This window comes from Cypionkella sp. TWP1-2-1b2 (assembly GCF_049896245.1).
Taxonomy (GTDB): Bacteria; Pseudomonadota; Alphaproteobacteria; order Rhodobacterales; family Rhodobacteraceae; genus Cypionkella.
The window spans coordinates 1-55796 of record NZ_JAFCTX010000011.1; the positions used below are offsets into that span (position 1 = coordinate 1).

Here is a 55796-nt window from a genome sequence, read left to right on the forward strand (position 1 = left end):
AAAGCCGCCACCCATAACTCAGCATAGCGATCAAAACTGATCCGGGTCGCCTCTAAAGCCGCAGACGCGAGGTTCTGCGCCGCGTCAACATGTAGGCCGACCGGACTAAAAGGGATAAGACTTTATACGCATAGTTAATACCGGGTGTAGTGCTTGATATTATGGTTACACCGTTAGCGGCTACCTTACTTGCGGGCACCCTATCGCTTAGACCTAATACCGAATGCCCGAGTTCATGCGCTAAAGGACGTCCGTTTCGATCCATTTTGAAATAGGAGTCATACACCGTTATCGTTGCGGTTCCTTTTTTGCCGAGCCGACTGTAGAAACGGCCAGCGTATTCTCCGATACTTTAGCGGCTGCATTTGGACCACCATCCACTATTCTAGCTCCTTTTCCTGGCACCCCAATCGCTTCCAATACCGCCTTATCTTGCTTTACTTGTTCTTTAATTGACTCGGGGTAAAATCCCCGTGGCGTATTGTTGTATTTTCTTTCCAACGCCTTGAGCGCCTCAAGTTGCCTTTCTCCCTTAGGTTTTCCGCCACTATGCAAGATTGCCTGTAGGTCTTCTATGTTGTTCTTCAGCACATTACGAGCGTCTTCCGCGTCTTTTGCGATAGCATCACGCTCCTCTTTTGAATGCGTATCACTCTGTATTTCATGCCCTGTCGCGTCACTCTTATTCACCGGATCGCCGAAGCTATAGCTATACCGATTGGTCCCGACGCCAGCCTTGGTGACCTCCCACCAATCCGGCTGGATGAACATGCCGAGCTTGGGATCATAGTACCTTGCGTTGAGGTATTGCAGGCCTGCGTCGCCGTCGTAGCGCTCGCCGATATAGCCTTTGGATTCGTTGGCGGCGGTAAGGTCGAAGTCGGTGGCGATCGCCTCGCCATAGGGGCGGAACACAGAGCGTTCGGCCATTTTGCCGTGTTTGGCGGCGTCGGTGCTGAACTGGGTGACGCCGTGCACGGTGCCAAGCGCGTCGCGGTGCAGGGCGGTGGCATAGGTGGCAGTGGCGTCATAGACGAGGCGGATGTTCGGCAGCGGATAGGCGTAGATCGCCTCGGTACTGGCGTTCTTCCAGTTGCGCACCTCGATCGCGCGGTGGGGTGGGGTTTCACCCCACCGTCCGAGCGGCGGCAAAAGATGAACAAACCCCTAAGGCGCCATCATTAACCCATTGATCTCTATAGATCAGCCCCACTGTCCACGCGTGGATACCCCCACAGGGCCGCGAAAGCGTTCGCGCCCGTCTCAAACCTCAAATCTCTCCACCGCAGCGATTTGTCCCCGGCAAGGGCAGGGGTCGGGCGTCACCCATTAAACAAGAAATGCAGCACGTCGCCGTCTTTGACCTCGTAGGTCTTGCCCTCAACCCGGAACTTGCCGGCTTCTTTCGCCCCGGACTCACCCTTGCCTGCGATATAATCGTCATAGGCGACGGTTTCGGCCCGGATAAACCCCTTCTCGAAATCACCGTGGATCACCCCAGCCGCCTGCGGCGCGAGCATGCCTTTATGGATCGTCCAGGCGCGGGCCTCTTTCGGGCCGACGGTGAAATAGGTCGACAGGCCGAGCAGCTGATAGCCCGCGCGGATCAAACGGTCCAAGCCTGCCTCATGAAGGCCCATTTCTTCGAGGAACATCGTGGCTTCGTCATCGGCCAACTGGCTGATTTCTTCCTCAATCTTCGCCGAGATCACCACAGACCCCGCACCCTGCTGCGCCGCCATTTCGGCCACGCGGGCGGACTGGCTGTTGCCATCGGCGGCGCAGGCTTCTTCGACATTGCAGACATACAAAACCGGCTTCGAGGTCAGCAGTTGCAGCAGCCGCCACTGCCGCTGATCTTCCTCGGCGATCTGCAGGTTGCGCGCCGGATGCCCCGCTTCCAGCAATTTCAACGCGGCGCGCAGCAGGCGATCCTGGTCAAGCGTGTCCTGATCACCGCCGCGCAGTTTCTTGGCAAGGCCGGTCAGGCGGCGCTCGATGCTTTCCATATCGGCGATCATCAGCTCGGTCTCGATGGTTTCCGCGTCCGCCACCGGGTCAATCTTGCCTTCGACATGGGTGATGTCGCCGTCTTCAAAGCAGCGCAAAACATGCGCCACGGCATCACATTCGCGGATATTGGCGAGGAACTGGTTGCCAAGGCCTTCGCCCTTCGAGGCCCCCCGCACCAGACCCGCGATATCGACAAAGGTCATCCGAGTCGGGATGATCTGCTTGGAACCTGCAATCGCCGCCAGCTTGTCCAGCCGCGCATCGGGCACAGCGACTTCGCCGACATTCGGCTCAATCGTGCAGAACGGGAAGTTTGCCGCCTGCGCTGCCGCCGTGCGGGTCAGCGCGTTGAACAGGGTGGATTTGCCGACATTCGGCAGACCAACGATACCCATCTTGAAACCCATAGCACACACCCCTTTTACCGGCCGATTGCCAACACCGCCTGATATCCAGACCGCCTGCGGCATAGGCAGGACAGGCGGTGCGGTCAAGGCTTTCGCGTGGGAAACCTGCGCGGGCTTGGGTATGGGAGCCTCCGGCGGGAGTATTTTCGCCAAGATGAAATTGCGAGACGGGCTTTGGCTGGGCTGAAGGGGCATTGATTTTCCGGGGCTTCCCGTGCAAACCGCTAGACAGATTTGCAGGGATGGGCCGGGATATGAGCAGAATCGATGACACGTTCGCGCGGCTGAAATCGCAGCAGAAAAAGGCCTTTGTCGCCTATATCATGGCGGGCGACCCGGATGTGGCGCGTTCGCTGGCGGTGATGCAGGGGCTGCCGGGGGCGGGGGTTGATATCATCGAGCTGGGCCTGCCGTTCACTGATCCGATGGCGGATGGCCCGACGATTCAGCTGGCGGGCCAGCGTGCGCTGGAAGCGGGGATGACGCTGGACAAGACCCTGCAGATGGTACGCGATTTCCGCAGCGGTGACAAAATCACCCCCATCGTGCTGATGGGCTATTACAACCCGATCTACGCGCGCGGCGTCGATCTGTTCCTGACCCAAGCCACCGAGGCGGGCATCGACGGGCTGATCATCGTCGATCTTCCGCCCGAGGAAGACGCCGAGTTGTGCCTGCCCGCGCAAGCTGCGGGTCTGAACTTCATCCGTCTCGCCACCCCCACCACCGACGCCAAACGCCTGCCGAAAGTGCTGCAAAACACGTCCGGTTTCGTCTATTACGTCTCGGTCACCGGCATCACCGGGGCGGCTGCGGCGCAGGCGGGCGATGTCGGGCCGGAAGTGACGCGGATCAAACGCTCGACCGATCTGCCAGTGATTGTCGGCTTTGGCATCAACACGCCCGAGGCCGCGAAAGCCATCGCATCGGTGGCTGACGGCTGCGTGGTCGGATCTGCCATCGTCAAGGAAATAAGCACCGGCAAATCCGTAGAGGACGTGCTGGCCTTCGTGGCAACTCTCGCAGCAGGCGCACATTCGGCCTGAACCGCTAAAACTTGTCTAAAATTGTCATCCTCTCTGCTCAAATATCCCACCGGGGTCCGGGGGTGTGAAACCCCCGGCGGCTGGCCCCAAAACACTCCGGCGTCCAGCGGCGAACCCCATTGCGTCAAACCGTTGAAATTGGTAATGATCCATGACCAATTTCAACGAAAAGGTCCAGACATGCCCCCGGTGATCACCTGCATCGACGATCTCAAGCAGCTTTACAAAAAGCGCACGCCGAAGATGTTTTATGATTACTGCGAAAGCGGGTCGTATACCGAGCAGACCTTCACCGAAAACACCACGGATTTTAGTAAAATCCGACTGCGGCAACGGGTTGCGCGCGATCTGACCGGGCGCAGCACCGAAGTTTCCATGCTGGGCGCGCCCGTCACTATGCCCGTGGCGCTGTCTCCAGTCGGCTCCACTGGCATGCAATGGCCGGATGGTGAGATCAAAGCCGCCCGTGCTGCCGCCGCGTTCGGGGTGCCGTTCACGCTGTCCACCATGTCGATCTGTTCCATCGAGGATGTGGCCGCGCACGCGCCGACGCCGTTCTGGTTCCAGCTTTATGTGATGAAAGACGAAGACTTCGTCGATGCCATCATTGAACGCGCCCGGGCGGCGAAATGCTCGGCTTTGGTGCTGACGCTGGATCTGCAAATTCTGGGCCAGCGCCATAAGGATTTGAAGAACGGGTTGACCAGCCCGCCGAAACTGACGCTTCCGAACATGATCAACATGGCGACCAAACCGGCGTGGTCGCTGGGGATGCTGCAAACCCCCCGCCGTACCTTCCGCAATATCGTCGGGCATGTGAAGGGCGTCACCGATCTGGCGGATCTGACAAAATGGGCGAATGAGCAGTTCGACCCGATGCTGGACTGGGGCAAGGTCAAGCGCATCCGCGACCAATGGGGCGGCAAGCTCATTCTGAAGGGCATCCTCGACGCCGACGACGCCCGCTTGGCCGCCGATGTCGGGGCCGACGCGATGATCGTCTCGAACCACGGCGGGCGGCAGTTGGATGGGGCGTTGTCTTCAATCCGCGTGCTGCCGTCGATTGTGAAGGCGGTCGGCGATCAGACGGAAATCTACATGGACAGCGGCATCCGCTCGGGTCAAGACGTGCTGAAAGCCCTCGCCTTGGGTGCCAAATCCACCTTTATTGGCCGCAGTTTCATCTACGGTCTGGGCGCGATGGGGCAGGCGGGTGTGACGAAAGCGCTGGAAGTGATCCAGAAGGAGTTTGATATCTCGATGGCTTTGTGTGGGGTGCAAAAAGCCCGCGACATCAGCCGCGAACACGTTCTGGTGCCGAAGGATTTTGAGGGCGATTGGGTGTGATGTGCGGTGGGGTGAAACTCTAGCCTACCCAAGTTTCAAGCGCAGCGTAGGGTGGGGTTTTACCCCACCGTGCCCTACCGCCGCAACAACACCCGTGCCAGCACCGGGATGCCTGCCAGCATCACCGCCGCGCAGACGAAGGCAAAGCGCAGACCAAAATGCCCGGCAATAAAGCCAATCGCGGGCGGGCCGAAGAAATAGCCGAAATAGCCGATCAGCGTCGCCCGCGCCACCGCCCGCGCCCGCGCGGCGGGGTCCGACAGTTGGCCCACCAGCGAGAACACCGTGGGTGCAATTACCGATGATCCGATCCCCATCACGATGAACCCGGCATAGGCCATCGCAGGCGTCACAGCCAAAGCCGCTGCCAAAGCGCCCACAGCCGCGATCACAGCACCCCCGGTCAGCAGCCAGACGGCAGGGATACGGCTGGCCAAACCTTGCCCGAACAACCGTGCCACCCCCATGGTGATCGCCATCACCGCAGGCCCCATTGCGCCATCAGACGGGCTGCCGCCAAGGTTCTTCTCGATATGCAACGCCGACCAGTTCTCTGCCGCATTCTCGGTCAGAAACGCGATCAGCACCATCGCGCCGCCGATCACCGGCACCAGGCCCAGATGCGCCGCCCCCTTGCCTTTGGGGCGGGCAAGTCCCTCAATCCGGCCATCTTTCTCATAGGCCGCAAGTGCGATCAGCCCGGCCATCGCCGCCATGCTGCACAACACCCATGCAGGCGACCACCCCGCACTGCGCAAAACTCCGGTGGCAATCGCCCCGCCCGCATAGCCAAAACTATAGGCGGCATGGCACAGGTTCATCAGCGGCCGCCCGCTTTGCGTCTCAAGCGTCGCCACCCGCGCGTTCATCAACACATCGGTCAGGCCGGTGCCCGCCCCGCAAGCCATCATCGCCAGCGGAAACAGCATCAGATGGCTGAACTGCCCCGGCAGGGTGAAGGCCACGCACATCAACAGGCACGAAATCAGCATCGCGCGGCGCCCAAACGCCACGCCCAGACGCGGGGCTACCAGCATGGCACAGACCGCGGCGATTGGCGTCATGAACATCAAAGCCCCCAAGTGGGACTCGTCAATATCCAGCATGGTCTTGATATCGGGCAGATCGGCGGCAAAAGAGCCCCACAGCACGCCCATCGCGGCAAAAGCCGCCACGGCGGGCCGGGCGATGCGAAGGGTGGCAAGCGCGGTCATGAAGGCAATCCTTTGCGCCTTGGCTAACTGCCTCGTGCCGTCTCGGCTTGCACAACAGCGACACGCACGCGGCAGGATTGACCGTTGTTTGATCAAATCGCGCCGCGCCAGCATCTGGCCTAAAGCGGCTGGATCAGCGATTGATGCACCGCCACCCCCGCCATCGCGCCATCACGGGCGGCGAACACCGCGCCGTAGACCGGGCGGGCCAGATCCCCCGCCGCATAGATGCCGGCAACTTTGGTTTGCTGCATCATATCCACCTCAAGATACGGGCCGGTCGGCCCCGCCAGCACCGCACAGCCCAACTGATCGGCCAGATCGCAAGCAGGACAAGATTGCGACACCAGATAGATCACTTGGCAAGCCACCGCCGCGCCGCTGTCCAATTCCACCGCTTGAAGCCCGGTTGCATCGGCTTGAAATCGGCGCACCGCACCATCCTCCACCGCAATACCTGCGCGGCTCAGACTGGCTCGCTCATCCAAGGTTAACGCATAACCATTAGAAAACACCGTCAGATCACCCGTCCATTCTCGCAGCAGACTGGCGTGATGCGGCAACCCGTCTGCGGTCATCAAAATGCCGGTCGGGCGGTCTGCGTTCTCAAAGCCATGGCAATAGGGGCATTGCAGCGCCCAATCGCTCCAGCCTTGCGACAGCCCCGGCAGATCGGGCAAAATATCCCGCATCCCATACGCCAGGATTACCCGCCGTGCCAAGATCACCCCTGCCGCCTCCACCCGGAACACATCACCCTCGCGGCTGATCCGGCCCACCTTCTGCTCCAGCATTTGCACCGTCGGATAGGCCAGCACATCGGCCCGGCCCGCCGCCTGCATCTGTGCCGGGCTGTGGCCATCCTGCCCGAGAAAGCCGTGCCCCGCCGCCGAGAACCGATTGCGGGGCTGACCCAGATCATAGACCACCACCCGCTTGCGCGCCCGCCCCAGATACAGCGCCGCCGTCAGCCCCGCAAAACTGCCGCCGATCACCGCCACATCAACTATTTCCGCCACATCCGTCGCAGCCATCTGGTTCTCCTTGCCAATTCCGAATCATGTAACTATAAAAGTTACATGAAACAGAATGGAAAACTAGCCCTCGCCTTGCACAGCCTTGGCCATCTGGCGTTACGCCAAACCCCGATGACCTCGGAAGCGATTGCAGCGCAGAACCAAACCCACCCGGTTGTGGTGCGCCGCGTGCTGGGGCGGTTGCGCGATGCGGGCCTTTTGCTGTCGGAAAAGGGCCATGCGGGCGGCTGGCGACTGGCAAAGCCCGCCGATCAAATCTCGGTCGCCGACGTCTATCGCGCGATTGACGAGCCGTTTCTGGCGATCCAACTGCCGCAAGCCCCACCCGAATGTAGCATTGTCGCGGCGATGCAAGGCATGGTCCGCGCCGCGATGGCCGAGGCCGAGGCGGTGCTGCACAGCCATTTCGCCCGCCAAAGCATCGCAGACCTTGCGCGTGCCATGCAGGGTCACACCCACGACCACCAGCGCGACCCGCACGGCCACCCGGAAAAACCAGCTTCCCTTCCAGGCGATTCCCCGCTATAGGCCCGCGATCGCGCCATGCACCCTTGAACGTTGGCGGATATATATATGGAGAAACAACATGGCACGCGAGATCCTTGATCTTCACGCCGAAGCACGCGCGGGGACAGGCAAGGGGGCCGCCCGTCAATCACGTCGTGATGGCTTCGTTCCCGGTATCGTCTACGGCGATAACGTTGCCCCCTTGGCAATCAAAATCAACTACAACGCCCTGCTGAAGCGCCTGAAAGCTGGCCGTTTCCTGTCGTCGCTGTTCAACCTGAAGGTTGAAGGCCACGCGGACGTGCATGTGATCTGCCGCGCGGTGCAGCGTGACGTTGTGAAAGACCTGCCGACGCATATCGACCTGATGCGCCTGCACGATGAGAACCGCATCAACCTGTTCATCCATGTGACCTTCATCAACCACGAAGCCTCGCCGGGTCTGAAAAAGGGCGGCACGCTGACCGTTGTGCGCAACGATGTCGAGTTGAACGTTCTGGCAGGCGATATCCCGGATCACATCACCGTCGATCTGACCGGCAAGAACATCGGCGATGTGATCCACATCAATGACGTGGTTCTGCCGGAAGGCACCAAAGCCAGCATCGACCGTAACTTCGTGATCGCCAACGTTTCGGCTCCGGCGGGTTATGTGGAAGTCAGCGAAGAAGTCACTGCGTAAGCATCCAAGCGTTTGACATCAGGGGCGCAGGGGGAAACCTCTGCGCCTTTTCTTTTGCGCGCGCTGTGACGCAGCCGATTTATGAAGTCATAAATCGTGACGATTTATTTCTGAATAAATCGGCTCCTAGGCCCGATCCGCCAGCGCCTCTGCCTGCGCCAGAAACGCCGCATATCTCGGATCATCCTCCACCCGCTTGCCTGCTTTTTCAGCAATCGCTTTCACGTGATCGGCGCAGCACAAAGCGTGCAACCGCGCCACATCGGGCAGCGCCATCACCTGTTCCTGCAAAGCGTCAAACCGGGCGGCATAGCGGAAGGCGGAAATGTCCACCGCGCGCCCCGCATCGGCGCTGCGGAAATACTGCGCGCGGTAGCGGTTGCTCAGCCCCACGGGGGACTTTGTGCCGCGTTTCAGCCGATAGGTTTCAACCGAGCGCAGCATGTAATGGTTGATCTGTGCCACCTCATGACTGACCAGTGCCTCGGGCATCAGCGTCAGATGGCTGTCCAGCGGCGCCCAATGCGGCAGTTTCTCACCCTTGGGATTAACCCAAATGCCACCGGGTTTTCCGCGCTTTTGCGCAGCACGCGCGTAGTCAAAGCCCCGCGGGCTGTGCTCACCCAGATGGCTGAAAAACTTCACCAACCGGAAGATCGACTTCACGAACCGGGATGAGCGATCGCTGACCTCATGCGCATAGGTGAACTGGCGATGCACCGGGCGGTCTTCAAAACTTTTCCGCCCCGAGGTGCCAAACACCCGCCAGTTGACCGACATGCCCAGATAGGCGGGCTCGTCTGTGCTCAGATCAATCAGATCGCCGATCAGCCCTTCACCGCGGTGGATCACCAGAAACTCATCAACATCGCAGATCATCAGCCAGTTGCAGCGCCGCACCGCCTTGTGGCTGGCCGCCGCGTTCAGCTTGGCGCGGGTGATGCGCTGGCCGGGTTGCAGATCATGCCGGATGTGATGCACCAGCCCCGCCGCTTGCAGCGCATCCAGCAGTTGCGGCGAATGATCGGTGCAGGTGTTGGTGACCACCACCGCATCGGTAAAGCCGAGCATCCTATACCAGCACAGCCATTCGACGATGAACGGCCCTTCGTTTCGCATTGAGGCTAAAACCGTGATCCGCACGCCTGCTGTGTCTTTCCTGCTTGGGCCATTTGGGCTGGCCTTGTTTTGCTAAGCTGAAGGCCGCGTCATGGCAAGTCAAGCGCGGGACGAGAGGGCCGATGCGGTGAAAGGTTAAGATATCCTTAAAACTCATAGGCTATGCCATTGATATATCACATCTAAAAAAGGTCCCGAGTTGGGACCACCCACCCCGGCTTGCATCCCAGCCCGCGCCGGGGCAATTATAGCCAGCAAGCGGCAGATCGGCGGGGCATGATGAAACTCTTTGTAGGCCTCGGCAATCCCGGCGCGAAATACGCAGGCAACCGCCACAATATCGGCTTCATGGCGGTGGACCGGATCGCGGCAGATCACGACTTTTCCTCATGGCGGCGCGGCTATCAGGGGCAGGTGGCCGAGGGGCGGCTGGGGTCGGAAAAGCTGGTGTTGCTGAAGCCCGAAACCTTCATGAACCTCTCGGGTCAATCGGTGCGGGCGACGGTGGATTTCTTCAAGATTGATCTGGCGGACATCACCGTGTTCCACGACGAGTTAGACCTCGCCCCCGGCAAGTGCCGCATCAAACAAGGCGGCGGTCACGCGGGCCATAACGGGTTGCGCTCGATCCACGCCCATCTCGGCGAAGCTTACGGCCGGGTTCGCCTCGGCATCGGCCATCCGGGGCACAAAGACGCAGTGGCGGCCTATGTGCTGCATGATTTCGCCAAGGCCGATCAGGACTGGCTCGACGACCTTCTGTGCGGCATCTCTGACGGAGCACAAGCCTTGGCCGAGGGCGACGGGCAGCGCTTCATGAACGCGGTGGCCCTGCGCGTGGCCCCGCCGAGATCGTCGGGGGGCGTTGAGAAGCCTGCGAAGCCTGTTCCGATTGCGTCTGTCAAAGCGCAAGCTCCGGTCGAGATAAGCCCGCTGGCAAAGTTGAAGGACTTCTTCCGCTAACGCCCGAGTTTGATCCGGTCGTCACCGATGATTGGGCGTCGGGCACCCGATCTTCCTGCCGTGCGCCTGGCTGGCTCTCCCGGCATCTTTCCGCCAAGCTGGGGATCGGCTATGCAGGGCCATGGCGATCACCCTGACCTCATTGTCCGACCTTGCAGCGCATGGCTTTGATGACATCATCGACGCCCGCGCCCCCGCTGAATATGCCGAGGATCATCTTCCCGGTGCGATTTCGCTGGCGGTGCTCGACGATGCGGAACGCGCGCAGGTCGGCACGATTTACAAGCAAGTCAGCCCGTTTACCGCGCGCAAGGTTGGTGCTGCACTGGTGGCGCAGAATGTGGCGCGGCATTTGCAAGGGCCATTGGCGGATAAGCCGGGGGGCTGGCGGCCGCTAGTGTATTGCTGGCGCGGCGGGCAACGCTCGGGATCTTTTGCGCTGATCCTGGGCCAGGTGGGTTGGCGGGTCGAGACGATTGCGGGCGGCTACAAGGCGTGGCGGGCGTTGGTGGTCAAGGCTTTGTATGACGCGCCATTCCCCTGCCCGGTGGTGGTGTTGGATGGCAATACCGGATCGGCCAAGACCGAAGTGCTGAACATGCTACCCGCGCGCGGCGTGCAGGTGTTGGACCTTGAGGGGCTGGCCAACCATCGCGGCTCTGTGTTCGGGCATCGGGGCGGGCAGCCGTCGCAGAAGGCGTTTGACTGCGCTTTGGCGATGGCGATCGCGCGGTTGGACCCAACACGGCCAGTGGTGATTGAGGCGGAAAGCGCCAAGGTCGGCGAGTGTCGCCTGCCGTCGGGGATCTGGAAGGCGATGACGGCGGCCCCAAGGGTGGCGATTGCGGCTGATGTTGCGGCGCGGGCGCAATATCTGGTGCAGGCATATGGCGACATGGTGGCGGACGGCGCGCGGCTGGCGCAAGTGATCGCCCGGTTGCGGCCCCTGCATGCGGCCGAACGGATTGAGGCCTGGCAGGCGATGGCCGGGGCGGGGGCGTTCGTCGATTTGGCGGCCGGGCTGATGCAGCATCACTATGACCCACGCTATGACAAGCACCGGGCGCGGATGCAGGCTGGGTTTGTCGAGGTGGAGGCGGCTGGGCTGGGTCCCGATGATCTGGCGCGGCTGGCGGATCAGGTGGCAGAGGTGGTGCGGGCGGTGATTTAGCGGAACTGGCGGAACGCTCCGTGGGGAGTATTTTTGCCAAGATGAAACCGCTGGGCGCAAGGTCAGTTTGAAAGGGTTATTCTGGGCGGGCCTGCGGTGATTTCGCCAATAATGGCGGCACCGGGGATAGATTTCAGCAGGGTGTCGGCGATATCGGCGGGTACGGCGGCAAGCAGACCTCCGGCGGTTTGCGGATCGTAGAGCAGGGTTTTTAGCGGGGTATCTGCGCCGGAGATGCGGCCTATCGTGGCGGCGCGGTTGGCGGGGGCGAGGCTAGAGACTTGACCTGCTGCTGCAAGGTCTAAGGCTCCGGGCAGGGTCGGGATTGCGGTCTGATGTAGTGTTGCGGCCATGCCTGAAGCATCTAAGATTTCCAAGAGGTGGCCTGCGAGGCCAAAACCTGTCACATCGGTCATCGCATGGGCGTGGGGGGCAAGGATCGCCGCAGCAGGTCCGTTGGATTGGCTCATCTGGTGCAGGGCTGTGGCTACGGCTTCGCCTAAGATCAGGCCGGGGATCTCTGCCATCACCATCTCGGCGGCCATGATGGTGCCAGAGCCAAGCGGTTTGGTCAGGATCAGTTTGTCACCAAGCTTTGCGCCGCCCTTGGTGATGGCGCGCGCCGCAAGGCCGGTGACGGTGAAGCCGATGGTGAGTTCGGCACCGGTCGCGGTGTGGCCGCCAACGATATCGGCCCCGGCTTCGCGGAAGACCTTAGCCGCCTCGGTCATGATTTCGGCCAGCATTTCAGCGGATTTTGCGGGGGAGAGCCGCGGCAGGGTGATTTGGGCAAGGGCTACTTGCGGAGCGGCCCCCATTGCCCAGATATCGCCCAATGCGTGGGTCGCGGCGATGCGGGCCATCAGGCGGGCATCGTTTGTGAAACTGCGCAGATGGTCAGTGGTGATGACTTGCACGCCGCTGGGGATCGTCAGGATGGCGGCATCGTCGCCGGGGCCAGAGGCGACCTCGGGGCGCTGCGGTTTTGGCAGGGTGGCGAGGGCTGCGGCGAGGTCTGATGCCCCGAGTTTGGCGCCGCAGCCGCCGCACATCGGTTTGTCACCCATCGCATCCAGCAGGCCGGGGAGGACGGGATTGGGCAGGGCGCGCTGCATCGCGGGGTAGCTTGCGAATTTCGCCATGAATGTGCGGTCGATGCGGTCTTTCCAGCGCCACAGCCATGCACCGTCGAGCGGCAGGCTCCATTTGTCGGCCACGGCAGATTTGTGGCCGGTGGAGATCAGCTTGAGGTAGTCGCGTTGCGGCTTGAACGATTTCAAGCGCTGGCCCAGCAGGCTGACGCGCAGGTTGTACAGCAGGATCGGTGCTGCGCGGACGGCGTAAACTCCGGCTTTTGGACGCGGGGCGAAGGGCAGGTGGGCGCAGTCTCCGGCGGCAAAGATCGCGGGGTCAGACGTTTGCAGGATGTCGGAAACGGTGAGGAAACCGTGGTGCAGGCTGAGGCCGGTCTGGCCCAGCCATGCCTGCGGGCGGCTGCCTGCGACGGCGAGGGTGAAATCGGATGGCAGGCGGGTGCCGTCGCTGAGGGTGACGGCGGTTGCTTGAATTTCGGCGGGCTTGGCGTTGGTGATCAGGGTGATTTTCGCGCGGACAAGGTGGGCGAGCAGGGCGCTGCGCGCTCCGCGGCCGATGGCGGGCAGGGCTGTTGGGCCCTGTTCCAGCAGAGTGACATGCGCGGCTGGCAGGCGGTGTTTGGCGGCAAGGGCGAGTTCTACACCGCCGACGCCTGCACCGATCACGGTGATCTGCGGGGCAGGCAGGGCGCGGGCAACAAACTCTGCCCATTGGAAGGCAAAATCGCCCAAGGGTTTGGCAGCATGGGCGAATTTGGTGAAACCTGGGATATCGGGCAGATCGGAGGTGATGCCGATGTCGATGCTGCACAGATCGTAGCAGATCGGGGGACGGTTCGCGAGATGCAGGCGGCGGCTTTCACGGTCAATCGCGGTGACGCGGTCAAGGATCAGGCGGGCATTGGCAAACCGGGCGAGGCGGACGAGGTCGATCATAATCTCATCCCGGGCATAATGGCCCGCGATCAGACCGGGCAGCATGCCGGTGTAGGGCGCGGCAGGGTCGGGGTTGATCAGGGTCAGGCGTACACCGGGCAGCGGATTCATCGCCCACATGCGCGCCACAAGCGCATGGGCATGACCGCCGCCGACCAGCACCAGATCTTTCAGAATGGGGAAATCGGGTTGCATCGGGCTCTCGGTTGTTTGGGGCTTGGTAACGGTTTGGCGGTGGGAAGGCCATGCTTGGCGGAGGGAGGATGTTGGGGGCCTGCTGCGCGCTGTTTTATCTTTGCGGCGGTTTGAGGCTTTGGCGTGGGGAAGCCTCCGGCGGGAGTATTTGCGCCAAGATGAAATGAGCAGGCGACACAGATGGGTAAGGGGTGAGGTCGCGTTGATGGAAAGGGGGGCAACGGGTAAGGGCGAGCAGCGCTTCCGCTGGCGGTTGCGCGGCGCGGCGCTGACGGCTAGCCTTATGGCATGAGATCACCCCAGCAGCGCCTTGGCCTGACACAGACGCAAAGGCTTGAGCTGAACACCAGCCTGCAAGCCTCGATTGCGATTTTGCGCACCGATGCGGCGGGATTGACGCGCTATCTGGAGGAGCAGGCGGCGGAAAACCCGCATCTGCGGCTGGAGCCGCCGCCTGCGCCCGGTTTGCACGATTGGCTGCCGCGCTGGGCGGGGGTGTTGGGCTCGGGCGGCGGCGGTTTGGGGCTTGCGGCGGAAACCGCAGACACCAGCCCCAGTCTGATGGCGCATGTGATGGGCGCGATTGAGGCGCTGCAGTTCGGGCCTAGGGAACAGCGCATCGCCGTGGCGCTGGCGGAGGTGTTGGAGCCGTCGGGCTGGCTGGGGGCCGAGCTGAGCCTTGTGGTGGCCGAAACGCGCACCACGCTGACCGAGGTTGAAGCCGTGCTGCACCGCCTGCAACAGCTTGAACCGACGGGGATTTTTGCACGCAATCTGGCCGAGTGCCTGCGGCTGCAAGCGATTGAAGCCGGGGCGCTGGACAAAGAGATGGCGGCTGTGCTGGCGCATCTGGATCTGCTGGCCTCCGGCGATCTGGCGCGGTTGGCCAAGGCTTGTCACATCTCGGAAGCGGCGGTGTTGCAGCGGTTTCGGGTGATCCGGGCGATGAACCCCAAACCGGGGAAAGAGTTTGCCAGCATCAGCGCAGCGCAATCGCGGGAACCTGATCTGGTGGTGAAGGCGACGGCGACGGGCTGGAGCATTGCGCTGAACCGTTCGGCCTTGCCGACTTTGCGTGTGGAGAAGTCAGAGGCAGGAACGGCCGAGGGGCTGTCGCAGGCCAAGGCACTGGAGCGCATGGTCGAGGCGCGCAATGCCACCCTGCTTTTGGTCGGGCGCGAGATTTTGGCGCGCCAGCAAGAGGCGATCCGGCTGGGGCCGGTTGGGCTGGCCCCGATGACCATGGCCGATCTGGCCGAGGCTTTGGGCTTTCACGAAAGCACGATCAGCCGGGTGGTATCAGGGGCCAGTTTGGACAGCCCGCGCGGCACTTGGTGGCTGCGGCAGATGTTCAGCGCAGCACTGGGCGGCAACGGCCAGCCGCTGATCTCGGGCGCTGCGATGCGGGGGCGGCTGGCGCGGCTGGTGGCGGCAGAGAACCCGGCCCGACCCTTGTCGGATGAAGCTTTGGCGATGGCTTTGGCGATTGATACCGGTGTGACCATCGCGCGCCGCACGGTGGCGAAATACCGCGAGGCTGAGGGGATTCCGGTGGCGGCGCGGCGCAAGCGCAAGCCGGTTTTGCCGCGAATGGGCCGAAAAGGTCGCGCAGAGGGCTGACTTCGTCCCGCTCGCCCGCTATCGCTTGGGCGGAAATCAAACGGGAAGACAGATGGCGCATTTTCTGGGCGTGGATACCGGTGGCACCTATACCGATGCGGTGATCGTCGATGAGGCCGCCGATCTGGTGATCGGCAAGGCGAAATCGCTGACCACGCGGGTGGATTTGGCCTTGGGCATTGGCCGCGCGGTCGATGCGGCTTTGGCACAATCTGGGGTGGCCGCCAAGGATGTGGCCTTGGTGTCGCTGTCCACCACCTTGGCGACCAATGCTTTGGTCGAGGGGCAGGGCGGCCGCGTCGCGCTGATATTCGTGGGTTTTGACGAGGGCGATCTGGAGCGTGGCGGACTTATCGAGGCGCTGAAGGGCGATCCGGTGGTGAAAATCGCGGGCGGGCACAGCCATGCGGGCACAGAAGTTGCCGCGTTGGACATCGCCGCCTTGGAGATACAGTTGCAAAAACTTGGCCCGCAGGTGATGGGCTTTGCCGTCGCCGCCCGCTTTGCCACCCGCAATCCGGCGCATGAAATTGCCATCCGCGATTTGATCCGGCGCGTCACCGAACGCCCGGTGACATGCTCGCACGAACTCTCCGCACAACTGAACGGCCCGAAACGTGCGCTGACTGCTGTGCTGAACGCCCGCCTGATCGGGATGATTGATCGCCTTGTCGCGGCCTGCGAACGTCACCTCAAATCCATCGGCATCACCGCCCCCTTGATGGTGGTGCGCGGCGATGGCGCTTTGATCTCGGCGGCAATGGTGCGCGAACGCCCGATTGAAACGATCCTGTCGGGCCCTGCGGCGTCGATTGTGGGCGCGCGTTGGCTGACCGGCGCGAAGGATGCTTTGGTGTCGGATATTGGCGGCACCACCACCGATGTGGCGCTGTTGCGCGACGGTTTGCCCGAGATTGATCCGCAAGGCGCGCGGGTCGGCGGTTTCCGCACCATGGTCGAGGCGGTGGCAATGCGGACCAGCGGTTTGGGCGGCGACTCGGAAGTGCATCTGATCACCGAGGGCCTCACGGGCGGGATGCGGCTGGGGCCGCGCCGCCTGATCCCGGTGTCACTGCTGGCGTCCGAGCATGGCGCGATGGTGCATGCCGCTTTGGACAAGGCGTTGTCGTCTGACAAGGCGGGCGAGATGGACGGCCGGTTTGTGGTGCCGATGCCGGGGCAGACCGGTGGGCTTTCCCCGCGCGAATTGACCGTGCTCGCGCGGATCACCGCACCGATGCCGATGGCGCAGGTGTTGACGACCCGGCTGGAGATCGCGGCACTGGAGCGGTTGGTGGCACGGGGTTTGGTGATGATGGCGGGGGTGACGCCCTCGGATGCCAGCCACGTTTTGGGCGGACTTGACGCTTGGGATGGCGTCGCTGCGGCCAAGGCGGTGGAACTGCTGGGGCGCAGGCGCAATGGATCAGGTGAGCGGTTTTCGACCGATGCCACGGCCTTGGCGCAGGGCATTGTCCATCAGTTGACCACCCAGACGGTGGAGTGCCTGTTGGAAGCGGCCTTCGATGAAGACCCCGGATTTGCAGGCGAAAGCCCCGAGGTGCTGGCGCGGCACGCTTTGACCCGGGCGGCTTTGGGGCGGCATCGCGGGGTGATCGAATTCACTGCCCGCCTTGGCGTGCCGGTGATCGGGTTGGGTGCCTCGGCCCCCTATTACTACGGCGCGGTGGGCAAGCGGTTGGGCTGCGAGATGATCCTGCCCGAACATGCAGGCGTCGCCAATGCCATCGGCGCGGTTGTCGGCCAAGTCAGCCAGCGCGCTACGGCGATTGTCACCAGCTCCGGTGTCGGTCGTTTCACCGCACATTTGCCGGATGGCCTGCAGACCTTCAACAATCCCGAGGCCGCTATGGCCGCCACCGAAGCCGCCCTGACCATTGAAGCCGTTCGCCGCGCCAAACATGCAGGCGCCGAAGATCTGCGCATCACGGCGGCGCGCGATCTGCGCAGCGCTTCTGTCGAAGGCCAGCCGATGTTTGTCGAAGCGACCATATCTGTCACCGCTTCCGGGCGGCCAAGGGTGGCGCATGCCGTGCCGGAAGATGCCACACTTTAGCCCTCCCACGCCGCCGTGGCCTGAGCCGGGGCCTCAGATCATCACGCATGTCATAGCGAGGCCCCGGCTCAAGGCCGGGGCGGCGTGGGGTGTTCGCAAATGCTGCGAATAGGCCGCGACGGGGGATTTTACCGCTCCACAGCGTCGAATGTGTCGATTTTGCGACTTTTGATACAAGATGTGGTAGTCCCGAAGGGGCGACACACAATTCATTCCCCGCTGGGAAAAACAGGGGCGGACTGCGCCGTCCTGTCCGTTCAGCAAAACCCCAGCCTAAAACCGCCAAATCACCCAGAATACCTCTTGACGCCCCCCGCCCCCCAAACTACTCACCGCGCCAGTGGCGAGGTAGCTCAGTTGGTTAGAGCACACGACTCATAATCGTGGGGTCGAGAGTTCAAGTCTCTCTCTCGCCACCAGCAAATCCGAAAAATCAGGTTTCAGTTTGCTGGTGGCCGCCGCTTTGGCGGACTACTGCGCCCCATAGCAGGCATCAAAGTAAGGTGTCAGCGCGCGCGTGACGGCGGCGCGCAGCAGGGCGGGGGCGGTCTTGGCGGTTTGGCCCGACATTACTGCGCCATAGGCCGCGCCAAGGTGCTGCGAGATCAGCGGTTCGGGGAGGCTTTTTTTGCCAAACAGCGCCATCAGATCGGCGACGGCGGCACTGGCAACCGGGTCGGTCCAATAATAGCGGATGCGGTCGGAATAGCTGTAGTGGCGCTGCAGGTGTTGGTGCAGGGCGGTGCCGTGATAATATTTCGCCCAATGCTGCGGTTTCTGCTGCATCAAAGTCTCCATCGTCAGGCGCAGGGGTGTGTGACCGGGGAACAGCACATCGGCGATATGATCCAAACCGTACAGCGCCTCACGCAACGCAAACGTCAGGCCGGGGCCGACTTTCAGGATGCCGAAGCCGTCTTGCACAAGGGCGGCGAGCGCGTGCGCGGTCTGGTAATCGGTCGAATGGGCTTCAAACAACATCGGCAATTTCGGCAGGCAGGCGACCAGAGCCCGGGCGGCGGGGCGGTCATAGGCGACGACGTTTTCATTGCCAAATTCGACGCCGGGTTGCACCACCAACCCCACCACGCGCGCGAAAGCGGCCTCAACGCCAGCGGCTTTGAACGCCTCGCGTTGCAAGGCAACGGTGGCGAGGGCGGCTTCGGGCGGGGTGGGGGTCAGGCCTTCAACCTCCTCCCAAGCGCCACCGGGGACCGGGACTTCGGTGCCGATGATATAGACCGGGGGCATCGGGCTGTGGGCTTCGGCGACAGCCGCGAGTTCGGCGTTGCGGCTGGCGATGGTGGCGTCGGGCAGCGGAGTGGGGTCGCCCAAGCATGCCATGCTGGCATCAAGATGGATCTTGCCGAACCCGGCCTGCGCATAGGCCGCGACCATATCGCAGGCTTTCGACATGGCTTCGGCGGCGGGCAGGGCTGTCCACGGATTCGGCCCCAGATGATCGCCGCCAAGGATCAGGCCTGCGGGATCAAAGCCCTCATCCTGCGCGATTCCCAGCACAAATCGGCGAAAATCGGCGGGGGTCATGCTGGTATAACCGCCCTCGTGGTTGACCTGATTGCAGGTCGCCTCGATCAACACCGGGGTGCCACGCGCGCGCGCCAGTGCGAAGCTGGCGGCGATCACCACCGGATGTGCCGAGCAAATCGACGGGATGCCAAGCACTTGGCCAGATTTCCGAGCGGGGGCGAGGGCAAGCAGGGCGGCGGTGGACATTGCGGATCGATCCTTTTTGATCAAATTTAGCGAGCGGATCGCTGTAAAAAATCATAAATGATCATCATTGTGATTGACAGTGATTATTTTTGCTCCTCCTATAGCGCTATACCCGAAAACAGGATCTCCATGAAGATTGATCGCGCCACCGCCATCCGGCAGCACCTGTTCGCCAAGGGCTATAGCTCGATTGCCGAGATTGCGGCGGCGGTGGGTGCGTCGGAGCCGACGGTGCGGCGTGATTTGCTGATGATGGAGGCCGAGGGGCAGATTTTGCGCACCCATGGCGGGGCGCAGATTGCCGAAACCTCGGGCGTTGAGGTGGCGTTTGAGAGCCGCGAGCAGATCAACCTGCCCGCCAAGCGCGCGATTGGCGAGGCGGCGTATCAGATGCTGCGACCGGAAACTTCGGTGTTTCTGGATGCGGGCACCACCGTGTTGCAACTGGCGCGGCGGCTGCGGTTGAACCCGATGCCGCTGCGGGTGTTCACAAATTGCCTGCCGGTGGCGCAGGTTCTGATGCCTGTGGCAGAAATTGGCGTCACCTTGCTGGGCGGCAGTTTGCGGCGGCAAAACGCCTCGATGGTCGGGCCTTTGGCCGAGGCGGTGCTGGAGAAGCTGTGGTTTGACCAGTTGTTTCTGGGGGCGGGCGGCATCTCGGACAAGGGCGAGATTTCCAGCCGTGATGAGCAAGAGGCGCGGATCAATGCGCTGATGCTGACGCGCAGCAAGGCCCCGGTGATCGTGGCGGATGCGGACAAGTTCGGGCCGCAACTGACCTATGGCGTGGCGCAACTGAGCGCGGGGATGCGGCTGCTGAGCGATGCGCGGCTGGGTATTGGCTGGCGGGATGTGCTGGAGGGCTTGGGGTGTGCGGTAACCGTGGCGGAAGTCGCGTGATGGACCGGATTCTTGGGCTGGATAGCGGCGGCAGCAAGACCGACGCGGTGGTGATCGACCGCGCGGGGCGGGTTCTGGCGCGGGCGCGGGCTGAGGGGTTGGACCCCACGGCGGGCACGGATTGGCAAGCGCGTTTGGCTTTGTTGGCGGCAGAACTCGGCCCGGTGTCTGGCGCTGTTCTGGGGCTGCCCTGTCATGGCGAGATTGCTGCGGTTTCTGCGCGGCAGGTGGCGGTGGTGGCTGATCTGTTTGGCCCACAAGCCGTGGTGATGAACGATGTCGCGGTAGCGTTTCACGGGGCCATGGCGGGTGAGGCCGGGGTTTTGGTGCTGGCAGGCACAGGCTCGATGACCTGGGCGCGGGGGCCTTTGGGCACGCACCGGGTTGGCGGCTGGGGCCATCTGTTTGGCGATGAAGGCTCGGCGCATTGGATCGGGCGCGCGGCTTTGGCGCTGGCGAGCCAGCATCTGGATGGCCGCAAACCCCCCTCGGGCTTCGCGCATGGCTTGCTGCGCGAGATGGGGGTGGCATCGGAGGATTTGCTCGGTTGGACCTATGGGCAGGACACGCGGGCGGGGTTGGCCTCGGTGGCGGCTTTGGTGTCGCGGTTGGCAGATGTGGGCGTTGTTGAGGCTTTGGCTTTGATGCAAGACGCCGCCACGCATCTGGCGCTGGCAGGGCGGACGGCGGCGCGGCTTTCCGGATTGGATGCGCCGTTGCGCTGGAGCTTTGCCGGGGGTGTGATGCAGGATGCCACGCTGATGGCGGCTCTGACGGTTGCGCTGGGGCGACCCGTGCCGCCGGTTTTACCCCCCGTGGGTGGGGCGGCCCTGGCGGCGGCGAAGGCTGCCGGATGGGCAATAGGGCCGGAGTTTATCGCGACATTGCAGACGGAATTAACCAAAAGCGCAACGCCCCAATAAGGGGCCGACAACAGGGTGACACTATGAAAAGACGGGATTTTCTGCTTTCTGCCTCGGCGTTGGGCCTTGGCGCGTTGCTGCCTTCGTTTGGCCTTGCAGCGGGAAGTTTGGCGGTGTTGCTGCCGCCTTGGGTGACGCTGCCGAAAGAGATGACCGACACCTATGCAGGTGGCGGTTTGGATATTCAAACCCTTGGCTGGGACGAAATCCGCACCAAGATCGTGACCTCGATGCTGGCCAATACCGCGCCCGCCAGCGTGACAGAAATGGATTGGAGCTGGGTTGGCCAGTTCGGCTCGGCAGGGTGGTACGATCCGCTGGACGCTTTGCTGAGCGCGGAGTTGAAGGCCGATCTGCCGACCACCTCGATCTTCACCTATGACGGCAAGCTGATCGGCGTGCCTTACAACAACGACTTCCGCGTGCTGATTTACAACGCAGCGCATCTGACGGCGGCGGGTGTGGCGGTTCCGAAAACCCCGGCGGAATTGCTGGACGCCGCCCGCGCGGTGAAGGCCGCCAAGATCGCGGACTATCCGATTGCGCTGCCGCTGTCGGCCTCGGAAGGGGCCGCGACCGCGTGGTATTTGCTGACCAAGGCGTTTGGTGGCGATCTGTTCGATGCCGATTTCAAGCCATTGTTCACCGATCCGGCCTCGGCTGGCTACCTCGCGATGGCGTTTGAGATTGCCGCGTTGAATGAGGGGCTGATTGATCCGGCCTCGACCAGCCTGAAGGATGTCGAGGTGCAAGAGTTGTTCAAGGCGGGCAAGGCGACGTTTGATGTGGCGGGCTGGGCGGGCAATTTGGCGGTCTATACCGACCCCGCGAAATCTCAGGTGGCGGCGGATGTGGCGGCGGCGTTGATGCCGAATGTGGACGGAAAATCCCGGACTTTTGGTCTGCCGGGAGCCTTGGGGATTCCGATGAACGCGGAAAACAAGGAGCAGGCGGCGGCGTTTATTCAGTGGATGCTCGACCCCGCGACGATGGAGGCGAACTACCGCTTGCTGGGCAATCTGCCGACGCGGCTTTCGGTGTTGAAAACCCTGAACGAGGCCGGAAATCTGAAGCAGGGCGATGTGTTAATCGCGCAGGCCGAGGTGGTGGAGCCTTTGTTCGCGCAAGGCACTCCGGGGTGGTATCCGGAATTCTCCGGTGCTGTCGCCACGGCGTTGAACGCGGCGGCGAAGGGGCAGTTGACGGTTGATCAAGCGGTGGCGCAGATCGCCGAAGCCGCTGCAACGGCGCAGGAATAAGCGCGGCGGGGGGAATGGCTTTGCTGATCAGACCCCCTCGGTTGGGAAAAGACGCGCGCCTCGGGCTGGCGTTGGCCTTGCCCGTGGCGCTGATCATGGGCGGGTTGGTGTTTTTGCCACTGCTGTCCACCCTGTTCGACAGCCTGTTCCGCATCGAGCCGATGAAACCCGGCACGCCGTTTGTCGGTCTGAAGAACTACGCCAATCTGCTGAAAGACAGCACCGTCAACGCGGCTTGGATCACCACCGCGATCTATGTGGCTTTGGCGGTGTTTATTGAGACCGTCGGCGGCCTTGCTGCGGCCCTGCTGCTGAACCGCATCAAGATCGGGCGGCGCTGGTTGCTGGCGATTGTGGTGCTGCCGTGGTGCCTGCCGCCGGTGGTCAATGCGATTATCTGGATGTGGATTTATAACCCTAGCTACGGCTTGCTGAACGGTCTGTTGCTAAGCGCCGGGATCATCGACACGCCGCAGGTCTGGTTCAACAACCGCGAGACCGGGCTGCTGTTGGTGTCTGTCGTGCATGCGTGGCGGATGATGCCGCTGACGGTGATCATTCTGCTGGCAGCACTGCAATCTATCCCGGCCGAGCTATACGAGGCGGCGCGGTTGGACGGAGCCACGCCGCTACAACGCCTGCGCAAGATCACTCTGCCACTGATCGCCCCCGGTCTGGCGATTGCGCTGTCACAATCGACAGTGTTTGCGGTGAACCTGTTTGATGAGGCGTGGATTTTGAACGGGGCCTCGCTCGATACCCGTTCGGTGATCATTCAGGTCTATGTGCTGGCGTTTCAGAACATGAAATTCTCGGGCGGGATGGCGTTGTCGGTGCTGACCATGGTGGTCTCACTCGCGGTGTCTCTGATATATGTGCTGCGGGTTTACCGTGAAACGAGGTTTGAATGAGCCGCGCTTTGAAACATCTGCCGGGGCAGATCGGGCTGTGTCTGGGCGTGGTGTTGCTGGTCTTGTGGTCGGTTGGCCCGGTGTATTGGTCGTTCGTCACCTCGATCACGCCGCCCAATGCTTTGGTATCCGATAACCTGCATTTCTGGCCGGAAACTGCGACATGGCAGCATTATGCCAAGCTGTTCGGCGCGACTTCGACCTCGCAGGGCAATGAGGTGGCTTCGGTGTGGCCACAGTTCTCGCGCGCCTTTGTCAATAGCCTGATCACCGCGCTGGCCGCCACGGCGCTGGTGGTGATCATCGCGGCTTTCGGGGCTTGGGCCTTTGTGCGGTTGGAGTTTCCTGGCCGCGATGTGCTGTTCGTGCTGGTGGTCGCGACCTTAGCGATCCCGGCCTATACAGTGATGATCCCGCTTTATCGCCTGATGATTTCGATGGGCTTGATTGATACCTACACGGGCGTCACGCTGATCTATGTCTCGGCGTTTTTGCCGTTGGCTTTGTGGCTGATGCGCTCGGTCTATCAGGCGATGCCATTGTCGCTGGAGGAAGCGGCTTGGCTGGATGGCGCGTCGAAATTGCGCGCCTTTGTGCAGATCGTGCTGCCCTTGGCGGGACCGGGGCTGGTGGCGTGTGGCATCCTGACATTCCTGTCGGCTTGGGGGCAGTTCATGGTGCCGCTGGTGTTTTCCCCGACGCTTGCGACCAAGCCGTTGACCGTGCTGATCCCCGAATTTGTCACCCGCAACTATGTCGATTACGGGTTGATGAACGCGGCGGGGATCATCGCCATCCTGCCTCCGATGCTGCTGGTGCTGTTTCTCAACCGATATCTCGTCTCGGGCCTGATGGCCGGAGCGGGGAAATAACTGACTGTAAGGAAAGAGAAATTATGACTGCTACGATCACTGAGACCGTCATCCGACGTCAGTTCCCGTATTGGACCGCCGCATTGGTTCAAGAATTGCCTGCGGTGAAGGCCACAACGGTGGTGATCATCGGCTGCGGCACCTCTTTCTATCTGGCGCAGGTGATCGCTTGCGCGTTCAACGCGAAAGGCCAAGCGGCGCTGGCGGTCCCCGGCGCGGAATGGGCGCGCAGGCCGGAATGTTATCTGGCGAACACCGAGGGCGTGCTGGTGATCGGGCTATCCCGTTCCGGCACCACATCCGAAACCGTGCAGGCGATTGAGACAAGCCGCGCGCGGGGTTGGCGGACGTTGGCGGTGTCGTGTGAGCCGGATTCCACCATCCTGCACGCAGCGGATCAGGCGTTATATCTGCCGACCGATCCGTCCGAAGGCATCGTGATGTCGGTCTCGGCCAGTCTGATGTTGCTGGCGGGTTTACGGATGGCGGGGGTTTCGCTGCAGCAGACGATCCCCATGCAAGCGGCAGCTTCTATGGCTGCCCTTGAGGCGGGGATCGTGGGCCTGCTGCACGGGCGCAGTCATTTCGTCTATCTGGGGGCTGGGCCCAATTACGGCATGGCGACCGAGGGCTGCCTCAAGTTGCAAGAGATGAGCATCTCTTACAGTCAGGCGTTTCACCCGATGGAATACCGCCACGGCCCGGTGTCTTTGATCGACGATACGTCATTGGTGGTGATGCTGTATTCGGCGGCGACTGCGACCGAGGAAGCGGCTGTGGTGGCTGAATTACAGGCCAAGGGTGCGGTGGTGATCGGCTTCAACGGGCCGGGGGATCTGCGGATTGATTTGGGCCAAGGTTTGGGGCTGTCGGATGATGCCAATGCACTGGCCTGCCTGCCCGCATTGCAGATGCTGGGAGAATTGGTGGCGCTGTCGAAGGGTATAAACTCGGAAGCGCCCCGGCATCTGAGCAAGGTTGTTGTGCTGCAATAAGCCATCCCACTCATTCAGACGAGGACGAAATGGCCGAAGTTTCCATTCGTGATGTGACGAAATCCTACGGCACGACCAAGGTGATGCATGGTGTCAGCTTTGACGTGGCGGATGGCGAGTTTGTCGCGCTGGTTGGCCCCTCGGGCTGTGGCAAATCCACCCTGTTGCGGATGATCGCCGGGTTGGAGGAGATCAGTTCTGGCACGATTTCCATCGCGGGTCGGGTGGTGAATGACGTCGAGCCAAAGCAGCGCGATATCGCGATGGTGTTCCAGAATTACGCGCTTTATCCGCATATGTCGGTGCGCGACAATATGGGGTTTTCGCTGCATCTGCGCGGGGCCAGCAAAGCGGAGATCGCGGCGGCTGTGTCGAAAGCGGCCGAAATTTTGGGCCTGACGCCTTACTTGGATCGCACGCCAAAACAGCTTTCGGGTGGGCAGCGGCAGCGCGTCGCGATGGGGCGGGCGATTGTGCGCCAGCCTGCGGTGTTTTTGTTTGACGAGCCTTTGTCGAACCTCGACGCCGCCTTGAGGGTGCAGATGCGGGCAGAAATCCGGGCTTTGCATGAACGGCTGGGGTCGACCTCGATCTTCGTGACGCATGATCAGGTCGAGGCGATGACGATGGCCGACCGCATTGCGGTGATGCGCGCCGGACGGTTAGAGCAGGCGGGGCCGCCGTTGGAATTATATGATCAGCCAGCGAACAGTTTTGTGGCGGGGTTTATCGGCTCACCGGCGATGAATTTGCTCGATGCGATGGGTGAGGGTAGCCAAGTGCGGCTGGCCTCGGGGCAGGTGTTGCCCATTCAAAGCCACGGCACGGGGGCGGTGCTGTACGGCATCCGGCCCGAGCATCTGGAGCTTTCCAGCCCGGATGCGCCGGGGGCGATTGCGGGGCAGGTGGGTATTGTCGAAAGCACCGGGACGGCGATGTTTGTCGCGATGCAAGCGGGTTGCCTTACCCTGCACGCCGTCTTCACCGATCGGCCCAATATCAAGCGCGGTGATCAGATTGGGCTTATGCCAAAACCCGGCCTTGTGCATCTGTTCGATGCCAAAACCGGGCTGCGTTTGAGCCGAAGACCGGGTTAAAGCCAGACCGGGTTAAAGCCAGACTTGGTTGAAGCCAGACCTGGTTAAGGTCAGACCTGGTTAAAGGTTGACCTGCGTGCCGATCTCAACCACCCGACCTGCGGGGATGTGGAAGTAATCTGACGCCCCTGCGGCATTGCGCGCCATGAAGATGAATATCCGGCGCTGCCAGCCTGGCAAGGTGCTTTTGCTCGACAGTTTCAGCGAGCGGCGCGACAGCAGGAACGAGGTCGACATGATGTCAAACTTCCAACCCAGCTTGCGGCACAGCATCAGGCCGTCCGGCACGTTCGGGTCCTCCATGTAGCCATAGGTCAGGCTGATGCGGCGGAAGCGGGGGGTGATTTCCTCCATCTTGACGCGGTCCTCGATGGCGACGCGTGGCACAGTGGCGGTCACAATCGTCAGGATTACATTCTGCGCATGCAGGCTTTTGAAGTGCTTCAGGCTGTGCAGCAAGGCCACCGGGGCAGTGTCTGGGCTAGAGGTCAGGTAGATCGCGGTGCCGGGGATCACCGGGATCGGCTTGGTTTCGACCTGCCGCAGAATGGTGGTCAAAGCCACCTCGGCTTCATGTTCCTTGCGCACCAGAACGGCAGTACCCTGCCGCCATGTCAGCATGACGCAGATCACTACGGCGGCCAAAGCCAGCGGCACATAGCCACCGTCAAAGACTTTTAGCAGGTTCGCGCCGAGAAAGATCAAATCGATCAACAGGAAGGGGGCAATAAGCAGGGTTGCGGCCCACAGCGGCCAGCCCCAATGTTTATTGACCACAATCAGCGCCAGCAGGGCTGTGACCACCATCGTGCCAGTGACACTGATGCCATAAGCATGAGCCAGCGCAGCAGAGTTGCCAAAGCCCACCACCAGTGCCAGCACTGCTACCAACAGCATGGCGTTGACGCTGGGCAAATAGATCTGTCCTTCTTGCGTTTCCGAGGTGTGGCGGATTTTCAGACGCGGCAGCAGACGCAGCTGGATGGCTTGGCGGGTCAGCGAGAAGGCTCCGGTGATCACGGCCTGAGACGCGATGATCGTCGCCATCGTCGCGAGCAAAACCACTGGCAGCAGCGCCCAATCGGGATACATCAGGTAGAACGGATTGTCTAAAGTCTCGGGGTGTTGCAGCACCAGAACGCCTTGGCCCAAGTAGTTCAGCGTCAACGCGGGCAACGCCACCGCGACCCATGCAAGGGTGATCGGGCGGCGGCCAAAATGACCCAAATCAGCATACAGCGCTTCGGCCCCGGTCACAGCCAGAAACACCGCGCCCAGCACGACCAACCCGATGGAGCCGTGATTGGCCAGAAAGCGTGCGGCGTGGATCGGGTTCAGCGCCGCCATGATCGCCGGATCAGTGGCGATTTGTGCCACCCCGCCCCATGCCAGCACGCCAAACCACACAAGCGTGATCGGGCCAAAGAAGCTCGCCACCGCCGCCGTACCCCGCGCTTGCACCGCAAACAAAGCCACGATGATCACCAGCGTGATCGGCAGCACATAGGCGTCAAGCTGGGTGGTGACGAGACTCAAGCCCTCGACCGCCGACAGCACTGAAATCGCAGGCGTAATTGCGGCATCGCCGTAAAACAGCGCCGCTCCGATCAGCCCAGCCATCAGCACAACCGAGGTTTGCCGCCCCATCGCGCGCTGCGCCAGCGCCAGCAGCGACAGCGTGCCGCCCTCGCCTTGGTTGTCCGCCCGCAGCAGGATCAGCACATATTTCAGCGTCACCACGATGATAAGCGCCCAGAGGATCAGCGACAACACCCCCAGCACGGTCTCGCGCCCGGTGTCGCCCGCCGCCCGCAACGCCTCGCGGAAAGCATAGAGCGGCGAGGTGCCGATGTCACCGTACACCACCCCGATGGAGCCCAGCGACAGCGCTAGAATGCCGGGATGTTTGCGGGGGTGAAGGCTAAGCTCTGTGGTGGTCACGGCATTGATCCTCAAAAAGCCACGTCTGGCCGATTGCGGGCAATCTGGGGATTGCTGCATAAGGATGCGACAGGGGGTTTGCGCCCCGGCATAAGGATTGCGTAAAGATCATGGACAGCAGGGGCCAAGCGGCTAAAACTTCGGCGATGCTGACGCCTACGCCATTGCTGCCACGACAGGAAGGCTGGGCGGCTCTGCCCAGACTGCCGCAAGTGCTGGGGGCTGTGCTGTTTCTGACGGTTGCCGCCTTGGGCACGCATCTGACACAAGACAGCTTCCCCGAACCGTCAGGGCTGTTTTTGTTCTTTGTCGCCGTGCTGTTGGCCGCTGTGCGCTTTGGCTTCTGGATCGGCATTGCCACCGCCATCGCAGCCTTCGCGCTGTTCAATTTCCTTTTCGTGGCCCCACTTTACACGCTGGCCATCGCCAAGCCCGGCGATCTTCTGGTGCTGGCGGAATTCCTCTGCGTCGCGGGCCTGACCGGCTTTTTGGCCGGACGGTTGCGCGAAGAAGCCAATGCCGCCAAATCCCGTGCTGCGGTGCTGGAAGTGCTGTCGGCCTTTGCCACCGATCTCGCCGAAGCGGATGAGCCCGTGGCCGTCGAGCAGGCTTTGGTGATCCACGCCACAGCGCTGGCGCATGGGCCTGCGCTGGTGCTGCACGACGGCAATCCTGACGCCACCGATCTGCAGGCCGCAGACCTGCAAGCGGCAGAGCGCGCGTTTCGCCGCCACATTCCGCAAGACGCCGCCGAACCGGGACAGCAGGGCGGTCGCTACACCTTCCTGCCGTTGATGCAGCAGGGGCAGGTGGTGTTGGTGCTGGGTTATCACCGCCTTGATGCGCAGCGCCCAGATCGCTTTGCCCGTGCCGCTGCCATCGAAGTGATCTGCAACCAAGCCAACCTTGCGCTGGAGCGCTTGCGCTTTGCTCAAGCTGCCGAAGATGCCCGCACCGCCGCCACGCGTGAGCAGTTGCGCGCGGCTTTGCTCACCTCACTCTCACACGATCTGCGCACACCATTGGCGACCATTCTGGGCGCAATCACCAGCCTGCGCCAGCTGGGCGCGACCCTGCCGCCCGCCGCGCGCGACGATCTGGCTTTGGCGATTGAAGAAGAAGCGCAGCGGCTGGCGAGTTACGTCGACAACCTGCTGCACATGACCCGGCTGCAAGCCGGATTGGCGCTGCATCTGATCTGGGTAGACCCTACGGATGTGATCGCGGCGGCGGTGGCGCGCGCGCATCGGGCCTTTCCGCTGGCCGAGATAACGGCTGATCTGCCTGACCTGCCGATGATCCGCGCCGAATCTGCGCTGCTGGAACAAAGCCTGTTCAACCTGATCGACAATGCGGTGAAATTCTCAACCCCGCCCGCGCGGATCGCGATCACCGCTCGCGTGCAACCGACAACCTTGACCCTGACCGTCACCGATCAAGGCCCCGGTATTCCCCCCGAAGCGCTGGCGCAAATCTTCACGCCGTTCTTCCGCGCCAATCCAAACGTGCCCGGCACCGGCCTTGGCCTGACGATCTGCCATGGCATCGCCGCAGCGCTTGGCGGCAGTCTGACCGCCGAAAGCCCGGTCGCCGATGGCCACGGCACCGCGATGCATATCTCTCTGCCGTTGCCGAAAGCCTCAGCATGAGCAATCCCCCGATCTTGCCAAAACCCCTGATTCTGATCGTCGATGACGAGCCGCAGATTCAGCGCTTTCTTGGCCACGCGCTGACAGCCTCGGGCTATGACACCTGCTTTGCGGCGACAGGGCAGGGCGCTTTGCAGGCCGTCGCCGCGCAGAAACCCGATGCGATGATCCTTGATCTCGGCCTGCCCGATCTGAACGGCAAAGCGGTGATCGAAACCCTGCGCGCCAAATCTAACCTGCCTATCATCGTGCTTTCCGCGCATGATCAAGAGATGGAAAAGATCATGGCTTTGGACCTTGGCGCCAATGATTTCGTCGCCAAGCCTTTTGGCATCGGCGAACTCCTTGCGCGCCTGCGGGCTTGTCTGCGCAAAGCCCCGCAGCCCGAGGATATTTTGCGCCAAGGCCCGCTGGTGATCGACCTGCCGGGCCATTCTGTGACCCGTGACGGCGCGCAGGTGCATCTGACGCCGACAGAATTTGATCTGCTGGTGATGCTGGCGCGCAATCCGGGCCGGGTGCTAAGCCACCGCCAGATTTTGCTGCAAATCTGGGGCCCCGCGCATGGCGAGGACGTGCCCTATCTGCGCGTCTTCATCGGCCAGTTGCGCCAGAAGATAGAGTCCAATCCCAGCGCCCCCGATCTGATCCGCACCGAACCCGGCATCGGCTATCGCTGGATGGCGGACTAGGCGTTAACCCACCCGCTGCCCCTGCACCCAAGTCCCGCGCAAAGCCGCAGCCCCTGCAACCCGCGCCACCCGGATCACATCGCCGCGCGCGCCAAGACTGATCGTGCCACGGTCCGCCAACCCCGCCGCCTGCGCCGGGGCTTGCGTCACACAACGCACCCCGCGCGCCACATCGCCCCACAGATCGCCCAGCAGCAAAGCCGCCGACAGCAGCGCTGATGGCACATAATCCGACGAGACAATATCCAGCAGATCCGCCTTGGCCAGCTTGCTTGCCGCCACATTGCCGGAATGAGAGCCGCCCCGGATCAGGTTCGGCGCCCCCATCATCACCTTGATGCCCTGCGCATGGCAGGCCTGTGCTGCCTCCACCGTCGTCGGAAACTCGGCAAAATGCGCGCCGTGCTGGGCCGAAATCGCCACCTGTTCGGCTGTGGTATCATCATGGCTGGCAAGCACCGCTCCAAAGCGCCGCGCCTCGCTGACAGCCGCCGTCTCATGCGCTTTGCCCAGCCGTGTGGAAATCGCCACCTGTTCGGCAACATGGCTTTCAAATTCGCTCTCCGACAACCCATGCTTGCTGCAGACATAGGCGCGCAACTGGGTGATATCGCGGAACTGCCGCTGGCCCGGCGTGTGATCCATCAACGACATAATACCGATGCGATCCGCCGGGCCAAACTTCGCCAGTTCGGCAATCAGGGTTTCGCTGCACACCTCTGCCCGCAGATGCAGAAAATGGCTGATCTTCAGCGCACCCTTTTCCCGCAGCCCCAAAATTTCATCAGCGAGATGCCGGGCATATTCGCCGTAATTCATCTTCTTCGACGAGGTGATCGACCCCACCCGCAGCGCGTCGAATACCGTGGTGATGCCGACACTCGCCAGTTCTGCATCATGTGCGATGATTGCGCTGGCATGCGGCCAGTTGACCTTGGGGCGCGGCTCAATATGACGTTCCAGATTGTCGGTGTGCAACTCGATCAGCCCCGGCATCAGCAGATCGCCCCTGCAATCTAAGCTACCTTGTGGGATAGCAGTGCCTTGATCTATTGCAGTAATTGCGCCGCCTTCAATGCGGATCGAGCCATGGATCACTTCATGCGGCAGAACCAGCGTGGCATTGGCAAGGATCGTCTCAGTCATCATCAGGCCTTCATTGTGCTTGTGTAAAACAGATGGCAGAAAACTGTCACAACGGTGTGACGATGGGCGGGTAAAGGCGGCGGCTATGGACCAGATGAAACGCTTCGCGATCTACTATGTGCCCGAACCGGGAGCCTTCGCCGATGCCGCAGCAAGCTGGCTCGGCTGGGATTTGACGCAGGGGGCTGCTGTGGCGCAACCCACGCCCGACCTGCCGCGCCCCTTGGTGGATATCACCGCCGAGCCGCGCAAATACGGCTTTCACGCCACCCTTAAACCGCCGTTCCGTCTGGCCGAGGGCGTCACCCCCGCCAATCTGGCGCAGGCTACGGCACGACTGGCCACCAGCCTTACCCCGCTGGAACTGCCGGGGCTTCAGATGGTCAACCTCGAAGGTTTCCTCGCGCTGACTCCGTTGGGCGATACCACCGCCCTGCAAACCTTCGCCGCCGAAGTGGTGCGCGCCCTTGACCCCTACCGCGCCGCCCTGACGCCCGCCGAAACAGCCCGCCGCCGACCCGACCGCTTGGCCCCGCGCCAGCGTGATCTGCTGGCAACCTACGGCTATCCCTATGTGATGGAACAGTTTCAGTTCCACCTGACCCTGTCCGGTCCGCTGGACGAGGCCGAAACCGCGGTCACCAAAGCCGCCGCCAATCACTTCGCGGGCCTGATCCCCGCACCATTCCAAATCCGCGACCTTTGCCTGTGCGGCGAGGACGCCATGGGCCGTTTTCACCTGCTGCACCGCTACGCCCTCAGCGCATAAAGCAGCTTTGCGATGCCCTTTTCGGGGCTGGCATCATTGCTGATCTCAATCGCCGGAATCCCTTCTGGCAAAGCATAATTCGCCCGCTGCAACCGTGCGATAATATCGGCGTGGCTCTCCCGCCCGCGCGATGCCAAACGATCCGCCAACACCGCCATCGGTGCCGAAATCTGGATCACCCGCAGCCCCGGAAAGGCCGCGAGTGCCGCAGGCAACGCGGCCCGAGAGCCATTGATCAGCACATCCCGCCCATCCTGCAACGGTCTCAACTCGGCATAAGGCACGCCGTAGCAAAGCCCATGCGCCTGCCACTGCAGCGCAAATTCTCCCGCCTGCAGTCGTGCCTGAAAAGCGCTTTCAGTTACGCCCTCAAATGGCTCACCGCCCGCCGCAGTGTCGCGCGTGATCACCCGGCGCGCCCAGTGCAGCCGAGGGTCCGCCGCCGCAGCTCCCGCCAGCAGGGTGTCCTTGCCCGCGCCGGAAGGCCCAACGACCAGAAACACCCGCCCCGTCATGCCGCAACCTTGGGCGTGAATTCACGCACGTCCACCACCCGATCACAAACCCGGTCCCGTGCGGCTTCATCATGGAAAATCCCCAAGATCGCCGCCCCGCGCGCCTTGGCTTCCTCGATCAGCTCCAACACCACCTCCCGGTTCACCGCATCAAGGCTGGCGGTTGGTTCATCGAGCAACAGCGCCGGATAGGGATGCGCAAAACCGCGCGCGATGTTCACGCGCTGCTGCTCGCCGCCCGAGAATGTGGTGGGCGACAGCCCCCACAACCGCTGTGGAATGTTCAGCCGTGCCAGAAGTTCCGCCGCCCGCGCCCGCGCTTTATCGCCCGACACGCCAAGGTTCAACAAAGGCTCGGCCACCACATCCAACGTAGGCACCCTAGGGACCACCCGCAGAAACTGGCTGACATAGCCCAGCACCTGCCGCCGCAGAGCGATGATCTGCCGGGGTTGCGCCTGCGCCACATCCAGGCCGCCCACCATAATGCTGCCCGAGGCCGCAAGGTAGTTGCCCCAGACCATCCGCATCAGCGTCGATTTGCCAGCACCCGAGGCCCCGATCAGCCCGACACATTCGCCCGGACGCACATGCAGGTTCGCCCCAGCCATCACCGGGATCACCGCAGCGCCTTGGTTGTGCAGGGTAAAACTTTTCGCCAAATCCCGAATCTCAATCATAGCCATCGCTTCCATTTGAAGAAAAGATAGGTTCCACTGGCCGAGGCCAGCATCAGGATCAGTGCCAAAGGATAGCCGTATTGCCACGCCAGTTCGGGCATCACGGCAAAGTTCATCCCATACAGACTGGCGATCAAAGTCGGCGGCATGAACAAAGCCGCCACCACCGACACGATCCGCACCGTGACGTTTTGCGACAGATTGATCATGCCAAGCGTCGCGTCCGAGGTCAGCGCCAGACGCGAGCCCAAGAAATCCGCATGCACCTCCAACGCCTGCAAATCCCGCATCAGCCCCTTCACCAAGGGGCGCAACACGTCGCCCTCGGCACGGTCCGAAAGGGTCTGACCGAAGAAGCTGACCGCGCGCTCCACCGTCAACAGACCCAGACGCACCCGACCCAGAAGGTCGCCTTCACGACCCACCTTCTCCAGCGCGCTTTGCAACGCATCCGCCTGCAAGCCATTCGCGCCGCCGCTGTAAATCCCCGATGCCACGTCATCCAAGCCGCGCCCGATGCCTTCGAGAATATCGGCCATCCTCCCGATGATTTCCTCAATCAGCCCCAGAAACAGCCGCTCTGGCCGATCACAGCCGGGGCCAACTTTGTCGGCACGGGCCGGATACGTCTCAAACGGGCGCGGCGCGTGGTGGCGCACGGTGATCAGCCGCTCCTGCGACAGGATAAAGCAGACCGGGCCAGAAATCGGCGCTTTGCTTTCTGACAGACCGGGCAAAACCACAGTCATGTGATCGGCCCCGCCTTCGCGATACAGACGGTTCGAGAGTTCAATCTCCTCCATATCCGCCAGCGTCGGCACCGGCAGACCCAAGCGCGCCACATCAGCGGCCTGATTGGATAAGGGACGATAGAGGTCGATCCACAGCGCCGCTGTCAGATCGACGGGCAGCGGCATCTGGGTCAAGCCACCAGCTTCGGGGCGATAAGCGAACAGCATTTTATACCTGCAGGACTGAGGAAACCAACAGCTGCGTATAGGAATGTTGCGGGTCATCCAACACTTGATCGGTCAGCCCCTGTTCCACCACATGCCCGCCCTTCATCACCATCAGCCGATCCGCCAGCAGCCGCACCACCGCCAGATCGTGGGTAACGATGATCGCCGACAGCCCCATCTCGCGCACCAAACCGCGCAGAAGGTCCAACAACCGCGCCTGCACTGAGACATCAAGCCCTCCCGTGGGCTCATCCATGAACACCAGACGCGGCCCGGTCACAAGATTGCGGGCGATTTGCAGGCGTTGCTGCATACCGCCCGAAAACGCGCGCGGGCGGTCGTCAATGCGGTCAGCGGCAATCTCCACCCTGCCCAGCCAATCCACCGCCGTTGCCCGAATATCACCGTAATGCCGCGCGCCGACGGCCATCAGTCGCTCACCCACGTTGCCACCTGCCGAAACCCCCATCCGCAAGCCATCGCGCGGGTTTTGATGCACAAACGCCCAATCGGTGCGCGCCATCTTCCGGCGTTCTGCCTCGGCCATCATCACAGTATCGCGCGGGCCTTGGGCTGTCTCAAAGATCACCTGTCCGGTATCCGGTGTCAGATGCCCCGCCAGACAGGACAAAAGCGTGGATTTCCCCGAGCCACTTTCGCCCACGATCCCAAGCACTTCACCGGGAAACAGATCAAACGACACATCCGCACAGCCAATCCGGCTGCCATAATTCTTGCTCAACCCCTGAACCGAGAGCAACGGCTTATCGCCATTCACCTTGGCCCAAATATCCAAATCCATCGCGCCCATCACGCACTGCCTTTCAGAACTGGCACACCCAAGGCTCCCAAATGCCCGGCTTCGCGCCGGGTGCGGCAAAAATCTGTGTCCGAGCAGACAAACATCCGCCCGCCCTGATCATCAGTGATCACCTCATCTAGATAGCTCTCGCCCGCGTCGCACAGATCGCAGTCATGCGGGGCTTTGCTGGCCTCAAACGGGTGGTCGTCGAAATCAAGGCTGACCACATGCGTAAACGGTGGCAGCACATAAATCCGCTGCTCGCGCCCCGCGCCAAACAGTTGCAGCGCTGGCGAGTTCGACAGTTTCGGATTGTCGAATTTCGGGATCGGCGACGGGTCCATCACATAGCGGCCCTCGACCTTCACCGGATAGGCATAGGAGGTGGCAATGGTGCCGTGGCGCGCGATGTCTTCATACAGCTTGACATGGATCAGTCCGTATTCGTCCAGCTCATGCATCTTGCGCGTCTCGGTCTCGCGCGGTTCCAGAAACCGCAAAGGCTCGGGGATTGGCACCTGATAGACCAGAATTTGCCCTGTGGTCAGCGCCGCTTCCGGGATGCGGTGGCGGGTCTGGATCAGTGTCGCCTCTGCTGTCGCTTCCGTCACCGCCACCCCCGCCGTGCGCTGGAAGAACTTGCGGATCGACACCGCATTGGTGGTGTCATCGGCGCCTTGGTCGATCACCTTCAGCGTATCATCCGGCGTCAGGCAAGCCGCCGTCACCTGCACGCCCCCCGTGCCCCAACCGTAAGGCATTGGCATCTCGCGGCTGGCGAACGGCACCTGATAGCCCGGAACCGCCACGCCTTTCAGGATGGCACGCCGGATCATCCGCTTGGTCTGCTCGTCGAGATAGGCGAAGTTGTAGGCGTCCGCCTCGACGGGCGCGGCGGTGCGATGCATCGTCATCGGGCAAGCTCCTCAGCCAGATGCTGCAAACAGCCCGGCAGGTTGGTCAGAATGTCATGTGGATCAAGCCGCAGCACGCGGCAGCCGAAGCGGGTCAACCATGCGGCGCGATCGGGGTTTGGATCGCCAAAAACCTCCAGCACAACGCTGCGTTCGGCACAGTAGAAATCGACGATATAGGGGCCGAGCGGGGCCAGACGCCGAAACTTCAAACCCATAAAGCGGCGATCCCGCAGGGCAGACCACAGCGCATGCTCGGCGGGTGATAGGTTCTGGCGCAGCACGCGCGCCTCTGCGGTCTGAATTTGGTTTTGGCGCATTTGTCCCCTCACCCTAACCCTCTCCCCAAGCGGGAGAGGGGATTCTGGATGCCGCAGAGCATCGCTGAAACAGGGTAAGGATTTGGTTAACATCAGCATGATCCTCGCGACGCTGGTACGACGACGCTGTTCCCTCTCCCCGCTTGGGAGAGGGTTAGGGTGAGGGAGCATCAGCGCCATCATTCCGCCGCCTCCCGGCTGGCAAAGACCTCGGCGCGCAATCGCCGTACTAATTCCATCTCTGACTGGAAATCAACGTAATGCGGCAGTTTGATATGCTCAAGAAATCCGGTCGCCTGCACGTTATCGGCGTGCATCAGCACGAATTCTTCGTCCTGCGCCGGAGCACCGGTGTAGTCCTCGCCCAGTTCGGCCCAGCGCAACGAGCGATCCACCAAAGACATCGCAATCGCCTTGCGCTCGGTCTGGCCAAATACCAGACCGTAGCCGCGCGTGAACTGCGGCGGCTCGGTCTTGCTGCCCTTGAACTGGTTCACCGTCTCGCATTCGGTCAACTCAATCTCGCCGATCTCCACGGCAAATCCCAATTCTGGGATCTCCAGTTCCACCGCCACAGCACCTATCCGCAACTCGCCGACAAAAGCATGGGTGCGGCCATAGCCGCGCTGGGTCGAATAGGCCATCGACAGGATAAAGCCCTCATCGCCCCGCGTGATCGCCTGCAAGCGCAGCGCGCGCGAGGCGGGCAATTCCATCGGCTCGCGCGTTAAATCTGCAGGCACATCGTCGCCCATAGGTTCTGGCTCGATCATACCGTCACGGTCGAGCATCGCCATCACATGCGGCACTGGCTCCATTGCTGTTGGAGCGGTTGCCGCCTGCGCAACCTCGCCCTCCGCCGCCAGTTTGAAATCCAGCAGACGGTGGGTGTAGTCAAAGGTCGGCCCTAAAACCTGCCCCCCCGGCAAATCCTTGAACGTCGCCGAAATCCGCCGAATGACCGCCATCTCAGCGGTATCCACCGGGCAAGACGCACCCAACCGGGGCAGGGTGGTGCGATACGCCCGGATCAGGAAAATCGCCTCAATCAGATCACCGCGCGATTGCTTGATCGCCAAAGCGGCAAGGTCTGGATCATACAACGAGCCCTCCGCCATCACACGGTTCACTGCCAGCGACAACTGCTCGCGAATTTGCGCCACCGACAATTCTGCCACGCCCAGATCGCCCCGGCGTTCCTCGGCCAGCCACGCATGGGCATTGTCAATCGCGCGCTCGCCGCCCTTTACCGCCACATACATCAGTGAGCCTCCACATGGGTTGACCGGGGCAGGGCGGCCACATGGTCGCCACAGGTGAAGAAGCAGTCAAAGCCCAGTGGAAACAGCGCCCGGTTGGCCTGAAACGCGGCAACCTCGGGCAGCGAAAGATAAGCCACATCGGCAATCCCCGGCCCGCGCAGCGCAGCCCCTTTGGCCTCCAATGCAGGCACTTCAACGATCAACGTCACCGAGCGGTCCGGGTAATCCGGCAGCCCGATGGCAAAGCGGCCTAAGGGCTGCAACGCCGCCCAATCGCCCAAAGCGAACACCGCATTCTCAACCGAAACCAGCGGCGCACCAGAGTGAAAGGTGATCCAATCACGCACCGTCGCGCAGTCATACGCGCCGCCCAGATGCAGCGGAGTCGTGCCATCGCAGAGCGTCAGCACCAGCACCCCCGCCGCCACCGACAGCGGCGCAGGCGGCAGAGCTCCGCTCAATTCCCGGATCTCACCCGGCTGCGACAGCACCGTCAGCGCCGCACGAAACGCATGCGACGATTGCACCGGAGCCTCAGCAAACCCGCCCAACAACGCATCGTTCATTGGTCTTCCCCCCGCACCAAAGTGAAAAACTCCACCTTCGTCGCGGCCGCCTTCGCGGCCCGGCTCGCCCGCCGCGCAACTTCTTCCGCCTGCAACGGCCCCAGCACAGCCGCCCGCACAGCCTCTGCCTGATCGGTCTGCATCAACGCATCGACCACCGCCGCGCGCAGAGCATGGCTCTTGTCGCGGCCCTGCACATGGGCATGGCCGACAGCTCCAGACCCCAGCCGCAGCGCACAGCGCGTCACCGTCATCTCGCCCAAATTGAACGGCTGCCCGGTGCCGCCAATCCGGCCCCGCACCATCACCGCCCCGATTTCCGGCGCGCGCAGCAGATCATGCGGCGGAATTTCCGGGACCAAATCTGCCAGCCGCGCGGGCTTGGCGCGGGCCAACAGGCCAATCCAGTTTTTGCGGGCGGTCACTGCCGCTTCAGGGCTCTCATGCGTCATCTTGATCCCGACATCTTGCGAAGTTGTCTATCATACTATACAACTAGACAAATCATAACCCGGGAGCCTGCGAAATGCATGTGAAGTTTTGGTGACAAAGCCAACAATCTGGCGTTCCATCGCCGAGACCCTCACCGGAGAGATCACTGCGGGCCACTACAGCCCCGGTGACAAACTGCCGACCGAAGCCGCTCTGTCTGCCCGCTTCGGCGTCAATCGCCACACCGTTCGTCAGGCTTTGGCCCGCTTGGCCGAGGCAGGCGCTGTGCATGCCCGCCGGGGTGCGGGCGTCTTCGTCACCGCCAGCCCCACCGACTACGCCCTCAGCCGCCGGGTGCGGTTCCATCGAAATGTGCTGGCCACAGGTCGTACGCCCTCCCGGCAGATCCTGCGGCAAGAAACCCGCACGGCGGACCCCGGTGAGGCCGCAGCCCTACACCTACCCGCAGGCGCTTTGGTGCAGGTGGTCGAGGGCCTCTCGCTCGCCGATGGCACCCCCTTGGCGATGTTCCGCTCGATCTTCCCCGCGGCCCGCTTCCCCAATCTGCTAGAGGCGATGACCCGCCACGGATCGGTCACCGCCGCCTTGGCAGAGGCGGGCATCACCGATTACACCCGCGCGGAAACCCGCATCACCGCGATTGCCGCCGATACCCTGCTGGCGCTGCACCTGCGGCTGCCGCAAGCAGCTCCCCTGCTGCGTTCGGTCGCCGTCAACGTCGATGCCGCAGGCCAACCCATCGAGTTTGGCACCACATGGTTCGCAGGCGACCGCGTGACCCTAACCGTCTCACCAGAAGCCGCAGATACGGGGGAAGCAGATGCGGGGGAAGCAGATATGGGGGAAGCAGATATGGGGGAAGCAGATATGGGGGAAACTGTGGATAAACTGTCATAACCTCGTTGCTTGGCACTGTTATTCCGGCCAACAATCCCAGTTGCCCCCGTCCCCGGAGCCCGAAATGCCGCTGCCCTTGCCCCCCCTGCGACTGACTGGCGCGCATATTCTGCGCGACGGCGTGATGCAGCAGCGCTCCATCGGGCTGGCAGATGGCAAGATCACCCGTGGCCCTTTGCCCGAGGTGGACCTCACGGGTTTTCTGATCCTGCCCGGCATCATTGACCTGCATGGCGACGGGTTCGAGCGCCATATGGCCCCGCGCCCTTCGGCGCCGTTTCCGCTTGCCGCTGGCCTCGCGTCCTTTGACCGCGAGGCCGCAGCACACGGCGTCACCACCGCTTATCTCGCGCAGGGCTGGAGCTGGGAAGGTGGTCATCGCGGTCCCGACCATGCCGAGGCGCTGATGGTGGCGCTGGACAGCTATCGCGCGCAATCCTTGACCGATCTGCGGCTGCAAATCCGTGCCGAGACCCATCTGGTCAGTGAAACCACCCGCCTGATCGCCGCCGTCAAACGCCACCGGATCGGCTATGTGGTGTTCAACGATCATCTGTCCGAAGGCCTGCACATGGCCCGCATCGCCCCAACCGATTTCGCCGCTTGGGCGCGCAAGGTTGGCAAAACTGCCGAGGAACTCGCCGATGCCATCGAATACGCCGCCGCCCGCGCCAAAGAGGTGCCGCGCAGTCTGTGTACTTTGGCGGAAGCCTTTGATGCCTTGGGCGTGCTTTACGGCAGCCATGATGATCCGGATGGTGAGACGCGAGAATTTTACTCGATGATCGGCGCGAAGATCGCCGAGTTCCCGCTGACCCGTCGCGCGGCTTCGGCGGCGCATGCGATGATGAGCCCGGTGATCATGGGTGCGCCAAACGTGGTGCGGGGCCGTTCGCAGGCTGGGAATGTCTCGGCCCTCGCGTTGGTGTCGGATGGGCTTTGTGATGTATTGGTCTCGGACTATCACATCCCCGCACTGCCCTTGGCGGTCTGGGGGCTGGTTGATCGCGGTGTGATGGGGTTGGCGCAGGCGTGGGCGCTGGTGTCGTCGCGCCCGGCCGAGATCATGCGGCTGGTCGATAGGGGTCGGCTGGAGCCGGGCTTGCGCGCCGATATGGTCATCGTGAACGCTGAAACGCGCGGGATTGAGGCCACGATTTCGGCGGGGCGCTTAAGCTATCTGGCAGGCGAGGCTGCGCGGCGGTTTGTCAGCCAGCCCGAGGCTTTGCGGCTGGCAGCGGAGTAAGGTTCGGCGCGGCTTTGCGGGGAAACGCTTTCCCCGCTGGGAATGGCTTGTGATTTTTCTACGGTTTGGCGGTTTTTTCACAACATGTTGTGGTGTTGCCGCGTGCGGTGCGGTGATGGAATCTTAACATTTCATCCTAGAGCGCAAGCTGGCCCGCTGATTGCGCGGCATCACATGACTTGAACCCGAATCGGGGGCCGTCCGCAGCGGCATCGAGCCGCTTTGGCCAGCGCTGCCGTCGCGTGCTGGGCGGTCGGTTGTAACTTTGCCGTGGTAACGCCGCAGGAGGGGGCTCGATGCCCCCGAGGGCGGCACCTTTGGTTGCGATCAGCCGTGGTATTTTTCGAGAAAAGCTTCAACCGGCAGATTGCGGAAATCGGGCAGGGCGGTGTGGAGCAGATCGTGGCTCCAATCCCACCAAGCGAGAGCCTGCAGGCGCTCGGTTATTGCTGCGGGAAAGCGAGGGCGCAGCGGGGTGGCGGGGAGGCCGGCCATGATCATGTAGGGGGCGACGTCTTTGGTCACCACCGCGCCGCTGGCAACGACCGCCCCTGCGCCGATCGTGATGTCGGGTTTGATGATGGCAGCGTGGCCGATCCAAGTATCGGGTCCGATCACAGTGCGGCGGGCGTGGCGGGCCAGGAAGAAGGCTTCATCATCGGTCGCATCGTCCCAATAGGCGCTGCTGCGGTAGAGGAAATGGTGCAGGCTGGCGTTTTGCATCGGGTGGTCGGTGGGGCCGATCCTTGTCATCGCGGCGATGTTGGCGAACTTGCCGACAGTGGTGTTGGTGATGTCGCAGAATTGGTCGCAATAGGCATAGTCTTGGAAGGTCGTATTCAGGATGCGGCTGAAGCGGCCGATCTCGCAATAGGCCCCGAAATGGGCGTTCTTGATCTGGCAGTCGGGGTGGATCAGCGGAATGTCGGCGCAGAGTTTGGTCATTTTAGGCTTTCTTGTCCACGCGTGGACGGGGTTGAGGGCTGTATCGTTTCAATGGGTTAGGCGGGGGCGTTTAGCCTCTGTTAACAGTTTGACCGTAACGCAGGTGCCGTCCGCAGCGGCATCGAGCCGCTTTGGACGGCGCTGCCGGGGAAAGAATGCACGCGCGGTTTGACCTTTCCAGCGGCAGCAGCCGCAGGAGGGGGCTCGATGCCCCCGAGGGCGGCTTCTGGTTATGGGGCGGTTTGGCGGAGAGCGAGGTGCCTCCGGCGGGAGTATTTTGAAAAGAGCAATTCGACTGGGGCGCGGCTTTTGCTTTACCGCCCGATCAGTTTGCGGCGCAGCCAGCCCGAGAAGCTGTCCATTGCCATCACCATCAGCACGATCAGGATCATGTAATAGGCGACATCCTCCCAATCTTTCTGGGTGATGATGGCTTGGGTCAACAGCAAGCCGATGCCGCCGCCGACGATGGCACCGATTACCGTGGCAGAGCGGGTGTTGGATTCGAGGTAATACAGCACTTGGCTGAGCAGGATCGGCGCGATTTGCGGCAGCACGCCGAAACGGGCGCGTTGGAGTGGGCCTGCGCCGGTGGAGCGGATGCCTTCGACTTGTTTTTCGTCGATGTTCTCCAACGCCTCGGAGAAGGTTTTCCCGAACGTGCCGCTGTCGGTAAGCAAGATCGCCAAGGCGCCGGTCATCGGGCCGGGGCCAAAGGCGCGGCTTAAGATGATCGTCCAGATCAGGCCGTCGACGCCGCGCACGAAGTCGAACAGGCGGCGGAACGCGAAGCGCACGGTGCGGAATGGGGTGAAGTTACTGGCTGCGAGGAAGGCGAGGGGAAGGGCGATCAGCGCGGCCCCCATGGTGCCGAGGAAGGCCATCAGCACGGTTTCAAACAGCGCCCAAGCCACATCGCCGTGGTGCCATTGTTTGTTGTGCCAGAATTCGGACGCCATGTAAGCCGCGTTGCTGCGGGCGGGGTCGATGCGGTCGCCTGCCAGCATCGCGGTCAGCTGGCCGTAAGATTTGCCGTAGAACGGGCTGTCGAGGGTGAAGAAGAACAAGGCCCAGCCGGGTTGGTATTTGAAGGTTTCCACTTTGGAGCGGGAATAGGCGAAGCGGCCTTGCGGGGTGGTGACGGAGATGCGGGTGTCGCTGACGTTGATCCAATCCGGGATCGGTTCTGGTGCGGTGAGTTTCAGCTTGCCGCCTTCGGGTTGTATGTCGATCACGCCGTAGCCGGGGACATTGTAGCGCGCGCCTTTGGCGTCGTAGGTGACGATGTTGCCTTTGCCGAGGTCGATGGTGGTGGTGTCGCCTTGGGTTTGCACCCATGCGGGGTATTGGCTGGGGGCGTAGGTGGCTTTCGCCTCGCCTTCAATCGAGACGGTGGTTTTGTCGGTGCGGTTGTCGCGGGTGACATGGGTTTTGTAGGCGACGAAATCGGACAGCAGGATCTTGGCATTGTCCGTCCTTGCGCGGGCGGCGAGGCCGGGGATGTCGAAGCTGATGAACAGGTAGATCAGGTACAGCAGGATCAGCAGCGGGATCGCGAAGACGGTGAGGCGGCGGGTTTTGAACTGGCGCTGCACGGTGGCGTAGGTGGTGCCGAATTGGGTTGCGTCGGTCATGTTACTGCCCCTTTACCAAACGGTTGCGGGCGTAGCCGGAGAGTTGATCGAACAGCACGATGGCGCAGAACAGCAAAGCGAAGATGGCTACGACTTCATCGTATTTGCCGCCGCCCCATTGCATCGCCAGTTTCAGATCATAGCCAATGCCGCCTGAGCCGACGAAGCCAAGGATGGCGGAGGCGCGGATGTTGATCTCAAACCGCAGCAGCGCGTAGCTGAGCCAGTTCGGGGCGACTTGTGGTAGGATGCCGAGCCAGATTTGCTGGCTCCATGAGGCTCCGGTCGAGGCGAGGCCTTCGACGGGTTTCAGGTCGGCGTTTTCGGCGGATTCCGAGAACAGCTTGCCCAAAGCGCCCGCGGTGTGGAAGGCGATGGCGAGCACGGCGGGCACCGGGCCACCGCCCAAGATGAAGATCAGGATCAGCGCGATGACGATCTCGGGGATGGCGCGCATGATGTCGGCGGTGCGGCGGAACAGCGGGGTGAGGGCGGGGAAGCGGGCGAGGTGGCGGGTGGAGCCGAGGGCGAGAAACGCGCCAAATGCGCCGCCCAGCAGGGTGGCGGCTGCGGCGATGTTGAGAGTTTCGATCAGCGAGGGCAGGTGTTCCCACAGCAGCGCCGGAAGATTGGCGCGGTTTGTCCACGCTTCCGACAGCACTTCGGCGGGGAAAGCACCGACTTGGTGCAGGCCGGACAGGAAATCGCCTGCGTTGCGGTCTTGGGCGGTTTTGAAGCCGGATGCCATCAAGGCGACGAACAGAATCAGCAGGATGAACCCGTAAAGCCGCTTGCGGCGGGTCTGGTGGATATAGGCCTCGGTGGGGTTGTTCAGGTCGGGACGCTTGCCCGGCTCTGGCCCGAAGGTGATGTCAACCATGCGGCCTCCAAATGAAAAACCGGGCTTGCTTGCGCAAGCCCGGTGCTCGTGCTGAAATTACTTGCCAGAAAGTTTGCGGGCCTCTACTATGCCAAGATACATGTCGTGGGTGGCGGGCACGAAGTCTTTCGCCTCCCCCGCAGCAACGCCATAAGCGCATTTCGCGTCGGTTTCCCAAAGGTCAGCGGTCAGTTTGGTGACTTTGTCTTTCACATCCGCCGGAAGTGCAGCGCGCACCACCATCGGGCCTTCGGGGATCATCTTGGAGCGCCAGATTTCGACCAGGTTGTTCATGTCAACAAGGCCTGCATCGGCGGCTTTGCGGAACGCGCCCGAAGCGTAGCCGTCTTCCCAGTTACCGACGCCATCGGCCCAGGACACGCCCGCATCGAAATCGCCATTGGCGACGCCGACGATGGTTTGCTCATGGCCACCCGAGAACTTCACTTCGCTGAAGAATTTATCCAGCGGGCCGTAGGTGGCGATCATCTCAGCCGCAGGGACGAGATAGCCTGAGGTCGAGTTCGGCTCGCCGAACGCGAATTTCTTGCCCTTGGCGTCTTCAATCGAGGTGATGCCAGAGTCTTTGCGGGCGAAAGCGATGGAATAATAGCCGGTGGAGTCGTTCAGGTTCAGCTTGGTCAGCTCGACATCTACGGCTTTCGGGTCGGTCAGGTAAATCTTGGCATAGGCAGAAGCGCCGAGCCAGGCCATGTCGAGGGTGCCGCCCAGCAGGCCCTGGATCACGCCATCGTAGTCAGCCGGGGTGAAGACTTTGACCGGAACACCCAGCTCTTTTTCAATCGCGGCACGGTAACATTCGTTCGAGGTCATACGGTCTTGGGCGTTCTCACCACCCAGGATACCGATGTTGAATTCTTTCAACTCTTGCGCATGGGCAGAGGTGATGCAGGTGGTGGCAGCCAGAACGGCGAGCAGCTTTTTCATGGTCGTCTCCAGATGGGGCCCGTTTGGGCCGGGTAAACTTTGGTGAGGGTCAGGCCAGCATCGCATCGGCATAGGCAGCATCGCGCGGCCCGGTGATGGAGGTCGATGTGGCGGATTCGTTGAAGCTGGCGTCGGCGCCGTAGATGTCGCGCGCGACTCCGGTGGTCAGTTGATCGGGGGTGCCGTCAAACACGACGCGGCCATCGCGCATGCCGATGACGCGGTCACAGTAGCGCCGCGCGGTATCAAGCGTGTGCAGATTGGCGATCACCATGCGGCCGTCTTCTTCGTGGATGCGGCGCAGGGCGTCCATCACCACTTGCGCGTTCATCGGATCAAGGCTGGCGATGGGTTCATCGGCGAGGATGACTTTGGGGTCCTGCATCAGCGCCCGGGCGATGGCGACACGTTGTTGCTGGCCGCCCGACAGGGCCTCGGCGCGTTTGGGGGCTTGTTCGGCTATCCCGAGCCGTTCCAGAATCTGCATCGCACGGGTGATGTCGGCGTCAGACCACAGGTTGAACATGGTGGCGAAGGTGGAGCGTTGGTTCAGCAACCCGTGCAGCACATTGGAGACCACATCCATGCGGGGGACGAGGTTGAATTGCTGGAAAATCATCGCGCATTGGCCCTGCCATGCGCGCTTTTCGGCTCCGTTCAGGGTTAACACATTGCGACCTTCAAAGATGATCTCGCCCGATGAGGCATCGGTCAGACGGTTCATCATGCGCAGCAGGGTGGATTTGCCCGCCCCCGAACGCCCGATCACGCCGACGAAAGCCGAGCGGTCGATTTGAAAGCTGACGTTATCCACGGCGGCTTTGTGGCCGAACAGGCGTGTGACGTTTTCGACCTTCAGCATCGCGACCCCCTTTTGACTGAGGGGCTGATACGCCGGATTCGTGACGGTTGGTTATCGGGGATGTGACGGCTGGGTAACAAAGATTGCTCTGGGCCAAGCCTATGCTGTGACATAGAAACTTCATCACTCCGTTACCTGACCGTCATGCGAGGCTCCTAGATCACCGTTTTAGCAACCGTCCGGGCAAACCTCGGCGGTACGGCTTAACAGGAGACTTCCATGACCGTTTTCAAAACCCTGACCTCGGGCGTCAGCCTGATGGCGATGCTGGTGGCTGGTGCTGCCTCGGCGCAAAGCTTGGACGAAATCACTGCTGCGGCGAAGAAAGAGGGTGCGCTGACCACCATCGCTTTGCCGCATGACTGGTGCGGCTATGGTGCCGTGATTGAGGGCTTCAAAAAGAAATACCCCGAGATCGCCGTTAACGAATTGAACCCGGATGGGTCTTCGGCGGATGAGCTGGAAGCCGTGCGTGCCAACAAAGGCAACACCGGCCCGCAAGCACCTGACGTTCTGGACGTTGGCCTGTCGTTTGGCCCCGCTGCCAAAGAAGAAGGTCTGATCCAGCCGTATAAGGTCAGCACCTGGGACAGCATCCCGGACAGCGCCAAGGATGCCGATGGCTTCTGGTATGGCGACTATTACGGCGTGATGGCGTTCATCGTGAACACCGATATGGTCAAGAACGTGCCCGCCGATTGGGCTGATCTGATGAAGCCGGAATATGCGGGGGCCTTCGCGCTGACCGGCGATCCGCGCTCGGGCAACCAAGGCCTGATGTCGGTGATGTCGGCTGGCATGGCGATGGGCGGGGCTCCGGGCGCTGACTCGGCTGCCAAAGGGCTGGAGTTCATGGGGGCTTTGAACAAGGCTGGCAATTTCGTGCCGGTCGCGGGCAAAACCGGCACCATCGCGCAAGGGGCTACCCCGATTGTCGCGGCTTGGGATTACAACGCTTTGGCTTGGCGCGACACGCTGGCTGGCAACCCGAAAGCCGAAGTGATCATCCCGGCTTCGGGCACGTTGGCTGGCGTCTATGTGCAGGCGATTTCGGCTTATGCACCGCATCCGAACGCTGCCAAGCTGTGGATGGAATACTTGTACTCGGACGAAGGTCAGCTTGGTTGGCTGAACGGCTATTGCCACCCGATCCGCTTCAACGATCTGGCCAAGCGCGACGTGATCCCGGCGGATATGCTGGCGAAACTGCCGCCAGCCGCCGCCTATGAAAAGGCCGTGTTCCCGACGCTGGAGGAGCAGGCTGCGCATAAAGAGGCTGTGACGGCTGGTTGGGATGCAACCGTCGGCGTCAAGGTCGAGTAAACCCTTAACCCGCCCCTTGCCTTTGGCTTGGGGGCGGGTTTCCTTTTAGGATCATAGCATGAGAAGTTCTCGCCTTTGGCGCGCCCTGCCGTGGAACGGCTTGGGGGTGTTGCCATTTCTGCTGTTCGCGCTGCTGTTTTTGCTGCTGCCCACCGCGAATATCGTGGCGGGGGCGTTTGTTGATGACAGCGGCGCCTTCACGTTGCAAAACATTTTCAATCTGGCGACGCCAGAGATTATCAATGCGTTCTGGCTGTCGATCCGGCTGAGCTTTGCCTCGGCGCTGATCGGCTGCGCTTTGGGCTTTGCGATTGCCTTGGCGGTGGTTTTGGGCGGTTTGCCCAGCTGGATACGCGGCATTGTGATGACGTTTTCGGGCGTGACTTCGAACTTCGCCGGCGTGCCTTTGGCTTTTGCCTATGTGGCGACCTTGGGTCGGGTGGGGTTTGTGACGCTGCTGCTGCGCGACTGGTTTGGGGTGAATATCTACGCTTTGGGCTTCAACATGATCAGCTTCTGGGGGCTGGTCGCGGCCTATGTGTTCTTCCAGATCCCGCTGATGGTGCTGATCATTACCCCGGCGATTGACGGGTTGAAGCGCGAGTGGCGCGAGGCGGCAGAGGTTTTGGGCGCAACTGGCGGCCAATATTGGCGGATGGTGGCTTTGCCTGTGCTGGGGCCGTCGCTGCTAGGGACGCTAGCGCTGTTGTTCGCCAATGCGTTTGGTGCGGTGGCGACGGCGATTGCCTTGACGGGGTCGCTGTTGTCGATTGCACCCATCCTGCTGTTCAACCAAATCCGCGGCGATGTGCTGCAAGACCCGCATCTTGGCTATGCCTTGGCGTTTGCGATGATCGTGATTACCGGGATTTCCAACGGCGTCTATGTGGTGATGCGCAGCCGCGCCGAAAGGTGGATCAAATGAAGCGTATCCTGTCTTGGGCCGCGATTGCGGTCGGTGTGGTGTATTTCTTCCTGCCACTGGTCGGGATGCTGGAATTCTCATTGAAGATGCGGCGGGGCGAGTATTCGCTGGACGCCTACCGTTCGGTGATGGGCGATCCGCAGTTTCAGGCGACGTTTGGTTATTCGGTGCTGATGGCATGTCTGACGATTGTGTTCGGCGTGCTGGTGGTGGTGCCGACGGTGTTCTGGGTGCGGCTGAAACTGCCGCGTCTGCGCCCGTTCATGGAGTTCATCACCCTGCTGCCCTTGGTCATTCCGCCGATTGTGATCGTGTTCGGCTATATCCGTTTGTTCAACACCTCCAGTTGGTTGCCGCTGACGGGGACGACTTTGGGCACCGATTTTCTGCTGATGTGCGGCTATGCGGTGCTGGCGCTGCCCTATATGTATCGCGCGGTTGACACCGGGCTTGCGGCGATTGATCTGCGCACGCTGACCGAAACTGCGCAGAGCCTAGGGGCGGGCTGGATCACCGTGTTGGTTAAGGTGATCTTGCCGAATGTGCTGGTGGCAGTGCTGTCGGGGGCGTTTTTGACCTTTGCCATTGTGATCGGCGAATATGTCTTTGCGGCCTTGCTGGACCGGCCTGCGTTTGGGCCTTATCTGGTCTGGGCGGGGGGCAATAAAGCCTATGAACCTGCGGCTTTGGCCGTGATCACTTTCGCGCTGACCTGGGCCTGCATGATGTTGATCCAACTGGTCACCAAATTTTCCAAACACACAAGGATGCAGCACTGATGGCGTATCTGGACCTTTCGGCGCTGCAAAAATCCTTTGACGCGAACCAAGTGGTGAAATCGTTTGATCTGGGGGTGGCGAAGGGGGAGTTTGTCTCGCTGCTTGGCCCATCTGGCTGCGGCAAGACCACGGTGCTGCGGATGGTGGCGGGATTTGAAACTCCAACGGTTGGCGCAATCAAGATTGACGGCGAGGATGTGACGCATCTGCGGCCCAATCAGCGCAACATCGGCATGGTGTTTCAGGCTTACGCTTTGTTTCCGAACCTGACGGTGGCGCAGAATGTGGGCTTTGGCTTGAAGATTGCCGGGGTTTCTAGCGTCGAGATCACCGCGCGGGTGGCTGAAATGCTGGCGCTGATCGGTCTGCCAGAGATGGGCGCGCGCTATCCGTTTCAGCTATCGGGTGGGCAGCAGCAGCGGGTGGCTTTGGCCCGCGCGCTGGCGCCGAGGCCACGGGTGTTGTTGCTGGATGAGCCGCTGTCGGCGCTGGATGCGAAGATCCGGGTCAGTCTGCGGGCGGAAATTCGCGATATTCAGCGCAAGCTGGGCATCACCACGATTTTTGTGACGCATGATCAGGAAGAAGCCCTGTCGATGTCAGACCGGGTGGTGGTGATGAACGGCGGGCGGGCGGAACAGGTGGGTGCACCGTTTGAGATTTATAACCATCCGAAAACTCGGTTTGTGGCGCAGTTTGTTGGCACGTTGAACACGTTGGACGCCGTTGTGACGGATGCAGCGCAGGGTGAGGTGATGGTGCAGGGTCAGCCGTTGCGCCTGCCACAAGCGATTACAGCGGCGCAGGGCGCGACGGTCGGCTTGGCTTTGCGCCCCGAAGTGGTGCATCTGGAGGCTGATGCCGCGCAGATCAGCCGGGGCGATTTCGCACTGCCCGCACGGATTGCGGCGGTGCAGTTTCTGGGGGCTGTGATCCGCGTCAAGGCGGAGACGGCGGCGGGGGCGATCTCGCTTGATCTGTTCAACCGTCCTGATGCGCCACCACCGCCTGTTGGGGCCGAGGTGGCTTTACGGTTTCGCGGGCAGGATGTGATCGTGCTGGCCTGAGATTGGGGGCTTAAAACCCCTTGGGCCGCGACAGCCAGCGCGCCAGCATTGGGCCAAGCAGCAGCACCAGCAAAAACCGCGCCATATGCATCGTCATCACGAAGGCCACATCGACGGGGGTGGAGGCCGCAATGATGGCGATGGAATCCATCCCGCCGGGGCTGGTCGCCAGATAGGCGGTCAACGGGTCAATCCCGGCGAATTGCACCAAGGCGGCAGCCGCCCCGCCGCAGACCGCGATCAACGCCATGATCGAGGCGAACACCCGTGGAAATGCCCGCAAGGCATGGCCCAAAGTGGCGGGGGTAAAGCGCAGGCCAATCGCCCAGCCAATGGCGGCATAGGTCAGCGCCAGCAACCACGGCGGCAGGTAAATCTGCATCCATCCGGTTTGCGTAAGCCACATGCCCATGCCGATTGGCAGCAGGAAAGTTGCTCCGGGCAGACGCAGCCGCTGGCCTGCGAAGGCCAGAACCACGGCAAGGGCGATGGTTTGTGCGGTGCCCAACAGCGGCATCTGCGGAAACCAGATGATGCTGGGTGCAGGGCCGCCCGCCACGCCAAACAGCCGTGCCACCACGGTGGCCACGACCGCCACACAGGCGACGCGCAGGTATTGCATGAAGGCGACCAGCCGGATGTCGGCACCATAAGCACCTGATAGAAGCACCATCGCCGAGGCAGCACCCGGTGACGATCCCCAGATCGCCGTGGTGCCGGGCAGCGCACCCGAGCGTGCCAACAGCCAGCCCAGCAGCGACGAAGCCGCGATGGTGAACAGTGTCCCGGCCAGTACAATGGGCCATTGGGCGGCGGCCTCGGCCATCATCGCAATCGGCAGGATCGTCGCCACCATCAGCCCGACCACACCTTGTGCCGCCGTCATCGCGGGGCCGGGCAGGGTGATGCTAAACCCACGCAAGGCAAGGATAATCGCCGCCATCATCGGGCCGAGCAGCAGGGCGGCGGGCAGGTGCAGCACCTCAAACCCGGTGGTGATCAGGATTGAGAGCAGGGCCAGGGCGGCCCATTGCAGCGCCTGCTGGCGGCGGTTTAAAACGGACGGGGTCTGCGACAACGGAGCGGCTTTCAGCGGGGAGTCGGAAGCAGGCATGCGTCTACCTAACGCGGGCGGCGGGGGAGGGCAATCGACGCTGGCGCTGGGTTGGCCGCTCTGGACAGCCCGAGCTTCACCTGCCAGTTTGGTACGAACCCCAAGCTTGAGGTCGCGATGGATCACCCTGTCATGCCCGATCACGCCGCCGATCCCCGGACGGAGCAAAGCCAAAGCTTTGCCGTTCTGGGTGATGTGGGGGCGCCGATTTTCGCTGCTTGGATTGCGCGTCATGCCCGCCGCCTTGGCCTGCGCGGGGCGATTCTAAGCCACGATGCGGGGCGGGTTGAGCTGGTGGTGACCGGCCTGCCGGACCTGCTGGATGCGATGGCCTTGGGCTGTAGCCTTGGCCCGCAAGAGGTCTGGGTCGAGCGGATTGATCGGGCAGATGTGGTGCTGCAAAGTCTGAATGAATTTGCTTCGATAGCTGATTAACTTATGATCATATGCGGGGAAGATGCTGAAATTTGCGGCATCTGCTGCGGCGGCTTTGCGCGCGACAGGCTTTCAGCCTTTTGATTCTCGCGCGGGGCGGCAAGGTTCGGTTGGGGATTGCGGGGATTATGATGTCGGGGATCTGGGTGGCCATTGGCTTGTCGCAGGATTTGCCGCTGGGCGTGGTGACGGCGGGCCGGTGGCAGGGGGCGGAGCTGGCGATCTGGCGCGCAGGCTCTGGGCGGCTGTCGGCGTGGAATGACCGCTGCCCGCATCGCGGTATGCGGCTGTCGCATGGCTTTGTGCGCGGGGAGACGTTGTCTTGCATTTATCACGGCTGGACCTATGGCAGCGACGGCGCGTGCCGCAAAATCCCGGCGCATCCGGCGATGGTGCCGCCAGCCGCGATCCAGGCCGAGGTTTACGCCTGCGTTGAGGCGGATGGTGTGATTTGGGTGGCACCTGCCGCGAGCGATGTGGCACTGCCCGACCTGAGCGGGCTGAAGCCTGTGCGCTCGATCACCGTGCAGGCCAACGCTATCGCTCTGGCCCGGGCTTTACCGGGGTTTGTGGCGCAGGACACGGTTTGGCGGGGGGAAGTGGCGGGTGCTGCGGTGGCCTTGGTGCTGCAAGATCGCGATGCGACGCTTAGGCTGCACGCGCTGGGCGCGGGCGACCGGGTGGCGGTGTCGCGCTGGCTGGATGGCCTGCGGCGCTTGGTGGAAGAAGGAGCTTTGGTATGATTCCGCAGCCGGTTTTGAACGAATGGTATCCGGTCGCGATGACCGCGCTTGTAGGGCCATGGCCGGGGCGGCAAACGCAGCTTCTGGGCAGCGATATCAACGTGTTCTTTGAGGGGGATGCGATTGTGGTGCGTGGGGCTGCGGGCGATCTGGCGGTATGCTTGGCGTATGGCCATGTCTGGGCCTGCCCGGGCACGCCCGCGCATAAGTTGTTCCCGATCCCCGAGGCAGATCAACCGGGGCGTCGGCTGGTCGATTGCGGCGTGGTGCGGGTGAAATGCTCACCTTTGCGGGCGGTGGAGAATTTCCTTGATATCGCCCACTTCCCCTTTGTGCATACCGATGTTCTTGGGGCCGAACCGCATACCGAAGTCGGTCGCTACGAGGTGCAAATCCGCGAGGACAGCGACGAAGTTTGGGCGACCAAGGTGCATTTCTACCAACCGCAGGCCGCGAAATCGGCGGCGGGCGGTATTGTGACGGAATATATGTATCGGGTGGCGGCACCTACGGCGGCTGTGCTGTATAAGACCTGTCCGAATAACCCGGATGAATGGGACGTGATCGGGATTTTCGTGCAGCCCTTGACCGAGGAGCTGTGTAAGGTTTGGCCTTGGATGGCGCTGTTTGATGACACCACGCCGCAGGCCGATCTGATCCAGTTTCAGCAAATGATCTTCCTGCAAGACCGCTCGATCTTGGAAAACCAGATCCCCCGGCTGTTGCCCTTGGACCCCGGAAAAGAGATCCCGACGCAGGCGGATATGACCTCGATTGCCTATCGGCGCTGGTTGAAACGCAAGGGGCTGACCTACGGTGCGCAGATGGTGGCGGCATGAAGCTGTATGATTACGTGCTTTCCGCCAGTTGCTACAAAGTGCGGCTGATGGCGGCGCTGATGGCGGTGAAGCTGGACGTTGAGGCGGTGGATTTTCATCCGGGGCGGGCGCATAAATCTACAGATTTTCGGGCGATAAATCCAGCCGGAACGCTGCCTGTGCTGGTCGATGGCGATCTGGTTTTCACGGAAAGCACCGCGATGCTGGTTTATCTCGCGCAAGTTTCAAAGGCGGGCGCGTGGCTGGGCGTGGGCCCCGCTTAAACCGCAAAAGTGCAGCAATGGCTGGCGTTCTCGGCGCGGCTTGGGGCCAGTTTGGGTATGGCGCGGTTGCATGATATGCTGCTGTATCCCGGCGATATTGACGCGTTTCGGAGGGCAGGGGTGGAGTGTCTGCGCGAGTTGGAATCCCAGCTGACCGAAGCGCGGTTCGCGGGGCGGATTTTCCTGACAGGCGACGCCCCCACCATTGCCGACATCGCCTGCTTTCCCAACGTGGCGCTTGCGCCGGATGGCGGCGTGACGCTCGGCGATTATCCCTCAATACGCCTCTGGTCCCGCGCCATCCGCGCGGTGCCGGGGTTTATCGAGATGCCGGGGATTCACCGCCTGCATGAGTTGAAACCCGCCCCCGAAGCCGTGCCGCCACTGGAGCCGCTGCTATGAGCACCCTGCTGAAAAACTGCGCCGCGATTGTGCCTTCGGCCTCTGATCTGGTGCTCGCGGGGCAGGATATGCTGATCGACGGCAAGCAGATCACAGCCATCGGGCCGAACCTGACTGCCCCCGATGCAGAGGTGATTGATGCCTCGGGCTGGTTCATTTACCCAGGCTTGATCAACACCCATCACCATTTCTTTCAATGCTTTGTGCGCAACCGTGCCGATCTGGATTGGACGAAACTGTCGGTGCTCGAATGGCTGGACTTGATCTATCCGATCTTCTCGCGGCTGACCGAGGATCAGTTTTACCACTCCTCGGTGGTGGCTTTGGCCGAACTGATCAAACACGGCTGCACCACGGCGTTTGACCACCAATACAACTTCCCCAAGCATGCCGGGTCGCGCATCGTGGATCGGCAGTTTGAGGCCGCCGATCTTCTGGGCATCCGCTTTCATGCCGGACGTGGCGGCAATACCCTGCCGAAATCCGAAGGCAGCACCATTCCCGATGAAATGCTGGAGACCACCGATCAATTCATCGGCGATTGCGAGCGGCTGATTGATAGCTACCATGACCCCGCGCCGTTCAGTATGCGCCAAGTCGCGGTGGCCCCCTGCCAGCCGGTGAATTGCTATCAGGACACGTTTGAGCAATCCGTCCGCCTCGCCCGCGATAAAGGCGTATTGCTGCACACCCATGTCGGCGAAGGTGAAAGCCCGGTGATCGAGGCGCGGACGGGGCGCAGAACGGTGCAATACCTTGACGAGATGGGGTTTTCCGGCCCCGACACTTGGTATGCGCATTGCTGGGAGTTGACGCATGGCGAGTTGGCGCAGATGGCCGCTGCCCGAACCGGCGTGTCGCATTGCCCGGAACCCGTCTATCTGGTGGGGGCCGAAGTCACCGATATTCCGGCGATGCAGGCCTTGGGTTTGCGGATTGGTTTGGGCTGCGATGGGGCTGCATCGAACGACAATTCCAACCTGATGCACACCGTCCATTCCGCCTATATGCTGCAATGCTTGGTCGCCAATACCCGCAAACATCCCGTGCCGGACCCCTCTGCCTTCCTGCACTACGCGACCACCGGCGGCGCGGATTTACTGGGCCGTAAAGACCTTGGCCGCCTTGCCCCCGGCATGGCCGCTGATCTGTTTGCCATCGACACCCGCCGTCTGGAATTCGTCGACACCCGCCATGATCCGGCCAGCCTGATCCCCAAGGTGGGGGTCGGTCGCCCGGTCGATATGACCATGATCAACGGCCGCATCGTCTGGCGCGACGGCCAGTTTCCCGGCCTTGATGAGTCCGACCTGTTCGCAAAAGCCGAAACCTCGCTTCACCGCATCATGACTTGATCCCAAAGGAAACCCGATGACCCAAACCCGCCGCTCTTTCCTCAAATCCAGCCTCGCCGCCAGCACCGCTTTGGCGCTGCCGATCCCGGCCTTCGCGCAAGATGGCGTGCTGAACGTCGCTCTGATCGTGCCCTCGCCCGCCGCTGATGTCGGCTGGTCGCACACGCTGGAGCTTGGCACCAAGGCGCTGGAGGCCGAATATGGTGACAAGATCAAGGTCACGCTGCTGGAGAACATCGCCGAAGGCCCCGATGGCGACCGCATCATGAACAAGACCGTGGCAGATGGTAACAGCTTCCTGATCCTCGGCTCGTTTGGCTATATGAACGGCGGGCTGAAGCTGGCCAAG

The 55796-nt window shown here is 62.0% G+C and carries 55 protein-coding genes and 1 tRNA gene (1 of these 56 running past the window's edge); 32 read left to right on the forward strand and 24 right to left on the reverse strand.

The annotated features are described in order from the left end of the window. Positions 1-288: 288 nt before the first annotated feature. Complete coding sequence (locus ACP7AP_RS09025) at positions 289-1152, reverse strand: RHS repeat-associated core domain-containing protein (protein WP_426033877.1); 864 nt, start codon at positions 1150-1152, stop codon at positions 289-291. A gap of 170 nt (positions 1153-1322) precedes the next feature. Beyond that, positions 1323-2420 carry a redox-regulated ATPase YchF gene (ychF, locus tag ACP7AP_RS09030; protein WP_426033878.1) on the reverse strand — a complete coding sequence of 366 codons (1098 nt, stop codon included), beginning with the start codon at positions 2418-2420 and terminating at the stop codon, positions 1323-1325. 254 nt (positions 2421-2674) lie between these two features. On the opposite strand from ychF, the gene trpA reads away from it, so the two are divergent. Both trpA and ACP7AP_RS09040 read left to right on the forward strand, forming a co-directional pair. Next, entirely contained in the window at positions 2675-3466 is a 792-nt protein-coding gene (gene trpA / locus ACP7AP_RS09035) for a tryptophan synthase subunit alpha (protein ID WP_426033879.1), read from the forward strand. Positions 3467-3646: 180 nt separating this feature from the next. Continuing rightward, on the forward strand, positions 3647-4813 hold the full coding sequence (locus tag ACP7AP_RS09040; protein WP_426033880.1) for an alpha-hydroxy acid oxidase: 1167 nt from the start codon (positions 3647-3649) through the stop codon (positions 4811-4813). A 74-nt stretch (positions 4814-4887) separates the two neighbouring features. Here the strand turns inward: ACP7AP_RS09040 and ACP7AP_RS09045 are convergent, their stop codons facing one another. Together ACP7AP_RS09045 and ACP7AP_RS09050 are read right to left on the reverse strand one after the other, a co-directional pair. After that, positions 4888-6027 (reverse strand): MFS transporter, encoded by a 1140-nt coding sequence (locus ACP7AP_RS09045; protein ID WP_426033881.1) that lies wholly within the window; start codon positions 6025-6027, stop codon positions 4888-4890. Between the two features lie 119 nt (positions 6028-6146). Then, on the reverse strand, positions 6147-7061 hold the full coding sequence (locus ACP7AP_RS09050) for an NAD(P)/FAD-dependent oxidoreductase (protein WP_426033882.1): 915 nt from the start codon (positions 7059-7061) through the stop codon (positions 6147-6149). A gap of 45 nt (positions 7062-7106) precedes the next feature. Between ACP7AP_RS09050 and ACP7AP_RS09055 the strand changes: the two genes are divergently transcribed. Both ACP7AP_RS09055 and ACP7AP_RS09060 read left to right on the forward strand, forming a co-directional pair. Beyond that, positions 7107-7592: an RrF2 family transcriptional regulator gene (locus ACP7AP_RS09055; protein ID WP_426033883.1), complete on the forward strand. Its 486-nt coding sequence runs from the start codon at positions 7107-7109 to the stop codon at positions 7590-7592. Between the two features lie 58 nt (positions 7593-7650). Next, positions 7651-8253, forward strand: coding sequence for a 50S ribosomal protein L25/general stress protein Ctc (locus tag ACP7AP_RS09060; RefSeq protein WP_426033884.1), 603 nt, complete (start codon positions 7651-7653; stop codon positions 8251-8253). A 126-nt stretch (positions 8254-8379) separates the two neighbouring features. Here the strand turns inward: ACP7AP_RS09060 and ACP7AP_RS09065 are convergent, their stop codons facing one another. Next, a complete protein-coding gene (locus ACP7AP_RS09065) occupies positions 8380-9372 on the reverse strand; it encodes a glycosyltransferase family 2 protein (protein WP_426033885.1) in 993 nt (330 codons plus the stop codon). A gap of 279 nt (positions 9373-9651) precedes the next feature. Here ACP7AP_RS09065 and pth point away from each other — a divergent pair, with 279 nt between their 5' ends. Both pth and mnmH read left to right on the forward strand, forming a co-directional pair. Next, complete coding sequence (gene pth / locus ACP7AP_RS09070) at positions 9652-10335, forward strand: aminoacyl-tRNA hydrolase (RefSeq protein ID WP_426033886.1); 684 nt, start codon at positions 9652-9654, stop codon at positions 10333-10335. A 121-nt stretch (positions 10336-10456) separates the two neighbouring features. Beyond that, complete coding sequence (mnmH, locus tag ACP7AP_RS09075; protein WP_426033887.1) at positions 10457-11506, forward strand: tRNA 2-selenouridine(34) synthase MnmH; 1050 nt, start codon at positions 10457-10459, stop codon at positions 11504-11506. Between the two features lie 62 nt (positions 11507-11568). Here the strand turns inward: mnmH and selD are convergent, their stop codons facing one another. After that, complete coding sequence (gene selD, locus ACP7AP_RS09080) at positions 11569-13731, reverse strand: selenide, water dikinase SelD (protein ID WP_426033888.1); 2163 nt, start codon at positions 13729-13731, stop codon at positions 11569-11571. A 288-nt stretch (positions 13732-14019) separates the two neighbouring features. Here selD and rpoN point away from each other — a divergent pair, with 288 nt between their 5' ends. The 3 genes from rpoN to ACP7AP_RS09095 all read left to right on the forward strand — a co-directional run bounded on the left by rpoN (position 14020) and on the right by ACP7AP_RS09095 (position 17847). Then, positions 14020-15351, forward strand: coding sequence for an RNA polymerase factor sigma-54 (rpoN, locus tag ACP7AP_RS09085; RefSeq protein ID WP_426033889.1), 1332 nt, complete (start codon positions 14020-14022; stop codon positions 15349-15351). A gap of 52 nt (positions 15352-15403) precedes the next feature. After that, entirely contained in the window at positions 15404-17428 is a 2025-nt protein-coding gene (locus ACP7AP_RS09090) for a hydantoinase/oxoprolinase N-terminal domain-containing protein (RefSeq protein WP_426033890.1), read from the forward strand. 342 nt (positions 17429-17770) lie between these two features. Then, positions 17771-17847, forward strand: a tRNA-Met gene (locus ACP7AP_RS09095). Positions 17848-17899: 52 nt separating this feature from the next. Here the strand turns inward: ACP7AP_RS09095 and ACP7AP_RS09100 are convergent. Then, a complete protein-coding gene (locus ACP7AP_RS09100) occupies positions 17900-19165 on the reverse strand; it encodes a class II D-tagatose-bisphosphate aldolase non-catalytic subunit (protein WP_426033891.1) in 1266 nt (421 codons plus the stop codon). Between the two features lie 129 nt (positions 19166-19294). On the opposite strand from ACP7AP_RS09100, the gene ACP7AP_RS09105 reads away from it, so the two are divergent. From ACP7AP_RS09105 to ACP7AP_RS09135, 7 genes are read left to right on the forward strand one after another with little or no spacing between them, the layout of a single operon-like run. Then, positions 19295-20065, forward strand: a complete 771-nt coding sequence (locus tag ACP7AP_RS09105) for a DeoR/GlpR family DNA-binding transcription regulator (protein WP_426033892.1) — start codon at positions 19295-19297, stop codon at positions 20063-20065. Further along, the gene (locus tag ACP7AP_RS09110) at positions 20065-20988 is read left to right on the forward strand and encodes an N-acetylglucosamine kinase (protein WP_426033893.1); all 924 of its coding nucleotides are present in this window, start codon (positions 20065-20067) and stop codon (positions 20986-20988) included. Before ACP7AP_RS09105 ends, ACP7AP_RS09110 begins: the two co-directional genes overlap by 1 nt. A gap of 23 nt (positions 20989-21011) precedes the next feature. Then, positions 21012-22247 (forward strand): ABC transporter substrate-binding protein, encoded by a 1236-nt coding sequence (locus ACP7AP_RS09115; RefSeq protein WP_426033894.1) that lies wholly within the window; start codon positions 21012-21014, stop codon positions 22245-22247. 14 nt (positions 22248-22261) lie between these two features. Next, on the forward strand, positions 22262-23158 hold the full coding sequence (locus tag ACP7AP_RS09120) for a carbohydrate ABC transporter permease (protein ID WP_426033895.1): 897 nt from the start codon (positions 22262-22264) through the stop codon (positions 23156-23158). Continuing rightward, positions 23155-24030, forward strand: coding sequence for a carbohydrate ABC transporter permease (locus ACP7AP_RS09125; RefSeq protein ID WP_426033896.1), 876 nt, complete (start codon positions 23155-23157; stop codon positions 24028-24030). Before ACP7AP_RS09120 ends, ACP7AP_RS09125 begins: the two co-directional genes overlap by 4 nt. Positions 24031-24053: 23 nt before the next feature. Beyond that, positions 24054-25025 carry an SIS domain-containing protein gene (locus ACP7AP_RS09130; protein WP_426033897.1) on the forward strand — a complete coding sequence of 324 codons (972 nt, stop codon included), beginning with the start codon at positions 24054-24056 and terminating at the stop codon, positions 25023-25025. A gap of 29 nt (positions 25026-25054) precedes the next feature. After that, positions 25055-26122 carry an ABC transporter ATP-binding protein gene (locus tag ACP7AP_RS09135; protein ID WP_426033898.1) on the forward strand — a complete coding sequence of 356 codons (1068 nt, stop codon included), beginning with the start codon at positions 25055-25057 and terminating at the stop codon, positions 26120-26122. A gap of 60 nt (positions 26123-26182) precedes the next feature. Here the strand turns inward: ACP7AP_RS09135 and ACP7AP_RS09140 are convergent, their stop codons facing one another. Then, positions 26183-28063 (reverse strand): potassium transporter Kup, encoded by a 1881-nt coding sequence (locus ACP7AP_RS09140; RefSeq protein WP_426033899.1) that lies wholly within the window; start codon positions 28061-28063, stop codon positions 26183-26185. A 110-nt stretch (positions 28064-28173) separates the two neighbouring features. Between ACP7AP_RS09140 and ACP7AP_RS09145 the strand changes: the two genes are divergently transcribed. Both ACP7AP_RS09145 and ACP7AP_RS09150 read left to right on the forward strand, forming a co-directional pair. Then, entirely contained in the window at positions 28174-29712 is a 1539-nt protein-coding gene (locus tag ACP7AP_RS09145; RefSeq protein ID WP_426033900.1) for a sensor histidine kinase, read from the forward strand. Then, positions 29709-30404 (forward strand): response regulator, encoded by a 696-nt coding sequence (locus tag ACP7AP_RS09150; RefSeq protein ID WP_426033901.1) that lies wholly within the window; start codon positions 29709-29711, stop codon positions 30402-30404. The genes ACP7AP_RS09145 and ACP7AP_RS09150 overlap by 4 nt, the downstream gene beginning before the upstream one ends. A 3-nt stretch (positions 30405-30407) precedes the next feature. On the opposite strand, the gene ACP7AP_RS09155 is transcribed toward ACP7AP_RS09150, so the two are convergent. Continuing rightward, the gene (locus ACP7AP_RS09155; protein ID WP_426034016.1) at positions 30408-31550 is read right to left on the reverse strand and encodes an alpha-D-ribose 1-methylphosphonate 5-triphosphate diphosphatase; all 1143 of its coding nucleotides are present in this window, start codon (positions 31548-31550) and stop codon (positions 30408-30410) included. A gap of 85 nt (positions 31551-31635) precedes the next feature. Between ACP7AP_RS09155 and ACP7AP_RS09160 the strand changes: the two genes are divergently transcribed. Further along, on the forward strand, positions 31636-32319 hold the full coding sequence (locus tag ACP7AP_RS09160) for a DUF1045 domain-containing protein (protein WP_426033902.1): 684 nt from the start codon (positions 31636-31638) through the stop codon (positions 32317-32319). On the opposite strand, the gene phnN is transcribed toward ACP7AP_RS09160, so the two are convergent. From phnN to phnG, 9 genes are all read right to left on the reverse strand, one after another. Further along, a complete protein-coding gene (gene phnN / locus ACP7AP_RS09165; protein ID WP_426033903.1) occupies positions 32301-32834 on the reverse strand; it encodes a phosphonate metabolism protein/1,5-bisphosphokinase (PRPP-forming) PhnN in 534 nt (177 codons plus the stop codon). The genes ACP7AP_RS09160 and phnN overlap by 19 nt on opposite strands. After that, positions 32831-33514, reverse strand: a complete 684-nt coding sequence (gene phnL / locus ACP7AP_RS09170) for a phosphonate C-P lyase system protein PhnL (protein WP_426033904.1) — start codon at positions 33512-33514, stop codon at positions 32831-32833. The genes phnN and phnL overlap by 4 nt, the downstream gene beginning before the upstream one ends. Beyond that, entirely contained in the window at positions 33511-34473 is a 963-nt protein-coding gene (locus ACP7AP_RS09175) for a magnesium transporter CorA family protein (protein ID WP_426033905.1), read from the reverse strand. The genes phnL and ACP7AP_RS09175 overlap by 4 nt, the downstream gene beginning before the upstream one ends. Position 34474: 1 nt before the next feature. After that, entirely contained in the window at positions 34475-35275 is an 801-nt protein-coding gene (gene phnK / locus ACP7AP_RS09180; RefSeq protein ID WP_426033906.1) for a phosphonate C-P lyase system protein PhnK, read from the reverse strand. A gap of 8 nt (positions 35276-35283) precedes the next feature. Further along, positions 35284-36189, reverse strand: a complete 906-nt coding sequence (locus ACP7AP_RS09185) for an alpha-D-ribose 1-methylphosphonate 5-phosphate C-P-lyase PhnJ (RefSeq protein WP_426033907.1) — start codon at positions 36187-36189, stop codon at positions 35284-35286. Further along, positions 36186-36509: an endonuclease domain-containing protein gene (locus tag ACP7AP_RS09190; protein ID WP_426033908.1), complete on the reverse strand. Its 324-nt coding sequence runs from the start codon at positions 36507-36509 to the stop codon at positions 36186-36188. The genes ACP7AP_RS09185 and ACP7AP_RS09190 overlap by 4 nt, the downstream gene beginning before the upstream one ends. A gap of 179 nt (positions 36510-36688) precedes the next feature. Continuing rightward, positions 36689-37771, reverse strand: a complete 1083-nt coding sequence (locus tag ACP7AP_RS09195) for a carbon-phosphorus lyase complex subunit PhnI (RefSeq protein WP_426033909.1) — start codon at positions 37769-37771, stop codon at positions 36689-36691. Beyond that, a complete protein-coding gene (gene phnH / locus ACP7AP_RS09200) occupies positions 37771-38337 on the reverse strand; it encodes a phosphonate C-P lyase system protein PhnH (RefSeq protein WP_426033910.1) in 567 nt (188 codons plus the stop codon). Before phnH ends, ACP7AP_RS09195 begins: the two co-directional genes overlap by 1 nt. Continuing rightward, positions 38334-38789 carry a phosphonate C-P lyase system protein PhnG gene (gene phnG, locus ACP7AP_RS09205; RefSeq protein ID WP_426033911.1) on the reverse strand — a complete coding sequence of 152 codons (456 nt, stop codon included), beginning with the start codon at positions 38787-38789 and terminating at the stop codon, positions 38334-38336. Before phnG ends, phnH begins: the two co-directional genes overlap by 4 nt. A gap of 91 nt (positions 38790-38880) precedes the next feature. Here phnG and phnF point away from each other — a divergent pair, with 91 nt between their 5' ends. Then, positions 38881-39687 (forward strand): phosphonate metabolism transcriptional regulator PhnF, encoded by an 807-nt coding sequence (phnF, locus tag ACP7AP_RS09210; protein ID WP_426033912.1) that lies wholly within the window; start codon positions 38881-38883, stop codon positions 39685-39687. 64 nt (positions 39688-39751) lie between these two features. Then, on the forward strand, positions 39752-40933 hold the full coding sequence (locus ACP7AP_RS09215; RefSeq protein ID WP_426033913.1) for an alpha-D-ribose 1-methylphosphonate 5-triphosphate diphosphatase: 1182 nt from the start codon (positions 39752-39754) through the stop codon (positions 40931-40933). Between the two features lie 327 nt (positions 40934-41260). On the opposite strand, the gene ACP7AP_RS09220 is transcribed toward ACP7AP_RS09215, so the two are convergent. The 5 genes from ACP7AP_RS09220 to phnC form a co-directional block, all read right to left on the reverse strand. After that, positions 41261-41878: a chloramphenicol acetyltransferase gene (locus tag ACP7AP_RS09220; protein WP_426033914.1), complete on the reverse strand. Its 618-nt coding sequence runs from the start codon at positions 41876-41878 to the stop codon at positions 41261-41263. 314 nt (positions 41879-42192) lie between these two features. Beyond that, on the reverse strand, positions 42193-43512 hold the full coding sequence (phnE, locus tag ACP7AP_RS09225) for a phosphonate ABC transporter, permease protein PhnE (protein WP_426033915.1): 1320 nt from the start codon (positions 43510-43512) through the stop codon (positions 42193-42195). Position 43513: 1 nt separating this feature from the next. Further along, positions 43514-44392, reverse strand: coding sequence for a phosphonate ABC transporter, permease protein PhnE (gene phnE / locus ACP7AP_RS09230; RefSeq protein WP_426033916.1), 879 nt, complete (start codon positions 44390-44392; stop codon positions 43514-43516). A 57-nt stretch (positions 44393-44449) separates the two neighbouring features. Then, positions 44450-45340: a phosphonate ABC transporter substrate-binding protein gene (phnD, locus tag ACP7AP_RS09235; protein ID WP_426033917.1), complete on the reverse strand. Its 891-nt coding sequence runs from the start codon at positions 45338-45340 to the stop codon at positions 44450-44452. A gap of 49 nt (positions 45341-45389) precedes the next feature. After that, positions 45390-46202 (reverse strand): phosphonate ABC transporter ATP-binding protein, encoded by an 813-nt coding sequence (gene phnC, locus ACP7AP_RS09240; RefSeq protein ID WP_426033918.1) that lies wholly within the window; start codon positions 46200-46202, stop codon positions 45390-45392. A 219-nt stretch (positions 46203-46421) separates the two neighbouring features. Between phnC and ACP7AP_RS09245 the strand changes: the two genes are divergently transcribed. Genes ACP7AP_RS09245 through ACP7AP_RS09260 form a run of 4 tightly spaced genes read left to right on the forward strand, consistent with a single transcriptional unit; the run spans position 46422 to position 50296 of the window. Continuing rightward, entirely contained in the window at positions 46422-47525 is a 1104-nt protein-coding gene (locus tag ACP7AP_RS09245) for an ABC transporter substrate-binding protein (RefSeq protein WP_426033919.1), read from the forward strand. 58 nt (positions 47526-47583) lie between these two features. Next, positions 47584-48450, forward strand: a complete 867-nt coding sequence (locus tag ACP7AP_RS09250) for an ABC transporter permease (protein ID WP_426033920.1) — start codon at positions 47584-47586, stop codon at positions 48448-48450. After that, entirely contained in the window at positions 48447-49229 is a 783-nt protein-coding gene (locus tag ACP7AP_RS09255; RefSeq protein ID WP_426033921.1) for an ABC transporter permease, read from the forward strand. The genes ACP7AP_RS09250 and ACP7AP_RS09255 overlap by 4 nt, the downstream gene beginning before the upstream one ends. Further along, positions 49229-50296 carry an ABC transporter ATP-binding protein gene (locus ACP7AP_RS09260; protein WP_426033922.1) on the forward strand — a complete coding sequence of 356 codons (1068 nt, stop codon included), beginning with the start codon at positions 49229-49231 and terminating at the stop codon, positions 50294-50296. Before ACP7AP_RS09255 ends, ACP7AP_RS09260 begins: the two co-directional genes overlap by 1 nt. Positions 50297-50306: 10 nt before the next feature. On the opposite strand, the gene ACP7AP_RS09265 is transcribed toward ACP7AP_RS09260, so the two are convergent. Beyond that, the gene (locus ACP7AP_RS09265) at positions 50307-51410 is read right to left on the reverse strand and encodes an AbrB family transcriptional regulator (RefSeq protein WP_426033923.1); all 1104 of its coding nucleotides are present in this window, start codon (positions 51408-51410) and stop codon (positions 50307-50309) included. A 117-nt stretch (positions 51411-51527) separates the two neighbouring features. Here ACP7AP_RS09265 and ACP7AP_RS09270 point away from each other — a divergent pair, with 117 nt between their 5' ends. The 7 genes from ACP7AP_RS09270 to ACP7AP_RS09300 form a co-directional block, all read left to right on the forward strand. Further along, positions 51528-51845, forward strand: coding sequence for an acylphosphatase (locus ACP7AP_RS09270; RefSeq protein ID WP_426033924.1), 318 nt, complete (start codon positions 51528-51530; stop codon positions 51843-51845). Between the two features lie 131 nt (positions 51846-51976). Further along, positions 51977-52588: a Rieske 2Fe-2S domain-containing protein gene (locus ACP7AP_RS09275; RefSeq protein ID WP_426033925.1), complete on the forward strand. Its 612-nt coding sequence runs from the start codon at positions 51977-51979 to the stop codon at positions 52586-52588. Further along, a complete protein-coding gene (locus tag ACP7AP_RS09280) occupies positions 52585-53427 on the forward strand; it encodes an aromatic ring-hydroxylating dioxygenase subunit alpha (protein WP_426033926.1) in 843 nt (280 codons plus the stop codon). Before ACP7AP_RS09275 ends, ACP7AP_RS09280 begins: the two co-directional genes overlap by 4 nt. Next, positions 53424-53690 carry a glutathione S-transferase N-terminal domain-containing protein gene (locus tag ACP7AP_RS09285; RefSeq protein ID WP_426033927.1) on the forward strand — a complete coding sequence of 89 codons (267 nt, stop codon included), beginning with the start codon at positions 53424-53426 and terminating at the stop codon, positions 53688-53690. Before ACP7AP_RS09280 ends, ACP7AP_RS09285 begins: the two co-directional genes overlap by 4 nt. A 9-nt stretch (positions 53691-53699) precedes the next feature. After that, entirely contained in the window at positions 53700-54092 is a 393-nt protein-coding gene (locus ACP7AP_RS09290; RefSeq protein WP_426033928.1) for a glutathione S-transferase C-terminal domain-containing protein, read from the forward strand. After that, positions 54089-55447 carry an amidohydrolase gene (locus ACP7AP_RS09295; protein ID WP_426033929.1) on the forward strand — a complete coding sequence of 453 codons (1359 nt, stop codon included), beginning with the start codon at positions 54089-54091 and terminating at the stop codon, positions 55445-55447. The genes ACP7AP_RS09290 and ACP7AP_RS09295 overlap by 4 nt, the downstream gene beginning before the upstream one ends. A 16-nt stretch (positions 55448-55463) precedes the next feature. Continuing rightward, positions 55464-55796, forward strand: partial view of a BMP family ABC transporter substrate-binding protein gene (locus ACP7AP_RS09300; RefSeq protein WP_426033930.1) — the 5' end (the start) only. It continues 759 nt past the right edge of the window; only the first 333 of its 1092 coding nucleotides appear in the window; its start codon is at positions 55464-55466; the stop codon falls past the right edge of the window.

Bases quoted from the DNA above. Each gene is read 5' to 3' on its own strand.
- phnE (WP_426033915.1), bottom strand. From the start codon at position 43,512: ATGACCGACGCAACCCAATTCGGCACCACCTACGCCACCGTGCAGCGC.
- ACP7AP_RS09105 (WP_426033892.1), top strand. From the start codon at position 19,295: ATGAAGATTGATCGCGCCACCGCCATCCGGCAGCACCTGTTCGCCAAG.
- ACP7AP_RS09260 (WP_426033922.1), top strand. From the start codon at position 49,229: ATGGCGTATCTGGACCTTTCGGCGCTGCAAAAATCCTTTGACGCGAAC.
- ACP7AP_RS09050 (WP_426033882.1), bottom strand. From the start codon at position 7,061: ATGGCTGCGACGGATGTGGCGGAAATAGTTGATGTGGCGGTGATCGGC.
- ACP7AP_RS09280 (WP_426033926.1), top strand. From the start codon at position 52,585: ATGATTCCGCAGCCGGTTTTGAACGAATGGTATCCGGTCGCGATGACC.
- ACP7AP_RS09060 (WP_426033884.1), top strand. From the start codon at position 7,651: ATGGCACGCGAGATCCTTGATCTTCACGCCGAAGCACGCGCGGGGACA.
- ACP7AP_RS09040 (WP_426033880.1), top strand. From the start codon at position 3,647: ATGCCCCCGGTGATCACCTGCATCGACGATCTCAAGCAGCTTTACAAA.
- ACP7AP_RS09045 (WP_426033881.1), bottom strand. From the start codon at position 6,027: ATGACCGCGCTTGCCACCCTTCGCATCGCCCGGCCCGCCGTGGCGGCT.
- ACP7AP_RS09245 (WP_426033919.1), top strand. From the start codon at position 46,422: ATGACCGTTTTCAAAACCCTGACCTCGGGCGTCAGCCTGATGGCGATG.
- ACP7AP_RS09110 (WP_426033893.1), top strand. From the start codon at position 20,065: ATGGACCGGATTCTTGGGCTGGATAGCGGCGGCAGCAAGACCGACGCG.
- ACP7AP_RS09275 (WP_426033925.1), top strand. From the start codon at position 51,977: ATGTCGGGGATCTGGGTGGCCATTGGCTTGTCGCAGGATTTGCCGCTG.
- pth (WP_426033886.1), top strand. From the start codon at position 9,652: ATGAAACTCTTTGTAGGCCTCGGCAATCCCGGCGCGAAATACGCAGGC.
- ACP7AP_RS09150 (WP_426033901.1), top strand. From the start codon at position 29,709: ATGAGCAATCCCCCGATCTTGCCAAAACCCCTGATTCTGATCGTCGAT.
- phnE (WP_426033916.1), bottom strand. From the start codon at position 44,392: ATGGTTGACATCACCTTCGGGCCAGAGCCGGGCAAGCGTCCCGACCTG.
- phnG (WP_426033911.1), bottom strand. From the start codon at position 38,789: ATGACGCATGAGAGCCCTGAAGCGGCAGTGACCGCCCGCAAAAACTGG.
- ACP7AP_RS09055 (WP_426033883.1), top strand. From the start codon at position 7,107: ATGAAACAGAATGGAAAACTAGCCCTCGCCTTGCACAGCCTTGGCCAT.
- phnK (WP_426033906.1), bottom strand. From the start codon at position 35,275: ATGGATTTGGATATTTGGGCCAAGGTGAATGGCGATAAGCCGTTGCTC.
- ACP7AP_RS09115 (WP_426033894.1), top strand. From the start codon at position 21,012: ATGAAAAGACGGGATTTTCTGCTTTCTGCCTCGGCGTTGGGCCTTGGC.
- ACP7AP_RS09250 (WP_426033920.1), top strand. From the start codon at position 47,584: ATGAGAAGTTCTCGCCTTTGGCGCGCCCTGCCGTGGAACGGCTTGGGG.
- ychF (WP_426033878.1), bottom strand. From the start codon at position 2,420: ATGGGTTTCAAGATGGGTATCGTTGGTCTGCCGAATGTCGGCAAATCC.
- ACP7AP_RS09175 (WP_426033905.1), bottom strand. From the start codon at position 34,473: ATGCTGTTCGCTTATCGCCCCGAAGCTGGTGGCTTGACCCAGATGCCG.
- ACP7AP_RS09135 (WP_426033898.1), top strand. From the start codon at position 25,055: ATGGCCGAAGTTTCCATTCGTGATGTGACGAAATCCTACGGCACGACC.
- selD (WP_426033888.1), bottom strand. From the start codon at position 13,731: ATGCAACCCGATTTCCCCATTCTGAAAGATCTGGTGCTGGTCGGCGGC.
- ACP7AP_RS09195 (WP_426033909.1), bottom strand. From the start codon at position 37,771: ATGTATGTGGCGGTAAAGGGCGGCGAGCGCGCGATTGACAATGCCCAT.
- ACP7AP_RS09160 (WP_426033902.1), top strand. From the start codon at position 31,636: ATGGACCAGATGAAACGCTTCGCGATCTACTATGTGCCCGAACCGGGA.
- ACP7AP_RS09285 (WP_426033927.1), top strand. From the start codon at position 53,424: ATGAAGCTGTATGATTACGTGCTTTCCGCCAGTTGCTACAAAGTGCGG.
- ACP7AP_RS09120 (WP_426033895.1), top strand. From the start codon at position 22,262: ATGGCTTTGCTGATCAGACCCCCTCGGTTGGGAAAAGACGCGCGCCTC.
- ACP7AP_RS09270 (WP_426033924.1), top strand. From the start codon at position 51,528: ATGGATCACCCTGTCATGCCCGATCACGCCGCCGATCCCCGGACGGAG.
- phnD (WP_426033917.1), bottom strand. From the start codon at position 45,340: ATGAAAAAGCTGCTCGCCGTTCTGGCTGCCACCACCTGCATCACCTCT.
- ACP7AP_RS09065 (WP_426033885.1), bottom strand. From the start codon at position 9,372: ATGCGAAACGAAGGGCCGTTCATCGTCGAATGGCTGTGCTGGTATAGG.
- ACP7AP_RS09100 (WP_426033891.1), bottom strand. From the start codon at position 19,165: ATGTCCACCGCCGCCCTGCTTGCCCTCGCCCCCGCTCGGAAATCTGGC.
- ACP7AP_RS09155 (WP_426034016.1), bottom strand. From the start codon at position 31,550: ATGACTGAGACGATCCTTGCCAATGCCACGCTGGTTCTGCCGCATGAA.
- ACP7AP_RS09145 (WP_426033900.1), top strand. From the start codon at position 28,174: ATGGACAGCAGGGGCCAAGCGGCTAAAACTTCGGCGATGCTGACGCCT.
- ACP7AP_RS09215 (WP_426033913.1), top strand. From the start codon at position 39,752: ATGCCGCTGCCCTTGCCCCCCCTGCGACTGACTGGCGCGCATATTCTG.
- phnC (WP_426033918.1), bottom strand. From the start codon at position 46,202: ATGCTGAAGGTCGAAAACGTCACACGCCTGTTCGGCCACAAAGCCGCC.
- ACP7AP_RS09090 (WP_426033890.1), top strand. From the start codon at position 15,404: ATGGCGCATTTTCTGGGCGTGGATACCGGTGGCACCTATACCGATGCG.
- mnmH (WP_426033887.1), top strand. From the start codon at position 10,457: ATGGCGATCACCCTGACCTCATTGTCCGACCTTGCAGCGCATGGCTTT.
- phnN (WP_426033903.1), bottom strand. From the start codon at position 32,834: ATGACGGGGCGGGTGTTTCTGGTCGTTGGGCCTTCCGGCGCGGGCAAG.
- phnL (WP_426033904.1), bottom strand. From the start codon at position 33,514: ATGATTGAGATTCGGGATTTGGCGAAAAGTTTTACCCTGCACAACCAA.
- ACP7AP_RS09130 (WP_426033897.1), top strand. From the start codon at position 24,054: ATGACTGCTACGATCACTGAGACCGTCATCCGACGTCAGTTCCCGTAT.
- ACP7AP_RS09190 (WP_426033908.1), bottom strand. From the start codon at position 36,509: ATGCGCCAAAACCAAATTCAGACCGCAGAGGCGCGCGTGCTGCGCCAG.
- phnH (WP_426033910.1), bottom strand. From the start codon at position 38,337: ATGAACGATGCGTTGTTGGGCGGGTTTGCTGAGGCTCCGGTGCAATCG.
- ACP7AP_RS09220 (WP_426033914.1), bottom strand. From the start codon at position 41,878: ATGACCAAACTCTGCGCCGACATTCCGCTGATCCACCCCGACTGCCAG.
- ACP7AP_RS09265 (WP_426033923.1), bottom strand. From the start codon at position 51,410: ATGCCTGCTTCCGACTCCCCGCTGAAAGCCGCTCCGTTGTCGCAGACC.
- ACP7AP_RS09255 (WP_426033921.1), top strand. From the start codon at position 48,447: ATGAAGCGTATCCTGTCTTGGGCCGCGATTGCGGTCGGTGTGGTGTAT.
- ACP7AP_RS09295 (WP_426033929.1), top strand. From the start codon at position 54,089: ATGAGCACCCTGCTGAAAAACTGCGCCGCGATTGTGCCTTCGGCCTCT.
- rpoN (WP_426033889.1), top strand. From the start codon at position 14,020: ATGAGATCACCCCAGCAGCGCCTTGGCCTGACACAGACGCAAAGGCTT.
- trpA (WP_426033879.1), top strand. From the start codon at position 2,675: ATGAGCAGAATCGATGACACGTTCGCGCGGCTGAAATCGCAGCAGAAA.
- ACP7AP_RS09185 (WP_426033907.1), bottom strand. From the start codon at position 36,189: ATGACGATGCATCGCACCGCCGCGCCCGTCGAGGCGGACGCCTACAAC.
- ACP7AP_RS09125 (WP_426033896.1), top strand. From the start codon at position 23,155: ATGAGCCGCGCTTTGAAACATCTGCCGGGGCAGATCGGGCTGTGTCTG.